Source organism: Klebsiella sp. ME-303 (genome assembly GCF_007910085.1).
Classification (GTDB): Bacteria; Pseudomonadota; Gammaproteobacteria; order Enterobacterales; family Enterobacteriaceae; genus Klebsiella; species Klebsiella michiganensis.
The window spans coordinates 2,245-59,076 of the sequence record NZ_VOJB01000086.1; the positions used below are offsets into that span (position 1 = coordinate 2,245).

Genomic DNA, 56,832 nt, shown 5'->3' on the forward strand with positions numbered 1-56,832 from the left:
CGTTCCGGCATTAACCACAAGGGAGACACGTGATAACTGTGACATTAAAACAGCTCTTAGAAGCCTGTCTAAATAGTAAAAAAGATATATTTGATTAATCTATTGAAAATTAAGTAGATTTTTTGATAAATGTGGGGCAATTTTGGCGGAAGATCACAGGAGTTGAACCTGCCCGGGACCGCTGGCGGCCCCAACTGGATTTGAAGTCCAGCCACCTCACCGGAGATGACGATCTTCCGCGCCTCGATTGCTACATGGAGGCGGGGCGCATTATAGCTACTTTCCTGCATTAACCACATCCCCCAACGCACTTTTTTACTGTTAAAACTGGACTTTACAGAACCTTCTTAAACAATTCCTTGCAAAATCCGTGGCTTACACTTTTACACACTCTTTCAGGCTACCGGGATCACATAAAACAAGAAACGTAATTTGAATATGAGATATCGCAATTCATCTTACTGCGCGGATGGTTTACAAAGCATGTAACCGGTACCAACCCGCGGCAGCGCTGAGAGAAGAGTGTGCGATGAAAGATCATATTTTATCCGTCAAAGAGAAGATTGGCTACGGCATGGGCGATGCCGCAAGCCACATCATTTTTGATAACGTCATGTTGTATATGATGTTTTTTTATACCGATATCTTTGGTATTCCTGCCGGCTATGTCGGCACCATGTTCCTGCTGGCCCGCGCGCTGGATGCGATATCCGACCCCTGCATGGGGCTGCTGGCCGACCGTACCCGCAGCCGCTGGGGAAAATTCCGCCCGTGGATCCTGTTCGGTGCGATTCCGTTCGGCCTCGTGTGCGTACTGGCCTACAGCTCGCCGGACCTGAGTCATAACGGCAAGCTGATATACGCTGCGGTCACCTACACGCTGCTGACCCTGCTCTACACCGTGGTCAACATCCCGTACTGCGCGCTGGGCGGGGTCATCACCGACAACCCAACGCAGCGCATCTCCCTGCAGTCCTGGCGCTTTGTGCTGGCGACGGCGGGCGGCATGCTCTCCACCGTGCTGATGATGCCGCTGGTGAACTTTATCGGCGGCGAAGACAAAGCCTTTGGCTTTCAGGGCGGCATCGCGGTGCTGTCGGCGATCGCTTTCCTGATGCTGGCGTTTTGTTTCTTCACCACCAAAGAGCGCGTCGAAGCGCCACCGAGCTCTACCTCAATGCGGGAAGACCTGCGCGATATCTGGCGCAACGATCAGTGGCGTGTCGTTGGTCTGCTGACCATCCTCAACATCCTCGCGGTCTGCGTTCGCGGCGGCGCGATGATGTACTACACCACCTGGATTATGGGGTCCGCTGGTCTGTTCACCGCCTTCCTCACCACCTACTGCGTCGGCAACCTGATTGGCTCGGCGCTGGCGAAGCCGCTCACCGACTGGAAATGCAAAGTCAGCGTCTTCTGGTGGACTAACGCCCTGCTGGCGGCGCTGAGTGTGGCGATGTTCTTCGTGCCGATGGACGCCGAAATCACCATGTTCGCCTTTATCTTCGTGATTGGCGTGCTGCACCAGCTGGTGACGCCGATTCAGTGGGTGATGATGTCCGACACCGTCGACTACGGCGAATGGTGTAACGGCAAACGCCTGACCGGCATCAGCTTTGCGGGCACCCTGTTCGTGCTCAAGCTGGGCCTGGCGCTGGGCGGCGCGCTGATTGGCTGGATGCTGGCGGGCGGCGGTTACGATGCCGCGGCCAAAACCCAGAACAGCGCCACTATCACCATCATCATCTCATTGTTCACCCTCGCTCCGGCGGTCTGTTATCTGCTGAGCGCGGTTATCGCGAAACGCTACTACACCCTGAAAACCCCGTTCCTGAAAAAGATGATGGCGGAGCTGGCTCAGGGCGCGCGCCGCAACGAACAGGAATTCATTTCAGCGCCGAACGGCAAAGAATTGCAAAACTAAGAGGAAGCTATTCATGAAAATCAGTGATGGAAACTGGCTTATTCAACCAGGGCTCAATCTGATCCAACCTGTACAGGTGTACGAGGTTGAGCAACAGGGCAACGACATGGTGGTCTACGTCGCGTCGCGCGAAGTGCGCGAGCGTGCCGCCCAGCTGGACGTTCCGCTATTTACCGTGCGCTTCTTCTCTCCGCAGGAAGGGGTGATTGGCGTACGTATGGAGCACTTCCAGGGCGCGTTGAACAACGGCCCGCATTACCCGCTGAATGTGCTGAAAGACGTCAAGGTGGAGATTAACAACGGCGCTGAGTATGCCGAGCTGAAGAGCGGCAATTTGACCGCTCGCGTCACGAAAGGCGACTTCTGGTCGCTGGATTTCCTGCGCGACGGCGTGCGGATTACCGGTAGCCAGCTGAAAAACGACGGCTACGTGCAGGATACGAAAACGAATCGTAACTATATGTTTGAGCGCCTGGATCTCGGCGTCGGCGACACCGTTTACGGCCTCGGCGAGCGCTTTACCGCGCTGGTGCGCAACGGCCAGACGGTCGACACCTGGAACGAAGACGGCGGCACCAGCACCGAACAGTCGTACAAAAATATCCCGTTCTATCTGACCAACCGCGGCTACGGCGTGCTGGTGAATCATCCTGAGCGCGTCTCTTTCGAAATCGGCTCCGAAAAAGTCTCTAAGGTGCAGTTCAGCGTCGAAGGTGAATACCTGGAGTACTTCGTTATCGACGGCCCGACCCCGAAAGAGGTGCTGAACCGCTATACCCGGTTTACCGGGCGTCCGGCGCTGCCGCCGGCCTGGTCTTTCGGCCTGTGGCTGACCACCTCGTTCACTACCAACTACGATGAAGCGACGGTTAACAGCTTTATCGACGGCATGGCGGAGCGCAACCTGCCGCTGCACGTGTTCCACTTTGACTGCTTCTGGATGAAGGCCTTCCAGTGGTGCGATTTTGAATGGGATCCGGTGACCTTCCCTGACCCGGAAGGCATGATTAAGCGTCTGAAAGAGAAAGGGCTGAAGGTCTGCGTGTGGATTAACCCCTATATCGGCCAGCGTTCGCCGGTGTTTAAAGAGCTGCAGGAGAAAGGCTATCTGCTGAAACGCCCGGACGGTTCGCTGTGGCAGTGGGATAAATGGCAGCCGGGCCTGGCGATTTATGACTTCACTAATCCGCAAGCCTGCCAGTGGTATGCCGACAAGCTGAAAGGCCTGGTAGCGATGGGCGTTGACTGCTTCAAGACCGACTTCGGCGAGCGTATCCCGACCGACGTGCAGTGGTTTGATGGTTCCGATCCGCAGAAAATGCACAACCACTACGCCTTCATCTATAACGAGCTGGTGTGGAACGTACTGAAAGAGACCGTCGGCGAGAAAGAAGCGGTGCTGTTCGCGCGCTCCGCCTCGGTGGGCGCGCAGCAGTTCCCGGTGCACTGGGGCGGCGACTGCTACGCCAACTATGAATCGATGGCGGAAAGCCTGCGCGGCGGCCTGTCGATCGGCATGTCCGGCTTTGGGTTCTGGAGCCACGATATCGGCGGCTTCGAAAACACCGCGCCCGCTCACGTCTACAAGCGCTGGTGCGCCTTCGGCCTGCTGTCGAGCCACAGCCGTCTGCACGGCAGCAAATCCTATCGCGTGCCGTGGGCCTACGATGACGAGTCCTGCGACGTGGTGCGCCACTTCACGCAGCTGAAATGCCGCATGATGCCGTATCTGTACCGTCAGGCGGCGCTGGCCAATGAGTTCGGTACGCCGATGCTGCGTTCGATGATGCTGGAATTCCCGCACGATCCGGCCTGCGACTATCTGGATCGGCAGTACATGCTGGGAGATTCCGTACTGGTGGCGCCGGTGTTTAGCGAAGCGGGAGACGTCCAGTTCTGGCTGCCGGAAGGCCGCTGGACCCATCTGTGGCACAACGATGAAGCGCAGGGTAGCCGCTGGCATAAGCAGAATCACGATGTGCTGAGCCTGCCGGTGTACGTGCGTGACAACACTCTGCTGGCGCTGGGAAACAATGACCAGAAGCCGGACTACGCGTGGAACGAAGGTACCGCCTTCCAGCTGTTTAGCCTCGACGATGGTCGCGAAGCCGTCTGCCAGGTGCCGGCCGCGGACGGGTCGGTGGTCTTTACCCTGACGGCGAAACGCCAGGGCAACGTCATCACCGTCAGCGGTGACGGTGAGGCCAGCGGCTGGACGCTGTGCCTGCGCAACATCCAGCAGGTGGCGGGCGTGCAGGGCGGCGCTCAGGCGGGTAGCGAGCTGGGCGTGGTGGTGACCGCGCAGAGCAATGCGTTGACGGTTACGCTGTAAGCGCTTTGGAGCCGGACAGGCGCATCAGGCGCAGCCTCCGGGGAAGGTGCCAAACCTGATGCATCAGCGCAGCTGCTTCCCGGCTCGCGCTGCGCTTAGTCGGGCTACAGGTTTCCAGCCGTCTGCACGCCGTAGCCCGGACAAGGCGCGTCAAGCGCCGCCTCCGGGAAGAAGGTGCCGAACCTGCTGCATCAGCGCAGCTGCTTCCCGGCTCGCGCTGCGCTTAGTCGGGCTACAGGTTTCCAGCCGTCTGCACGCCGTAGCCCGGACAAGGCGCGTCAAGCGCCGCCTCCGGGGAAGGTGCCAAACCTGATGCATCAGCGCAGCTGCTTCCCGGCTCGCGCTGCGCTTAACCGGGCTACAGGTTTCCAGCCGTCTGCACGCCGGTAGCCCGGACAAGGCGCGTCAAGCGCCGCCTCCGGGAATGCTGTCAGGCTAAAGGCGGTTAACCATTCCCGGGTATATTCTTATGATGAATTGAGATCGCTATCACGTATATTTCTTCCTGAAATGTGATCTGAATTATAATTATTCCTTAATCCCTCTCTTCGTTTTATTTCTGTCCGGATGTCTGGACAAAATTTAGTATTGTTGTTTACGCCTCTGCTACTTATATTTATCCTCAATGATTTATGTAGCGCTCGCGTGGTATCGCGCTGGCCTCCAGACATTAATCTGGTATGCAATAAGGGTAAATAATGCAAATGATTACCTCACGACAGAACAGATTATTGAAATTTCTCCTGCCCCGCAGAGAATACGTTACGCTGCTGAAAATTGCTGAATATTTAAATGTTTCAGAAAAAACGGTTCAGCGTGATTTACGCTTTTTAGAACAGTGGTTATCTGAGTGGAAAATGACTATCGACAAACGCTCAGGCACCGGCGTGATGCTGATCGCTGATAATGTCACGGATCTGCTGCAATTAGACCAATTACTCGGTAACGAAGGGGAGGACAGCGATGTCATGATGAATAACTCCCGGCGTGTGAAAATTGCTTCGCAGCTCTTAAGTGAGACTCCGCGGGAGACATCAATTAATAAGCTCTCTGAGCGTTATTTTATCAGTAGTGCATCTATCGTTAATGATCTGAAAATTATTGAGTCATGGATTGCTCCGCTCGGCTTAACGCTGATTCGTAGCCAGAGCGGGACGCATATTGAAGGCAGCGAAAACAGCGTCCGCCAGGCGATGGCGTCGTTAATTAATGGGGTGATTAATCATAATGAGCCCGGCTGTATTATCCATTCCCGGCTGGACTCAGGAAGCTATAAAGCGCTGGTGCATTATTTTGGTGAGGATGACGTTTTATTTGTTCAGTCATTATTACAGGAAATGGAGCGCAAGCTGTGCTGGTCATTAGGCGAACCGTATTATGTGAATATTTTTACCCATATCCTCATTATGATGTATCGCATTACTCGTGGGAATGCCTTACCGCGGCGTGAACAGGGGCAGCAGATTTTTGATGAGACGATATTTAGCGTTGCCCAGAATATGCTGCGAAAAATTGAACACCGTATTGACCATTCGCTGCCGGAAGATGAAGTCTGGTTTATTTATCAGTACATCATCTCCTCTGGCGTTGTGGTGGAAGAGCGAGATGATGTCAGCATGGTGCGCTATATGCATTCTAGCGATGAGGCCCGACAAATTACCGATCGCCTGATTAGCGCTTTTTCCACCATGATTGATCTCGATTTAACCGCCGATCGCGCGTTATACGATGGTCTGCTCATTCATATCAAGCCGCTCATTAACCGCCTTAATTTTCGGATTTATATTCGTAACCCTCTGCTTGAGGATATCAAGGGCGAGCTGACGGACGTGTGGCCGCTCACCCAGCGGGCGGTCAATCAGGTTTTTAGCCGCTGGGGCGAGCGTGCGGTTTCCGACGACGAGATTGGCTATCTCACCGTTCATTTCCAGGCGGCGATGGAAAGACAGGTCGCCAGCAAGCGCGTTCTGCTGGTTTGTTCTACCGGAATCGGCACATCTCACCTGTTGAAAAGTAGAGTGTTGAGAGCGTTTCCTGACTGGACCATCGTCGGCGTGGTTTCGGCAAGCAGCCTGCATACCCTTCAGCCGCAGGACAAGATTGAACTGGTTATTTCGACGATCAATCTGCCGGAAATAGCTCTGCCGGTAGTCTATGTTAGCGCATTTTTTAATGATGCCGATATCCGGCGGGTTACGGAAAAAATCGTTACCGACAAATTACATCGCGCGGCAATATCTGCTGTAGATAATGAAGTTTTATATCCATGAGGTAAAGAATATGGACATAACCAGGATTTTAAACACCAAACGCGTTTTGTTAGATATGCACGCTACGAATAAAGCGGAAGCCATCGAGGAGTTAACCGACTTATTACAAAAAGACGGGGCGATAAGCTGTCGAGAAACCTTTATTCAGGATGTCTGGCAGCGTGAGTCGGAAGGCTCAACGGGGTTTGAAAATCATATTGCGATCCCGCATGGAAAGTCGTCCGCCGTTGTTAATACCACCCTTGCCATTGGTCGCACCCGGCAGGATATCGCCTGGGAAACGCTGGACGGCAGCCAGGTACGCTGCATTATTTTATTTGCCGTTCGTCTGGAAGATCAAAATACCACCCATATTCGCCTGTTGTCCCAGGTCGCCGGAGCGCTGGCGGATGATGACATTATTGAACAACTGCTCAAAGAAACCAGTCCGCAGAGGATTATTGATCTGTTTAACCAATATGCCGAGTCGGACATTTACTAACAATAACTAGCGGAGTCCGAGATGAATATTGTCTGTGTTGCTGCCTGTACCGCAGGTATTGCTCATACTTATATTGCACGTGAGAAGCTGATTAAAGGCGCGAAAGCGCTGGGCCACAATGTCAAAGTCGAAACCCAGGGAACCATTGGTACTGAAAATGAACTGGCGGCCGAAGATATTGACGCTGCGGATGTCGTTATTCTTGCCATTGATGTGAAAATTAAAGGCGAAGAGCGTTTTAAAAATAAACGGATTGTCAGAGTAAAAACGGAAGTCGTGATTAAGTCGCCGATTCAGTTTATCGAAAAGGTCGAAAAATCCTTAGCGAATGCCTGATCCTTAATCTGGAGGGATCTACCATGAGTGAGAATAAAATTCCCGTCTCACAGGAAATTAAGAAGCATTTATTAACTGGTATTTCATGGATGATACCGCTGATCGTCGCCGCCGGGATCTGTATCGCGCTGGGACAAGTCCTTGGCGGGACGAACGTTGGCGAGAAAACCGGCACCATTCCGTGGATGTTAAACCAAATCGGCGGCTGGGGAATGGGGCTGATTGTGCCCTTGATCTGCGCCGCTATCGCTTACTCCATTGCCGATCGTCCTGGATTTGCTCCGGGTTTGATCGTGGGTTTTGTCTGCGGGCAAATTCATACCGGTTTTATTGGCGGCATGCTGGGCGGATTCCTCGTGGGCTACACGGTACTGGCGCTAAAACACTATATTCGGCTGCCGAAGTCGATGCAGGGGCTGATGCCGATTATGGTGCTGCCGGTATTAAGCACCATCATTAGCGGTTTGCTGATGATGACCCTGATCGGCAAGCCCATTGCCTGGCTGCAGGACGCGCTGATTCACATGCTGGAGTCGATGCAGGGCGGCTCGCGTTTCCTGCTGGGCGCCATCCTTGGCGCCATGGCGACCTTCGACTTCGGCGGTCCGGTGAATAAAACCATGTCGCTGTTTGCCGATGGTCTGCTGGTCAGCGGCGTTTACGGCCCGGAAGCGGTGAAGTTTGTGGGTTCGATAATCCCGCCGTTCGGTATCACCCTCTCGTTCCTGCTGACCCGCCATAAATATACCCGTGCCGAACGCGAAGCCCTGAAGGCCGCGTTCCCGATGGGGATCTGCATGATCACCGAAGGGGTGATCCCCATCGCCGCCCGCGATCTGCTGCGCGTCGTGGGATCCTGCGTGGTGGCGTCAGCGGTGGCCGGTGGCCTGATCATGACCTGGGGCGTGGAGAGTCCGGTGCCGCACGGTGGAATGTTTGTGGTGCCGCTCTTTACGCATCCCCTGCTGTTCTGCCTCTCTCTGGCGATTGGCACCGTGATTTGCGGTGTGATGCTCTCGCTGTGGAAAAAGCCGGTAACCGAGCGCGATGAAGAGTTTGATGAGCTGAACGACCAAAAGGTCAAAGACGACGAAATCACCTTTACCCTCGAATAAACGGAGGCCCTATGTTTGCCGATATGAAAAGTATGGTGATCAAAGCCTGGCGTGAACGGTATGCCCTGCTGGCGATTAACTGCATGAACCTGGAAAGCGCACGCGCGGCGGTGCGCGTGGCGGAAAAACATCGCGCGCCGATTATTCTCAACCTGTATCAGGGGCATCTGTCGCACTTTCCGGCGACGACGGCGGCGGCGGTAGTCAGGGTACTGGCGGAGGAGGCGAGCGTACCCGTGACGTTAAGTCTCGATCACGGCAAAGATCCGATAAAAATACGTCAGGCTTTCCGCGCCGGATTTAGCGGGTTAATGATCGATGCTTCGGCGTTCGCGCTGGCGGAGAACATCCGCCAGACCCGAGAGGTCGCTGAACTGGCCGCCAGCGTTGGGCTGTGCGTGGAGGGCGAACTGGGGCACCTGGCGGATGCGCCGCGCTACGACCAGGCCAGCAATGCCGATTTAATGACCCAGCCGCAGGACGTCCCTCCCTTTATCGAACAGACCGGGATTGACCTGCTGGCGGTCTCCGTGGGAACCGCCCACGGTATGTACGCCCCCGGCGTAAAACCGATGCTCGATTTCGACCGCCTGGCGCAGATACAGCGCGCGTCATCCGTGCCGCTGGCGCTGCACGGCGGGAGCGGTACGCCGTTCGAGCAGCTGCAACGTTGCCCGGAATTCGGGGTCGCAAAAATCAACGTTGGGGCGGGGGTATTTGAAGCGGGGAAAGCGGCGCTGCTGCACACCCTGTGCCACGACAGCACCATTGAGCTGGCCGATGCGCTATCGGTGATGGAGCAGGCCAGCGCTGACGCCATCGTTCCCTATTTACACGCATCCGGCTCAATCAACAAAGCCTGATTAAATCTCAGTAAGGCCTTCCATGCCGGCGCCCGTATGCCCTGGCAGGGCTTACCACACCCTGAAACTGGAGAATAACGATGTTAGTTTCAATGCACGAATTACTTAAACCCACCCGTGAACATGGTTTTGCTATCGGCGCATTTAACGTGGCGGATAGCTGTTTTATTCGCGCCGTGGTGGAAGAGGCGGAAGCGACAAATACGCCGGCGATTATTTCTATTCACCCCAGCGAGCACGATTTTGTTGGCGACGCGTTTTTTAGCTACGTGCGGGATATCACCCAGCGCAGCCGCGTGCCTTTCACCCTGCATCTGGATCATGGCGCCTCGGTGGAACATGTCCTGCGCGCCATTCAGTGTGGCTTCACCTCGGTCATGATCGATGGTTCGCTGCTGCCTTATGAAGAAAACGTGGCCCTGACCCGCGAAGTGGTGCAGCTGGCGCACGCGGTGGGCGTGTCGGTCGAAGGTGAGCTGGGGACCATCGGCCAGACCGGAACCTCTGTGGAAGGCGGCGTGTCAGAAGTCACCTATACCGACCCGGCGCAGGCGGAAGATTTTGTCGCCCGTACCGGCGTGGATACGCTGGCGGTAGCGATTGGCACCGCGCACGGTATCTATCCGAAGGGGATGCAGCCGGAGCTGCAGATGCACATTCTGCGCGATATCGCCGGGCGTCTGTCGATTCCGCTGGTGCTGCACGGCGGCTCGGCTAATCCGGATGCGGAAATTGCGGAATCCGTTACGCTTGGCGTCGGCAAAATCAATATTTCCAGCGATATGAAATATGCCTATTTCCAGAAAGTGCGCGAAATTCTGACAAAAGAGACATGGTGGGATCCGAATGTCATTTATCCGGAACCTATTAACGCCGCGCGGAAGGTGATTCGCCACAAAATGAAGCTCTTTGGCTCTACCGGCAAGGCCAGCCTGTACTAATCCCCCGGCGGGGCGGGGAAACCTGCCTCGCTATGAATAAGGAGGCCGGTATGAAGTATTTGGGGCTGGATATCGGCGGGAGCAAAATCGCCGCCGTAGTGATGGATGAACAAGGCCATGAATGGAAGCGTTTTCGCGTTGAAACGCGAAAACAGACCCGGCAGCAGTTTATCGCAACGCTGGTGGCGTTAATCACCGCGATTGGGGATGAGCTGGCTCAGCCTTTGGCTATCGGTATCGCTCTGCCGGGGAGTATCTCCCCGCAGACCGGCAAGATCCGCAATGCCAATATTCAGGTCATCAACGGCTGCCGCTTACAGGATGAGCTTGAGCAGCGCCTGGGCCAGCCGGTTGTGCTGGCGAACGATGGCAACTGTTTCGCCTTATCAGAAGCCTGTGATGGCGCAGGTGCCGATTATTCGCTGGTATTTGGCATGACGCTGGGGACCGGATGCGGGGGCGGTATTGCGCTTAATCGCCAGATTTTCCCCGGCGCGTCAGGGATTGCGGCGGAGTGCGGGCATATCACGCTGCCGGGATATCAGGAGGTCAACGATGGGCCGCCCGAGCGCTGCTACTGCGGAAAATATAACTGCGTCGAGTCCTTTATTTCCGGCACCGGGCTGAGCGCGCGCTATCGTTTGATGACCCGGCAGGCGCTCAGCAGTCAGGCTATTATCGCCCGGGCGCTGGAGGGCGAGCATGCCGCCTGCGAGCAGGTGCTGCGCTTTCGCCAGCAGCTGGCGCGGACGCTGGCGACGGTGGTGAATCTTATCGATCCCGGCGTGATTGTTCTCGGCGGCGGTCTGTCTAACGTGGCGCTGCTGGTGAACGACCTGGAGGCGGATGTCGCCCCGCTGGTGTTTACCGACCATTTCACCACCCCCATCGTGCCTGCCCGACATGGTGACAGTAGCGGCATGCGCGGCGCCGCCTGGCTGGCCGTCCGAAGCGGAGTCGAAAATGAAACGTTCACAGATTAACTACGCGATTGATAAAGCGCATGCTATCGCCGAGTCCTTTCGCATTTGCTTACCCGAGTTTGCCTGCTTTACCGCCGATATCTGGGCGAAAAAGCGGTTTGAAGAGTGGCGAGAAGTTCGGGATCTACAGCTTGGCTGGGATATTACCGATTTTGGCAGCGGCCGTTTTCAGGAAACCGGACTGACGCTGTTGACCCTGCGTAACGGCGCGCCGGGCGATTCGCGCTATCCCAAGCCCTACGCCGAGAAGATGTTGCAGATTCAGCAGGATCAGCAAACCCCCTGGCATTTTCATTATCACAAAATGGAAGATATTCTGAACCGCGGCGGCGGCCGGCTCTGTCTGCAGCTGGCATGGGCGACAGAAGATGAACGGCTGGATATGCAGCGCAGCGTGAGCGTCGCGGTTGATGGCCTCCAGCGCACGCTGAAACCGGGAGACACCCTGGTTCTTAACCCCGGGCAGGGCGTTTGCCTGCCGCCCACGCTGTACCACCGTTTTTGGGCTGAAAACGCGCTGGTGATGGGCTGGGAAATTTCGATGGTGAACGATGATAAGCGCGACAACCGTTTTCTGGAAGATAGCGGCCGCTTCCCGATGATTCAGGAAGATGAACCGAAAAAATGGTTATTGTGCAGTGAATACGGCGCTGAAAAGAGATAGACGTTGTCGAATCCATCACCCTCTTTACCGGAGGGTTTTTTTATTCCATTTTGTGTAAAAAAGTAACGTTCATTTCATTCTGGTGATTGATGCCACAGACGCCAGAGCCGCCGGGTGATAGCGTAGTTTAGCGCTGAGAGGAGCCCGGTATGGATTTAGAAAACATCTTTCGTGACGTTAAGCTAAGCAAAACGGAAATGACCGTGCTGCGTTTTATTCAGAACGATCCTGAGCAATGCGTTCGCGAAGGGATCCGCGCCGTGGCGGAGCACTGTTATAGCAATCCGTCTTCGCTGGTACGCCTGGCGAAGAAGCTGAAATTCAGCGGCTGGCTGGAGCTGGTCTATTTTATTAAATTCAATATCACTATGCCCAAACTCGATGTGACCAACGACATCGATTATATGAGCATTCAGCCGGTGGAGCGGATAACGCCATTGCTGGAAAGCCTGCAACATCACCGCATTTTGATTCACGGCAGTGGGTTTTCGCAGCTGATCGCCCAGTATATTTATAATAAATTTTTGGTGACCGGGGTGAATGCCAGCCTCGCGCTGTGGCCGGATTACGAAATCCTCGAGCAGAAGAACGCCGCCAAATTTGATTCGATCTGGATTATTTCCAAATCCGGACGCAGCAGTTCCGCGCTGAACTGGGTGAAGGCGCTGGAAGGAAAGGAGATTAACCTGGTCTGCTTTACCGGCGATTATCAAAGCCCGCTGGCGCAGGCGGCGGATACGGCGTTTATCATCCATGATCCGCAGAAATTCGATGATGATATTTACTGGAGTAACCCCTTTTTTGGCTACTGCATACTCGGCTTTGAGCGGCTGCTGAAGATGTGGTTTATGCAGACGGGGATCCCCGGAGGCGGCGCCTGAGGCGCCTGTCCGGGCTACCGATCCGCAGACGGCGGTGAATCCGTAGCCCGGTCAGCGCAGCGCCACCGGGATGCAACAGAGTAGATGTCTCAGGCCCGGCACATTCCCCGGATAAGGCGTTAGCCGCCATCCGGGGGATTTCACCGGGCGTTTATTGCCAGTCGGCGAACTGCTTATCGTCGAGATAGGCTTCAACCAGCGTTTTTGCCAGCGAATAAGAGCCGACCAGCGGATGCGCCATCAGCGCCCGTACCGCCAGCGATTTATCGCGCTGCAGAATGGCCGCCACCGCCAGCCGCTCATACTCTTTCACGCTGGCGATCATATTCTTCTGCGCCGTCGGCACATGCTTCGGCGTCACCGGCTTCAGGCCCTCTTTGCTCAGGTCGCAGCTGATCTCAATCACATCGTCCGGGCGCAGGAAGTCCAGCGTGCCGTTGTTGGGCATCGATACCACGATGCGCTTGGTGGTGGTGCTGTTCACCGCCTCCAGAATATCCAGCGCCACGCCGGCGTAGCCGCCGGTATCCGGCTCCTCGATAAACTGCTTTAAGGTCAACGGCTCGCGGGTATGGAATTTTTCCTGCTGCGACTCGTTCTGCATATAGCTATTTTCCCGGCGCAGATAGTGCTTCATCCAGATGGTAAACGCCGCTTCCGGGTTGGCTTTGACATCAACGGTCAGCAGCGCTTCGCGCATATCGTGATTGATGCGCGCAATCTGCTCGCCGCGGGTTTCCGGCGCGTTCTGAATCGCTTTCAAAGCCACTTCGCGATAGTAGTAGTAGTAAAGATATTCATTAAGCAGCTGCTTATCGCATAGCTGAACCAGCTCCGGCGAAAAGTACTGCATCGCCGTCTTGCGATACAGGTCCGGGCTGGCGATCAGGCGCTCGGTGACATCCTCGCCGCGCACGGTGAAATGGGTAAACCAGGAGAAGTGGTTCAGCCCGTAGCACTCGACGCCGAGATCGCGCTCGTCGCAGCCGAGGATCTCGGGCAGCTCGCGAATCAGCTCCGACGGGGCATCGCAGATGCCGTACACCCGACGCTTAAAGCCGGATTTGATAATCGCCTCGGTGACCAGCCCTGACGGGTTGGTGAAGTTAAACAGAATGGCATCTTCGGCGGCGTGCTCTTCAATCAGGCGGCAGTAGTGAAGAATCGCCGGAATGGAACGCATCGCCATGGCGAAACCGCCCGCGCCGGTGGTCTCCTGGCCCAGCGTGTTGTGCGCCAGGGCGATACGCTCGTCGCGGATCCGGCTCTCATCGCCGCCCACCCGCAGGGTGGTTATCACATAGTGGCTATTTTTTAGCGCCGGCACCGGGTCGCTGGTTACGCTGAAATGAATATCCGGGCGAATGGCATTAAACACATAACGGGCGATCTCGCCGAATATTGTCAGATTCTCCGCGGAGCTGTCGAGAAAGACCACTTCCGTTAAACCAATGCGGTGCGCGTTATATGCCAGAGATTTCGCCAGAAACGCAGAGCGAACGCCGCCCCCGCCTAATACGGTTAATTTCATAAATCACTCCCAATTAATTTTCTGCTAGCCAGCTATCAACCCGGGAACGAACCTGTCCCACTTTGACGCCGTAAATAACCTGAACTTCATTTCGATTTCGTACTACGCCGTTTGCGCCGGTGCTTTTTAATATCGCATCGTCAACCAGATCCATATTATGAATAACGACGCGCAGGCGGGTAAAACAGTTGTCGACGGAAATAATGTTCTCTTTACCACCCAGACCATTAATAATTTCGTTGGTGACCGACTGCGGTTCGCCCATTTTTTTTCGGTAATCAGCTTTGCTATATAACTTCACGTTTTCATCGTCTTCACGACCCGGCGTTTTAAGATTCAACTTAACGACCAGCGTGCGGAAGATAACGTAGTAAACGGCGAACTGACCAATCCCGATAAGCACGTAGCCGGGCCAGCGGGTCAGGGAGACCGGCAGCGGCAGGTTGTAAATCAGGAACTCAATCAGCCCGGAAGCGCCCCAGGGACGCACGGTAAAGATGTCGCAAATCGCCTGCGAGGCCGCGGTTAACGTGGCGTGGATCACCCACAGCAGCGGCGAAACGAACAGGAAGGTAAACTCAATCGGCTCGGTGATGCCGGTGAGCATAGAGGTGATAATGGCCGGTAGCAGAATCGCTTTGGCCATCATTTTTTTCTCCGGTTTCGCCGTGTGGTAGAACGCCAGCGAGGCGCCAGCCAGGCCAAAGATGGTGGTCATCCCCTGCTGCGAGAAACGCAGCGCCTCGTTCATCACCGGGGTTAAATCTGGGTGGCGCATATAGGCGAGGAAAATCGCCTGGGTGCCGGAGACGACCTGGCCGTCGACGTTCAGCGTACCGCCGATTTGCGTGAGCTGGAACGGCGACCAGACGAAGTGGTGCAGGCCGGTGGGGATGAGGAATTTTTCAAAGAAGCCGTAGGCGAAGACTCCCGCCACGCCGGCGTTTTTCATAAAGCCGGTCAGCGCCGCGATGCCGTGGGTCATAAACGGCCAGATCCAGGTAAAGGCGATGGCGTAGAAAATGACGACCGGGGTCATCGCCACCAGCGTCAGCTTGGCTCCGCCGTACATGGAGAGCGCGCCGGGTAGTTCAATCGTCGACACTTTGTTATGCACCCAGGCGATGGTGCAGCCGAGAATAATCCCGAGGAAGACCCCCATATCGACTACCACAAACCCCAGCAGCTGAGTCTGCCCGGTACCGTAATATTCGCCGTTAATTTTTTCCGCGAGTCCGTGGGTATGCTCCAGCCACGAGTGGTTGGCGCCAAGAAACATGATAAAACACATCACCGACACCAGCGCCACTTCGGTTTTTTTATCTTTTGCCAGGCCATAGCTGATGCCGACGCAAAAAAGTAATCCCAGATTGCCGAATAAAGGCCAGAAAGTATCGCCGAGCAGCTGGCCGAGCTGGTGTAAAAAGCTGGTCTCCGAAATTAATGTTGGGTTGGTTAAGACTGAACTGAGTGCCAAAATTAAGCCGATGACCGGCAAGAACAATACTGCACCGATCATTGCTCTGGAGAATTTTTGCATATTCTCCAGAATACGTTGACGTATTACAGACATGGTCGTTCCTTTATTTTTGTATACCCGTCATACTTCAAGTTGCTTATGTGTTAGCTACGGATTACTCGGCCCATCCAAGGGCCTCGCCCTCACGGGCCGTCGCAAGCGACGTTCAAATCTGCTCCCGGCAGATTTGTCGCTCACCCCAGTCACATAGTTATCTATGCTCCTGGGGACTCACTCCCTTGCCGCCTTTAAGCAACTCGAATTATTTTGGGTATAGGTTCAGGGACTTTAATTATTTTTTTAACTTCCAGTATTTTTGTTATAGCAAGTCCGCTATTTGAAAGGAACAGGTTGCGGGAAATAGGTACAAACAGCCGCTTAATGGCAACAGGTTTCGCGAATGGAACAGGCCCCTCTCCCGTGGGGGAGAGGGAGGGGGAAAGTCAGGGCGTCGTTGTCGCCGGCGCTGAAGGGGGCTGGGTGCTGGTGACCTCCCCGTTGCGCATCACCTGCGCCACCTGCTGTTTCTCCATATTTATCGCGCTCAGCTGGCCGTTGACGGTCGGCTTCAGCGGCGCATCCGCCAGCACGCTGCCGGTCGCCGTCAGCTGAAGGTTACCGTCCCCGGAAACCGGCAGCGCGGGCCATCCCCAGGCCTGCAAAATATTCAGCGGCACGCCGCGACCGTTCAGGCTCAGGTTGACCAGGCGCTGCGGGAGCTGCGACACCGCCGCGGTGGCTTGCAGGATCCCTCGCTCGGTAAAGGCGCTGAGCTCGTTAACGTTCACCGTGGAGGCATTGGCGCTCAGCTTCAGCGACGGGCGGCGGACATCAATACGATTAAAGGTCGCGGCGGCGGCGTTCAGCGTCGCGCTACCGCTCCACACGCCCCAGCTGCGGTTTTTCACCAGCTGCAGCTCGCCGCCGTAGCCGTCGAGCGCGGTGATTTGCCACGGGAACGCCGGTTCAATATCGATAATCAGGTTGCGGCTGGCGCTGAACTTTCTCAGCGTCAGGCTTTGCAGCCAGTCGGGCAGCGGCGCCATCCACAGCTGCTTCCAGTTGGTTGGCAGCGTATATTCCAGCCCGGCGAACGCCGCGTCATCCAGCACCAGCGCATGGCCGGCGCGCAGCCAGTTGCCGGACGTGCGCACCATGCCGCCCTCCCAGCGTGAGGTGAACTGGCGCAGCGCGATGCCCTGCGGCGAGAATCCGGCGTTAAGGATCGGGTCGAGGAAGTGCAGCGAGCCGTAAATAAACTCGTTGGCGTTCATCGACAGCGTACCCTCCTGGCTTTGCCAGTCGCCGCGGCTCAGGGTGAGGTTGCGCAGGTTAAGATCGAGGCCGGCGATCGCCCAGTCAGGCCCCTGCAGGCTGGCGTCGGTCACATCAAGGCGGCCAATCTGTAGTGACGGCAGGGTGGTCAGCGGCGCGAAAAAGTCGGCGAGTGATTTATCGCTTTGCAGGCGAATCTCGTTGAGCCGCAAATTATCGACCTGCCAGCCGCCGTCGGCGCTGCGTTTCGCCGTGCCGGTGAGCGTACCGCGGGCGACGTCCGCGCCAATGGTCGAGAGGGACACTTCGCCGTTATCAATATTCCCCTGAATCAGCACGTTGCTGGCTTCAATACCGTTGAGCGTCATCGACCCGGCGCTCATCTGAATCTGCGTTTTCTTGCCGAGCACGTTGCCCGCTTCCGGCGCCCACGGGCTGACGCCGCCGGTGACGCGCTGCGCGCTCAGATCCCAGTCGCTCTCCGGGCTGTTGAACGCCATATTGCGCAACTGGAGACGGTCGGCGGCGAATGGCAGCGCCGCGGAAGAAGGGGAGAAGTTCAGCGTGCCGTCGCTGAGGACGATTTCGTCAGCATGCAGCGGGTCGCTAAACTGGCGGCTGCTAAACCCGATATCCACCGTTTGCGCCACCAGCGTGGCGGGTTTGCCGTCGCGTCCGAGGGTGACGTTTTGCAGCTGCAGGTGCAGTGGCGAGGAGAAATTATGGTCCATCTTGTTGAAAGAGACCTTCCAGCCGGTACCGTCGCTTAGCCAGGCGCTGGCCTGGCGTCCGCCCCACTGGGTTTGCAGCAGGAAGTAAGCGGCAATAATCACCACCAGCAGGGCAATCAGCAGCCAGAGAATCAGCTTTCTGAGAAATTTCATGGTCTTCGATCCTGAGCGAGGCACATAAGGCTGTTATGCCCGAATTATGCGCAATCCTCAAGACAGGAATTGTGTAATGAGATGATGTGAGGTTGATGATGCTGACGCTCCGGCCAGCATCGCGTGGCCGGAGCGTCAGAGAGGATCAGTTTTTCTCTGGCGGGAAAATCAGATTCAGAATAATCGCCGTGATGCCGCCAGCAGCGATACCGGAGGAGAGCAGATTCTTCAGCCAGTCAGGGGCGAACTGCAGGATCAGCGGCTGCTGGGAAACGCCGAGGCCGACGGCCAGCGACAGGGCGATAATCAGGATCGCTCGGCGGTTCAGCGGCTCTCGGGAGACGATACGCACGCCGGAGGCGGCAATGGTGCCGAACATCACCAGCGTCGCGCCGCCGAGCACCGGCTCAGGAATATGCTGCACGAAGCCGCTTACCGCCGGGAACAGGCCGAGCACGATCAGCATCAGCGCGACCACGAAACCGACATAGCGGCTGGCGACGCCGGTCAGCTGTATCACGCCGTTGTTCTGGCCAAAGCAGGAGTTCGGAAAGGTGTTGAATACCGCCGAAACAAACGAGTTCAGACCGTTGGCCAGCACGCCGCCCTTCAGACGCTTCATATATAGCGGGCCGGAAACCGGCTGCTCGGAGACGTCAGAGGTGGCGGTAATATCGCCGATGGTTTCCAGCGAGGTAATCATAAACACCAGCATCAGCGGCAGCAGCAGATTCCAGTCGATGCCTAACCCGTAGTACAGCGGCGTGGGTACCATAATCAGGCTGCTTTCCGTCGGCGCGGTATTGGCCGGCAGCATATCGAGTAGCCATGCCGCCAGGTAGCCGGCCGCCATCGCGATAACCAGCGAAGCGATGCGCAGGTACGGGTTGCGCTGGCGGTTAAGGATAATAATCAGCGCCAGCACGATCCCTGCCAGCAGCAGGTTTTTTGGCGCGCCGAAGGTGTGGTCGGCCATGGCGGCATAGCCGCCGCCGATGGAGGTCAGGCCAACCTGAATCAGCGACAGGCCGATAATCATCACCACCACGCCGGAGACCAGCGGGGTAATAATGCGGCGGGCGAGATGCAGAACGCGGGAGAGAACCATCTCTGTGCAGCTGGCCAGCATCAGGGTGCCGAACAGCGCGGCCATCATGGTCGGAACATCGGCGCCGCCGGTTTTCAAGGCGGTCCCGCCCATAATCAGCGGCGCGACGAAGTTAAAACTGGTGCCCTGAATCGAGAGCAGACCAGACCCCACCGGGCCCCAGGCTTTAATTTGAATGATGGAGGCCACGCCGGAGGCGAACAGGGACATGCTGATGATGTGTTGCGTATCCTGAGCCGGAAGGCCCAGAGCCTGGCAAATTAACAGCGCCGGAGTGATGACCGCGACAAACATCGCCAGCAGGTGCTGGAAGGCGGCGAACAGGGTTTGCGGTAGCGGCGGGCGGTCTTCAAGGCGGTAGATTAATTCGCTGGTTTGCTTATGCGCAACCGGTTGCGCATTTTCTGATTCTGCGGTGTTAACGGACATCACAACAATCCCAAAGGTGGCAAAGCGGGGATTTTATCGGACTGTAGACCAAAAGCAAACGTTTGCCACTCTTTAGCGGCAAATATTTAAGCAGGGAATAAGTGTCAAAAATTTATTAACATTTTGTATGCTTGATCGCATCATTATCCCTACAAAATATCTTTTCCTGTCCTTTTTTCCGTACTTCTGCTTAAAATCCCTTCCCGATTACTCATGATGAGAAGCAATCGACACCGGGAATACCGTCGCGTGTGAATGGATCATGCGCCTATAAGGAGCTCTTTTTTATGTTTCATCTCGATACCTTATCGACGCTCGTTGCCGCAACACTCGTGTTGCTACTGGGTAGAAAACTCGTTCAAACCGTCCCTTTCCTGAAGAAATACACCATTCCTGAACCCGTTGCGGGCGGCCTGCTGGTCGCGCTGGCGCTGCTGGTATTAAAGAAAAGCATGGATATCGAAATCGATTTCGATATGAGCCTCAAAGATCCGCTGATGCTGGCTTTCTTTGCCACTATCGGCCTGAACGCCAACCTCGCCAGCCTGCGCTCCGGCGGCAAAGTGCTGGGGACGTTCCTGATTGTGGTGGTGGGGCTGCTGCTGCTGCAAAACGCGCTCGGAATCGGCATGGCGAAGCTGCTTGGCCTCGACCCGCTGATGGGGCTGCTGGCCGGTTCGATTACCCTTTCCGGCGGCCACGGTACCGGCGCGGCGTGGAGTAAATTGTTTGTTGAACGCTATGGCTTTGCCAACGCTACCGAAGTGGCCATGGCTTGCGCAACCTTCGGCCTCGTCCTGGGCGGCCTGATCGGCGGACCGGTGGCGCGCTATCTGGTTAAGCACTCTTCCTCCCCGGACGGTACGCCGGACGATCAGCTCGCGCCGACCGCGTTTGAAAAGCCGGATATGGGGCGCATGATCACGTCGCTGGTGCTGATTGAGAGCATCGCGCTGATCGCCATCTGTTTAACGGTAGGGAAGATCGTTGCGCAACTGCTGGCGGGAACCGTATTTGAACTGCCCACCTTCGTTTGCGTGCTGTTTATCGGCGTGATCCTGAGCAATAGCCTGTCGGCGCTGGGCCTGTACCGCGTGTTCGACCGCGCGGTGTCGGTGCTGGGTAACGTCAGCCTGTCGCTATTCCTGGCGATGGCCCTGATGAGCCTGAAGCTGTGGGAGCTGGCGTCGCTGGCGCTGCCGATGATTATTATTCTGGCGGTTCAGGCAGTGGCTATGGCGCTGTATGCGGTGTTTGTGACCTACCGGATGATGGGAAAAAACTACGATGCCGCGGTGCTGGCAGCCGGCCACTGCGGTTTCGGCCTCGGCGCGACGCCGACGGCGATTGCCAACATGCAGGCGATTACCGACCGTTTCGGTCCGTCGCACATGGCGTTTCTGGTGGTGCCGATGGTGGGCGCGTTCTTTATCGATATCGTTAACGCGCTGGTGATTAAGCTCTATCTGCTGCTGCCGGTATTTGGCTGATAAAAACCCGGAGGCGGTGCGCTACGGGGTTGTGCGGTCTGCGGGCTGTAGCCCGGGTAAGGCGTTTACGCCGCAACCCGGGGATACTCCGGGATTTATACATCGACGCGGTTTCCCCCCGGCTCGCGCTGCGCTTAGCCGGGCTACGGGGTTGTGCAGTCTGCGGGCTGTAGCCCGGGTAAGGCGTTTACGCCGCAACCCGGGGATACTCAGGGATTCATGACTCGACGCGGCTTCTCCCCGGCTCGCGCTGCGCTTAGCCGGGCTACGGGGTTGTGCAGTCTGCGGGCGGTAGCCCGGGTAAGGCGTTTACGCCGCAACCCGGGGATACTCCGGGATTCATACATCGGCGCGGCTTCTCCCCGGCTCGCGCCGCGCTTAGCCGGGCTACGGGGTGTGCGGTCTGCGGGCTGTAGCCCGGGTAAGGCGTTTACGCCGCAACCCGGGGATACCCCGGGATTTATACATCGACGCGGTTTCCCCCCGGCTCGCGCTGCGCTTAGCCGGGCTACGGGTGTGTGCGGTCTGCGGGCTGTAGCCCGGGTAAGGCGTTTACGCCGCAACCCGGGGATACTCCGGGATTCATACATCGGCGCGGCTTCTCCCCGGCTCGCGCTGCGCTTAGCCGGGCTACGGGGTTGTGCGGTCTGTGGGCGGTAGCCCGGCTAAGGCGTTTACGCCGCCAGCCGGGAATACTCCCATCTTACGCTTCGTCGTGCTCTTCCCACGCCAGCGCGCGTTTTACCGCTTTCTTCCAGCCGCTGTAGCGATAGTTACGCTCGGTGGTTTCAATCCCCGGACGGAACTCGCGTTCGATGACCGCTTTCTCTTGCAGTTCATCCAGGTTTTGCCAGAAACCGACCGCCAGACCGGCCAGATAGGCTGCGCCCAGCGCGGTGACTTCGCGGACTTCCGGGCGTTCCACGCGGGTGCCGAGAATATCGGACTGGAACTGCATCAGGAAGTTGTTGGCGACCGCGCCGCCGTCAACGCGCAGGGCGTGGAGACGGATCCCGGAGTCAGCCTGCATCGCTTCCAGCACGTCGCGGGTCTGATAGGCAATCGACTCCAGGGTGGCGCGAATAATATGGTTGGAGTTCACGCCGCGGGTCAGGCCGAAGATCGCGCCGCGGGCATACGGGTCCCAGTACGGGGCGCCGAGTCCGGTAAAAGCCGGAACCACGTACACGCCGTTGGTATCCTTCACTTTGGTGGCGAAATATTCGGAATCGAACGCGTCGCTAATCAGCTTCATCTCATCGCGCAGCCACTGAATAGAGGCGCCCGCCATAAACACCGCGCCTTCCAGCGCATAGTTCACCTCACCGCGCGGGCCGCAGGCGATAGTCGTCAGCAGGCCGTGCGTTGACGTCACCGCTTTCTCGCCGGTATTCATCAGCATAAAGCAGCCGGTACCGTAGGTGTTTTTCGCCATCCCCTCTTTCACGCACAGCTGGCCGAACAGCGCCGCCTGCTGGTCGCCCGCGATGCCGGCGATCGGAATACGCGTCCCACCCTTACCGCCGATGTTGGTCTGGCCGTACACTTCGGAAGATTTGCGCACTTCCGGCAGCATGGCGCGCGGGATATCCAGCGCATCGAGCATTTTGTCGTCCCAGTCCAGCTCGTGGATATTAAACAGCATGGTACGCGAGGCGTTGGTGTAGTCGGTCACGTGAACGCGTCCCTGGGTCATTTTCCAGATAAGCCAGGTGTCTACGGTGCCGAACAGCAGTTCGCCGCGTTTAGCGCGTTCGCGCGCGCCTTCGACGTGGTCAAGGATCCACTTCACTTTGGTGCCGGAGAAGTACGGGTCAACCACCAGGCCGGTGGCCTTGCGGATGTACTCTTCCATGCCGTCGCGCTTGAGCTGTTCGCAGATCTCGGCGGTACGGCGGCACTGCCAGACGATGGCGTTATAAATCGGCTTCCCGGTTTCGCGCTCCCACACGATGGCGGTTTCACGCTGGTTGGTGATGCCGATCGCCGCGATTTCATCGGAGCTGATATCGGCTTTTGCCAGCACTTCGACCAGCGTAGAGCTTTGCGATGCCCAGATCTCCATCGGGTCGTGTTCAACCCAGCCTGGACGCGGATAAATTTGTTCGAATTCTCGCTGAGAAACGCTGACGATATTGGCATCGTGATCCATTACCACGGCGCGGGAGCTGGTGGTGCCCTGGTCGAGCGCTACGATATATTTTTTGTCGGTCATAGTATGAGTCCCGTAGTCAGATTACAGCGAAGCTTTGTGTTGCGTCGTAGAGGGGGATGCGGCTTCTTTCTCTTCGACGACGCAGGTGTCGCAAGGCAGGTGGCGGCCAATCAGCTTGCGGTAGCAGAATGCGCCCAGCGCAGCACCGACGATTGGCGCACACAGCGGCACCAGGAAATAAGGAATATCTTTGCCGCCGGTGAAGGCGACGTTGCCCCAGCCTGCCAGCCAGGCGAAGGCTTTCGGTCCGATATCACGCGCCGGGTTCATGGCGAAGCCGGTCAGCGGGCCCATGGATGCGCCGATGACGGCGATCAGCAGACCAATCAGCAGCGGCGCCAGCGGGCCACGCGGCACGCCGTTACCATCGTCGGTCAGCGCCAGAATGACGCCCATCAGGATAGCGGTAATCACCATTTCTACCGCGAAGGCCTGCACAAAATTGATATGCGGATTCGGATAAGTGGAGAAAATGCCTGCCAGCTCGAGGCTTTCGACGCTACCGCGCACCATATTGTGGGTATGTTCGAAATCGAAGAAAAGATTGTAATAAAGCCCGTAAACTAAAGCCGCAGCGCAAAAGGCGCCAGCGAATTGCGCAACGATAAATGGAACAACTTTACGACCGTCAAAGCAGGCGAACAGCCACAGCGCGATGGTGACCGCCGGGTTAAGGTGCGCACCGGAAACCCCTGCGGTCAGGTAAATCGCCATGGCGACGCCCAGACCCCAGATGATGCTGATTTCCCACTGACCGAAGCTGGCTCCCGCGACCTTAAGCGCAGCGACGCACCCAACGCCGAAAAAGATCAACAACCCGGTACCGAGGAACTCTGCGATGCACTGGCCTTTTAGTGTTGATGTTTGGCTCATAATCGAATCCTGAAGCGTAGTGATGATTATTGTATGTGTGAAGGTCGCAGGCGACCACGCTGCCATGTAGGCATAGTGTTAATTTATCGTTAACGAACAAAAACGAGAAATATCGAAATTCAAATGTGTGTACCACGTCAAGAAAATGAGCGTTTTCGCGCCATAAACGCGTTTTCGGCCGTTTGCGGGAGCGTTTCACCGCACATTTTTTTACGTGTTGATTAACAATTACGAAAAAGTACCGGGTAAAAGCGGCGAACGGACCAGGTAAAGGCTGAAAAGTGTTGCAAACCGCAATCTACGCGGGTTGTCGCTGGACAGGGGAGGCGGGGCTTCATACAATCGACTACATCACCACTGTAGTGCGCTAATTTTCGTTAAGGCGTCAACGCGTATACGAAACGGACGGTTTCTATCAACGCCTTGCAAGTTCAGGAGAGGTATGACGATGTCATTAGAAGTGTTTGAGAAATTAGAATCTAAAGTTCAGCAGGCGATTGATACCATCACTCTGTTACAGATGGAAATCGAAGAGCTGAAAGAGAAGAACAACACGCTGGCGCAGGAAGTACAGAGCGCGCAGCACAGCCGTGAAGAGCTTGAGCGTGAAAACGGTCAGCTGAAAGAACAGCAGCAGGGCTGGCAGGATCGTCTGCAGGCGCTGCTGGGCCGCATGGAAGAAGTCTGATGCTTCCCGCCCCCTCCCGCTCGGGAGGGGGTAAACTCTCCCCCGCTCTATATACTCACAAGTTATAGCCAATCTTTTTTTATTCTTTAATCATCAGTCCGCTTTCTGGCACGCTTAATCCATCACAACACTACATAAAGAGAGCGGTGCGATGAATAAGTGGGGCGTGGGGTTAACTCTGTTGCTGGCATCCGCCAGCGTTCTGGCAAAAGACATTCAACTATTAAACGTTTCTTACGATCCAACGCGCGAGCTGTACGAACAGTACAACAAAGCCTTTAGCGCGCACTGGAAACAAGAAACCGGCGACAACGTGGTGATTCGTCAGTCCCACGGCGGCTCCGGCAAACAGGCGACCTCGGTGATCAACGGCATTGAAGCCGACGTGGTGACCCTTGCGCTGGCCTATGACGTCGATGCGATTGCCGAACGTGGCCGAATCGACAAAAACTGGCTGAAGCGTCTGCCGGATAACTCCGCGCCGTACACCTCCACCATCGTGTTCCTCGTACGCAAAGGCAACCCGAAGCAGATTCACGACTGGAACGACCTGATTAAACCGGGCGTGTCGGTGATTACCCCGAACCCGAAAAGCTCCGGCGGCGCGCGCTGGAACTATCTGGCGGCATGGGGCTATGCCCTGCACCAGAACAATGGCGACCAGGCGAAGGCGCAAGAGTTCGTAAAAGCGCTGTTTAAGAACGTCGAGGTGCTGGATTCCGGCGCCCGTGGTGCGACCAACACCTTCGTGGAACGTGGGATCGGCGATGTGCTGATTGCCTGGGAAAACGAAGCCCTGCTGGCGACCAACGAACTGGGTAAAGACAAATTTGAGATCGTGACCCCGAGCGAATCGATTCTCGCCGAGCCGACGGTTTCCGTGGTGGATAAAGTGGTCGACAAGAAGGGCACTCGCCAGGTGGCGGAAGCGTATCTGAAGTACCTCTACTCGCCGGAAGGCCAGGAGATTGCGGCGAAGAACTTCTATCGCCCGCGCGATCCTGAGATAGCGAAAAAATACGCGAATGAGTTCCCGAAACTGAAGCTGTTCACCATCGATGATGTGTTTGGCGGCTGGACGAAAGCGCAGAAAGAGCACTTTTCCAACGGCGGCACCTTCGACCAGATAAACCAGCGTTAAATAGCCTTTCCTTATCCCCGCTTGCGCTGCGCTTAGCGGGGATACAACTCTTGTCGCCCGGACAGGCGTAAGCCGCGACCCGGGGCTGAGAAGTCTGGTAGCGCCGCCTCCGGGAAAACACACCGAACCTCTTCCTGTTTTCATTTGGTCATCAAACTGCGTTACTCTTCCGTTTCTGGCTGAGACAGGAAAAAATAATGCGAAGAGTACGATACCTTTTATTAGCGCTGCTGGTGGTCGTTGTGGCGGCGATGGCCGGCGGCTACTACTGGCTTCATTCCGGCAACCCTGATGCGTTGCGCAAAATTGTTCTGCAACAGTGCGTCCCCAATCAACAGCAGCACCAGAATCCCGCGCCCTGTGCGGAAGTGAACCTCAAGGGCGGCTATGTGCTGTTTAAAGACCGCAATGGCCCGCTGCAGTATCTGCTGATGCCGACTTACCGTATTAACGGCACCGAAAGTCCGCTGCTGCTTAATCCCCTGACGCCGAACTTCTTCTGGCAGGCCTGGCAGGGGCGCGAAATCATGAGCCAGCATCGTGGTTCCGCCGTATCGGATGACGCGGTCTCCTTGACCATCAACTCGCGCAGCGGACGCACGCAAAATCATTTCCATATCCATATCTCCTGCCTGCGTCCCGATGTCCGTACCCAGTTGGACAAGGACGCGCCCGCTATCAGCAGCCGCTGGTTGCCGCTGCCCGGTGGACTACTGGGCCACGAATATCTGGCGCGTCGGGTCACCGAAACGGAGCTGGCGCAGCGCAGCCCGTTCCTGATGCTGGCCGAAGAGGTGCCGGAAGCGCGTGAACATATGGGCCGTTTTGCGCTGGCGATGGCAAAGCAGAGCGATGGCTCGCTGGTGCTGCTGGCGACCGAGCGTAACCTGCTAACGCTTAATCGCGCATCGGCGGAAGAGATTCAGGATCACAGCTGCGCAATCCTGCAATAACCCCACCATATCTGGCGTTTACCTGTCTTATCGTCCGTCGTATTCTTGCTGAAAAAATCGACAGGAGACAGGTATGTCGCTCTGGTTGTCCCACCCTCTGTTCCTTCCTTCTATCATCGTCGGCATCACTATTCTCCTCTGGGCGACTTCGCTACTGCCGGAGTTTATGACCGCGCTGCTGTTTTTTGCCGCAGCGATGATCGCCAAAATCGCGCCGCCGGAGGTGATTTTCGGCGGCTTTGCCTCATCGGCGTTCTGGCTGGTGTTCAGCGGATTTGTGCTGGGGATCGCCATACGCAAAACCGGGCTGGCGGACAGAGCGGCCCGGTCGCTCTCGTCGCGGCTGACCGACTCCTGGCCGCTGATGGTCGGCAGCGTGGTGCTGCTCAGCTATGCGCTGGCGTTTGTGATGCCGTCCAATATGGGGCGTATCGCGCTGCTGATGCCGATTGTGGCGGCAATGGCCAGGCGTGCCGGCATTGAAGAGGGGACGCGCCCGTGGTTTGGCCTGGCGCTGGCGGTGGGGTTCGGGACCTTCCAGCTGTCTGCCACCATCCTGCCCGCCAACGTCCCGAATCTGGTGATGAGCGGCGCGGCGGAGGGATCGTATGGTATCCATTTGAATTATCTTCCCTATTTACTGCTGCATACGCCGGTGCTCGGCTGGCTCAAAGGGGCTGTGCTGATCGCCCTGATATGCTGGCTGTTTCCCGGAAAACCGCACCCGCCGCGCGACATGACGCCGCTGCCGCCGATGAGCCGCGATGAGAAGCGCCTGGCGTGGCTGCTGGTGGTAGTGCTGACGCTCTGGGTGACGGAGAGCTGGCACGGAGTGGGGCCGGCCTGGACGGGGCTGGCGGCGGCGGTGATAACGCTGCTGCCGCGGGTCGGTTTTATCAGCGGCGAGGAGTTTTCCAGCGGCGTGAATATCCGCACCTGTATTTACGTCGCCGGGATTTTGGGGCTGGCTATCACCGTGACGCAAACCGGTATCGGCGGCGTGGTGGGGAATGCCCTGCTGCAGATTATGCCGCTGGATAAAGAGAGTCCGTTCACCAGCTTTCTCGCATTGACCGGCATTACCAGCGCGCTGAACTTTATCATGACCGCTAACGGCGTACCGGCGCTGTATACCACCTTCGCGCAGAGCTTCTCCGATGCGACCGGCTTCCCGCTGCTGAGCGTGATTATGATTCAGGTGCTGGGATACTCCACGCCGCTGCTGCCGTATCAGGCATCACCGATTGTGGTGGCAATGGGGCTGGGGAAAGTGCCTGCAAGGGCGGGAATGCTGCTGTGTATTGCGCTGGCGGCGGTAAGCTATTTGATCCTGCTGCCGCTGGACTACCTGTGGTATCAGGCGTTGGGGAAACTGTAGGCTGCACCGCTCGGGGATTTCCCCGGGACCTGGCCGGGCAACCGGGCGATAACCCCGGTTGCAAAGCGCGACCGGGGAAAGGCCTTAAAGCGAATTACGCTTTTTTCGCGGCTTCTGCTGCTTTAACGATCACCGCGAAAGCGTCAGCTTTCAGGGATGCGCCGCCAACCAGCGCGCCGTCGATGTCCGGCTGGGTGAACAGCTCTGCTGCGTTGCCCGCGTTAACGGAACCGCCGTACTGGATGATCACTTGTTCAGCCACTTTCGCATCAGCTTTAGCGATGTGGTCGCGAATGAATTTGTGTACAGCCTGAGCCTGAGCCGGGGTAGCGGATTTGCCGGTACCGATCGCCCATACGGGCTCATAAGCGATAACTGCGCCTTCGAACGCCGCCGCGCCCTGGGTTTTCAGAACGGCGTCGATCTGACGCGCGCACACTTCTTCCGTTTTGCCCGCTTCGTTTTCCGCTTCGGTTTCACCGATGCACAGAACCGGGATCAGACCCTGCTCTTTCAGTACCGCGAATTTCCTGGCGATAAACTCGTCGGACTCTTTGTGGTAGGTACGGCGCTCGGAGTGGCCGATGATGATGTATTCAGCGCCGATGTCTTTCAGCATTTCGGCAGAGGTTTCGCCAGTGAACGCGCCGGACAGGTTCAGGTCAACGTTCTGCGCGCCCAGGTGAATGTGGCTGCCCGCAGCGGCTTGTTTAGCCAGGTCGATGTACATCTCAGGCGGAGCAATGGCAACTGCACAGCCGGTTACGCCAGCCAGTTCGGTACGCAGGTTCGCGACCAGTTCGTTTACCATGTGGCGGCTGCCGTTCAGTTTCCAGTTACCCATCACTAAAGGATGTCGCATTTTTATTCTCCACGCTTTAAAGCGAATTAAGGAATATAGCCGCCCCCGCGGGCAGCATGGTCTGTGAAACAGTATAGAGATTCATCACTGGAAAGGCTTTGCTTTTTGTCATTTATTGTTGTTTTCCAGCGTTTCAGATAGCGCCAGCTTAATCGGTTCAACAGCGAAGGTCAGCCCCTTTTCGCCGTTGTCCGCCACCACATAGCGCACAGCACCTTCCGTTTCGGAGAAGTAACGTTTGCCTTTTCCGGCGGTCAGCAGTTTCTGCAGCTTCTGCTGGCTTTGCGTCAGGCTGAGCGTGGGTACGAACGCGCGCATCACGGCGCTCATATACTCCTGGGCTCTCGCTTTCGCCGCTTTCTGCTGCGGCCCCTGAATCGGTAGCCAGGTGATCTGCATCGATTTAATTTTGAGCGTGCCGCGTTCAAGCGCGGTCGACGCGTAAAGGTTCTCATTGATCTTCGTGGCGGCGCGGGTCAGGTTTGCCTGGTCTTTGCTGGCGGCGACGGCGCGAAATTCATTGAGCGATAGCTTCGGGTTATCGTTGTTGAATTTTTCCCGAAACTCGCTGATGGAAATATCAAAGGCCGGCGCGCCGGAGAGAAGATAGGGCGCCGTAGCGCTGGCGTCTGACTCGGCGGACAACGCTTTTTGGCCGACGGATAATGCCGCCAGCCCAATTAAACATAAGGTTGCCCACTTCTTCATGCCCATCTTCCCTTTTTTTATCTGCTGACGATTAAAACGAGAACCGTCACGCTTGTCAAAAAGTCACGCCTTCAGGGTAAACTACGTCGGTGATGATGATAAGGAATAAAACATGACCCTACAGCAGTGGCTATTCTCAATTAAAGGGCGGATTGGACGTCGCGACTTCTGGATCTGGATCGCTATCTGGATAATGACCATGAGCGCGCTGTTCACGCTGGCCGGTAGTAACCTTCTCAATTTACAGACGGCGGCTTTTATTCTGGTGTGCCTGCTGTGGCCGACGGCGGCGGTGACCATTAAACGCCTGCACGATCGGGGTAAATCCGGGCTCTGGGCGCTGCTGATGATTCTGGCGTGGATGCTGCTGGCGGGCAACTGGTCGATGCTGCCTGGGGTCTGGCAGTGGGGCGTCGGGCGGTTTATACCGACGCTGATTATCGTCATGATGCTGATCGACCTGGGCGCGTTTGTCGGTACCCAGGGCGCGAATAAGTTTGGTAAAGAGACGCTGGACGTGCGCTGGAAAGCGGAATCCTGATTACCAGTAGTGTTCGGCGGTCATATGACCCGGCCGGCGACGCAGGTGCTTGCTCATCTGCCGGGTCTCTTTCAGCAGCTGCTGGGTGTCGCGCACCATCTGCGGGTTACCGCACAGCATGACGTGGCTGCTCTCGGCGTTCATCGGCAGGCCGACGGCCTCTTCCAGCGCGCCGGTTTCAATCAGGAACGGGATACGTCCCGTGAGCATGCCCGGCGCGGTTTCCCGGCTCACGACCGACTGGATGCGCAGTTTGCCCGCATAGCGCGCTTCCAGCGCCTGCATCTGCGGCAGATAGCTGAGGTCGGCGGCATAGCGCGCGGCGTGCACCAGTACCAGGTTTTTAAAGCGATCCAGGTCCTTCCCTTCTTCCAGAATTGACAGGTACGGGCCAATCGCTGTGCCGGTGGCGAGCATCCATAGCGTGTCGCAATCCGGCACCTCTTCCAGCACGAAGAAACCGGCGGCTTCGCTGACTACCTGGACTTCATCGCCCGGCTTCAGAGCCGCCAGCCGCGGGCTGAGCTTGCCCTCCGGAACCGTCACCAGATAGAACTCAAGATCGGGGTTGCTGGGGGCGTTGACGTAGGAATAGGCGCGCTGCACGCGTTCTCCGTCTACGTCCAGCCCCAGTTTGGCAAACTGCCCAGCGGTGAAGGGCGCAACCGGCGCGTGAACGGTGAGGCTAAACAGTGCATCAGTCCAGTTCTGTACTTTTACCACTTTGCCCGTAACCCAGTTTGCCATAGCGACTCTCCTCTCAATCCTGTTAACGTATCTTCACCGCGACGAGAGCAGATTTCCAGCCCGAAAAGGCTGGAAAGCTCTATTGATCAAATGTTTTTACAGGATGTGCAGCTGAATATCCGGGTCTTTGCGATCGAGATAATGAATCGATTGAATACGGCGGATAGTGCGGGATTTACCGCGGATCAGCAGGGTTTCGGTGGTGGCCATATTGCCTTTACGGGTGATACCGTCCAGCAGATCGCCCTTGGTGATGCCGGTTGCCGAGAAAACCACGTTGTCGCTGCGCGCCATATCGTCCAGGCGCAGCACTTTGCCTGCTTCAATGCCCATCGCCTGACAGCGTGCCAGCTCGTTTTCGCCGATGCGGCGGTTCTCTTCGCTGTCGCCCTTCACGTGGTGACGCGCCAGCAGACGGCCGTTCATATCGCCGTCCAGCGCGCGGATCACCGCAGCGGAAACGACGCCTTCCGGCGCGCCGCCGATACCGTACATGACGTCAACTTCGCTGTCCGGCATACAGGTCAGAATAGAGGCGGCAACGTCGCCGTCGGGGATGGCGAACACGCGCACGCCCAGCTTTTGCAGCTCAACAATGACGTCGTCATGGCGTGGCTTGGCTAAGATGGTGACCGTTAATTCACTCAGCGGCTTATTCAGCGCGCGGGCGATATTATGCAGGTTCTCCGCCAGCGGCAGGTTCAGATCGATGGTGCCCTTCGCTCCCGGGCCGACAATCAGCTTTTCCATGTACATATCCGGCGCATTCAGGAAACAGCCCTTATCGCCTACCGCCATGACCGCCAGCGCGTTCGCCTGGCCCATCGCCGTCATGCGGGTGCCTTCGATGGGATCGACGGCGATATCTACCGCATCGCCGTGGCCGGTACCGACGCGCTCGCCAATGTACAGCATCGGCGCTTCGTCGATTTCGCCTTCGCCAATCACGATAGTGCCGTCGATGTTGATCAGGTTGAGCATAATGCGCATGGCGTTGACGGCGGCGCCGTCGGCGGTATTTTTATCACCGCGGCCTAACCATTTGTAGCCTGCCAGCGCGGCGGCTTCGGTGACGCGCGAAAATTCGATGGCCAGTTCTCGTTTCATAATCCACTCATCTGAATAAAAATTATGCGCAGCGTGGCGAGATGATGTTCGCGCTACGCGTTGGAATAGCGTTCGGTTTCCGGCATCCAGCGCTCTATCAGCGCCTGTGCCTGCTGGGGATAGCGTTCGTGAATATGGCGGGCGATGCGCTGAACTTCCGGGATCATGGCCTGATCGCGCAATAAGTCCGCGACTTTAAATTCAGCGTTGCCGGTCTGACGGGTGCCGAGCAGCTCGCCGGGACCGCGAATTTCCAGGTCTTTTTGGGCGATGACGAAACCGTCATTGCTATCGCGCAGAACCTGCAGGCGCTTCTGGGCGGTTTTTGACAGCGGCGATTTATAGAGCAGCACGCAGTGGGAGGCTACCGCACCGCGCCCGACGCGCCCTCGGAGCTGGTGCAGCTGCGCCAGCCCCAGACGCTCCGGGTTTTCGATGATCATCAGGCTGGAGTTGGGCACGTCCACGCCGACTTCAATCACCGTGGTGGCGACCAGCAGATGCAGCTCGCCCTGCTTGAACGCGCTCATTACCGCCTGCTTCTCGGCGGATTTCATACGCCCGTGCACCAGGCCGATATTCAGCTCCGGCAGGGCGAGCTTCAGCTCTTCCCAGGTGGCTTCCGCCGCCTGAGCTTCCAGCAGATCCGACTCTTCAATCAGCGTACAAACCCAGTAGGCCTGGCGACCTTCGTGAGTGCAGGCGTGACGTACGCGGTCAATAATATCGCTGCGTCGCGTATCCGGAATGGCCACCGTCGTAACCGGCGTTCGGCCCGGCGGCAGTTCATCGATGACCGAGGTGTCGAGGTCGGCATATGCGGTCATCGCCAGGGTACGCGGAATCGGCGTGGCGGTCATAATCAGCTGGTGCGGGTGAAATCCCTGCTGTTGCCCTTTCTCCCACAGCGCCAGCCGCTGATGGACGCCAAAACGGTGCTGCTCGTCGATAATCACCAACGCGAGGCCGTTAAACTGGACCTGCTCCTGAAAGATGGCGTGGGTGCCGACAATCATCTGTACCTGTCCGCTGGCGATAGCCTCCTGCTGCGCCAGGCGCGCTTTGCCTTTTTGTTTGCCAGCCAGCCAGCCCACCTCAACGCCCAGCGGTTCGAACCAGCTGCGGAAGTTATTGGCGTGCTGTTCAGCCAGCAGCTCGGTCGGCGCCATCAGCGCCACCTGTTTGCCGTGGGCGATGGCGCGCAGGGCGGCAAGCGCGGCGACCAGGGTTTTACCGGAGCCCACGTCCCCCTGCACCAGACGCATCATCGGCACGTCCAGCGCCATATCGCGCTCGATTTCAGCCGTGACGCGCGCCTGCGCGCCGGTCGGCGTAAAGGGGAGGGAGGCCAGCAGCTTATCTTTTAGCGTGTCGTTAGCGCTGAGCGCGAGGGCGTGGTAGCGCTGGGCGCCTGCCCGCAGCGCCAGCATGCTGAGGTTATGCGCCAGCAGCTCTTCCAGGATTAAGCGCCGCTGAGCCGGATGTTTGCCGCTTTCCAGCTCGCTAAGCTGTAAAGAGGGCGGCGGGCGATGCAGCGTGCGCAAGGCGTCCGGCAGGCTCATCATCCCTTGCGCCAGCTCAGGCGGCAGCAGTTCGGCGATCGCGCAGGTTTCAAGCAGCTCCAGCGCCTGGTCGGTGAGCTTACGCAGCGTAGCCTGCTTGATGCCTTCGGTGGTGGGATATACCGGGGTCAGCGTTTCCTGTAAATCAGGGGTACTCATGTCGCCCTGAACCCGATATTCCGGATGGATCATCTCCGCCCCGTGCTTACCGCGCTTCGCCTCACCGTAGGCCAGCACGCGGCGCCCGATTGCCAGGCTATTTTTCATCGCCGCGCTGAAGTTAAAAAAGCGCATGGTGAGGATGCCGGAGCCGTCGCTTATCTGGCAGGTCATCATCCGGCGGCCGCCGAAAGTGATGTTGCAGTTGAGGACTTCGCCTTCAACGGTGGCGTAAACGCCGGGCAGCAGTTCGCCGATATGATACAGATGGGTGCGGTCTTCGTAGCGTAGCGGCAGGTGCAGAAGCAGATCCTGTACCGTATGCAGGCCGATTTTTGCCAGCTTACTGCTCTGGGCCGCGCCAACGCCCGTCAGGGAATTGAGCGGCACCGCATCCAGCAGACGGCCCTGCATGATTACTTCGCCGCCTGCATGGTGGCCCACCACGCGGCATCGGCTTCGACTTCGCCCTGCTCGTTGACGTGGGGGTAGGGGAGTCCCTTGCGTTTAGCGACCTTCGCCAGCACCGGATAGCCGCCTTCAAACAGCAGGCGCTGCTGGTCTTCTTCCGGCAGCATACTGTTCTCGCGCCGGTACATGCCGGCATTCTGCCGCTGGCGCTGGGCTTCGTAGAGGATAAGCGCTGAGGCGACGGAAACGTTCAGCGACTGCACCATGCCAATCATCGGAATGATGATGTCCTGGTCCGCCAGGTCTAACGCTTCCTGCGTAATGCCGGTTTTCTCCTGCCCCATCAGGATACAGGTGGGACGGGTATAGTCGATTTCACGGAAATCGACGGCGTTATCAGAGAGATGGGTCGCCAGGATCTGCATGCCCTGGCCTTTTAAATGCGTGACAGCCTCGCCAATAGTACGGTGGGTTTTGACCTGCACCCAGCTATTGCTGCCGGCGGCCGCGGAGGCCATGGTACGCATACGGCTACCTGGCCAGATGGCGTGCACTTCATGCACGCCAACGGCGTCTGCGGTACGAATGACCGCAGAGACGTTATGAGGCTTATGGACCTGCTCCATGCAGACTGTCAGGTCAGGCTGGCGCCTGGCGAGCATCTCGCAGATACGCGCATAACGCTGTAAATTCATGATACTTCCATCCTTCGAATGACTCTTTAATCGCTGCGGATTACGCGGCCCATTCCTGGGCCTTGCCCTTTACGGGGCCGCTGTAAGCAGCGTTCAAATCTGCTCCCGGCAGATTTGTCATTCGCTTGCCGCCTTGACGCAATTCGAATGATTTTGTGGAAGAGCTAGTTTCGGTTACGGGTGACTTTTATTACATCCGGCATGACGCGAATTTTGCGCATGATATTCGCCAGATGCACGCGGTCGCGCGCGGTAAGGCGAATAAAGGCGCTGTAAACGCGGCCATCTTTCTCTTCCGTATTCAGGCTTTGAATATTGGAAGAAGCGGTGTTGATCGCCGCGGTAAGATTTGCCAGGGCACCCTGATGGTTGAACATATCCACCTTGATTTCGGTGATAAATTCCTGCGCTGTCTCTTTGTCCCACTCGACCGCCATAAATTTCTCCGGCTCTTTCTGATAGCCGCGAATGTTACGACAGGACTCATGGTGAATAACCAGGCCTTTGCCCGGGCTGACGTGCGCGATAATCGGGTCGCCGGGGATCGGGCGGCAGCATTTGGCGAAGGTGATCAGCACGCCATCCGCGCCTTTAATCGGCAGATGATTATGGCCGACAGGCGCTGGCTGTACAGGCACGGCGGTGGTTTCACCCTGCTGCAGGTTTTTTGCTACCACGACGCTCATGGCGTTGCCGAGGCCGATTTCGGCCAGCAGATCGTCAAGCGTGGTCAGCTTCATGCGCTCAAGTTCACGCTGAATGTTCTCTCGCGGGATCTCGGCCAGCTTGCGGCTACCGCCGAGGGCGTGATTGAGCAGGCGGCGCCCGAGGCTTACGGAGTCGTCGCGCTTAAGATTTTTCAGCAGCTGGCGAATTTTGGCGCGCGCTTTCGAGCTGACGACAAAGTTCAGCCATGCGGCGTTCGGACGTGCGCCCGGCGCGGTGATGATTTCCACCGTCTGGCCGCTGGAGAGCGACTGCGACAGCGGATACGGCTGGCGGTCGACGCGGGCGCCGACGCAGGCATGGCCGATGTCGGTATGCACCGCGTAGGCGAAATCCACCGGCGTCGCGCCGGCGGGCAGTTCGACAATGCGCCCTTCCGGGGTGAAAACGTAAATCTCATCCGGGAACAGATCGGATTTCACGCTCTCAATAAATTCAAATGAACTACCGGCGCTCTGCTGGAGCTCCAGCAGGCTCTGCATCCAGCGCTGGGCGCGGATTTGCGCCGTGGTGCTGCTCTCGCCGCCGTGCTCTTTATAAGCCCAGTGCGCCGCCACCCCCATTTCCGCCATCTGGTCCATGTCTTCGGTACGAATTTGTACCTCAACCGGGACGCCGTGCGGGCCGATCATCGAGGTGTGCAAAGATTGATAGCCGTTCGCCTTTGGAATGGCAATATAGTCTTTGACGCGACCCGGACGCGGCTTATAAAGGCTGTGCATCTGGCCAAGCACGCGATAGCAGGTGTCGGAATCATGGACAATCACGCGGAAAGCGTAGATATCCATAATCGAGTGAAAGCGCTGCTCTTTGAGCACCATCTTGCAGTAGATGGAGTACAAATGCTTTTCGCGACCGCTAACGCGACAGGGAATTCCCGCTTCCTGCAGGCGCCCTTCGATTTCGGAGAGGATCTTTTGAATCATCTCTTTACGGTTGCCGCGCGCCGCTTTAACCACCTCTTTAATGACGCGGTAGCGGTTAGGATACAGCGCCTCAAAGCCCAGCTCTTCGAGCTCGGTTTTGATGTGATGGATACCTAAACGGTGCGCCAGAGGGCTGTAGATTTCCAGCGTTTCGCGGGCGATGCGGCGGCGCTTATCCGGGCGCAATGAGCCCAGCGTGCGCATGTTATGGGTGCGGTCAGCGAGCTTGATAAGGATGACGCGGATATCCTGCACCATCGCCATAATCATTTTGCGAAAGTTTTCAGCCTGGGCCTCTTTCTTGTCGCGAAACTTAAGCTTATCAAGTTTTGACACCCCCTCTACCAGTTCAGCAACGCTTTTACCGAAAAGCTGCTCCATGTCCTGGTAGGTGGCGGGGGTATCTTCTATCACGTCGTGCAGCAGAGCGGCCATCAGCGTTTCATGGTCGAGTTTCATCTCGGCCAGGATACAGGCTACCGCTACCGGGTGCGTGATATAGGGTTCACCGCTTGAACGTGTCTGGCCCTCGTGAGCGTCACGTGCAACGAGATAAGCCTGCCGAAGACGTTTAATTTGCTCTTCGGGCAGGTAGTTTTGAATCAGCTGATTCAGGCTTTCAAACAGATACAAGGGCGACCCGCAGTGTGATTAACGACGACCTTCAGCAATAGCGGTAACGGCTTGTAATTCAGCGGCTTCCTGCTCTTGCTGTTCCTGGCGCTCACGAACGTCGAGGATCTTGTTGTTGATCAGACCTTCTTCGATTTCGCGCAGTGCGATAACGGTAGTTTTATCGTTTTCTTCCGGTACCAGCGGATCCTTTCCGCCTACCTGCATCTGACGAGCGCGACGCGCGGCGACCAGTACCAGGTCAAAACGGTTACCAATTTTCTCTACAGCGTCCTGAACAGTTACGCGTGCCATACTTAAAATGCTCCACAGGTGAAGAAATGACTGGGCATGATACTGAATGTGGGTTCAGTCTGCCAACAGTTTGGTGATTAAAGCGCCATGTCGCTGCTTTTGGCGGCTCATGCGCAGACGTTCGGCGCGAATAATAATTTTCAGATCGCTCAGCGCGGTATCAAAATCATCATTCACAATCAGGTAATCATACTCCGCGTAATGGCTCATTTCTGCAACTGCCTGCGCCATACGTTTTGCGATAACCTCTTCGCTGTCCTGACCGCGGCCGCGCAGGCGACGATCAAGCTCATCTTTTGACGGCGGCAGGATAAAAATGCTGCGCGCGCCGGGCATTCTGTTGCGGATTTGCTGCGCGCCCTGCCAGTCGATATCAAGGAAGACGTCGACGCCGGTCGCCAGTACCTGCTCGATAGCTTCGCGCGAGGTGCCGTAATAGTTGCCAAAGACTTCTGCATGTTCAAGAAAAGCGTCTTCGCCAATCATCGTCCTGAATTCGTCGTGATTCACAAAGAAATAGTGTTCACCGTGCACTTCACCCGGGCGCGGAGCGCGCGTGGTATGCGAAACAGAAACCTGAGAGTCGTATAACGGTTGGGTTTTTAATAAAGCCTGAATCAGGCTGGATTTACCCGCGCCGCTAGGGGCGGAAACAATATAAAGCGTGCCTTGAGCCATGAGTGTCTTTTGTATGTGGTGGTCGAAATAGAGCTTACATACGAGCCTATTATACACGGCGGCGCAGCGTGACGCAGTCCCTGTCACACTTTTTGCGTTCTTTCTTTCATTTTGCTTGCTGTTTTCCTGATTTCTCCGTGCGTTGCAGAAACAACGCAGAAAAGCCGGAAGCATGCTCGCAGCGTTAAAAATCCCCTCTCGCCGATGAAAATAAGCCTGCGGCACAATTGCCGACGAGAAAACAGGAGGGCATCGCGATGCAAAAAGGAGTCTGGGCGCTGGTGCTGTGGATGCTGGTGGGATACGGGCAGGCAGCCTGCCCCGCGTGGCCGCAGGCCAGGGCCGATCGGGAGATTGAACGTCTCAGCCAGCAGATAACGGAATGGAAAAACGCCTACTGGCAGCAGGGGAGCAGTACGGTAAGCGATGAGGTCTATGATCAGCTTGCGGAGCGGCTGGCTTATTGGCGGCGCTGCTTCACCGGCGAGGCTCCCGCTCACGATGCGTCTCCTCCCCTAAAAGGGGAGGCCAGACATCCGGTGGCGCACACCGGCGTGCGTAAACTGGCAAATCAAGCCGACGTGGCGCGCTGGATGCGCGGTCAATCCGGCCTGTGGGTACAGCCTAAAGTCGATGGCGTCGCGGTCACGCTCGTGTATCGGCAGGGGCGTCTGACCCAGGCGATAAGCCGGGGTAATGGCCTGGCCGGGGAAGACTGGACGGCCAGGGTCTTGCAGATCCCCTCCGTGCCTAAAGTCTCTGACGGCGTACTGGCGAATAGCGTTCTACAGGGTGAGCTGTTCCTGCTCCGCGAGGGGCACGTGCAAAAACAGATGGGCGGCATGAACGCGCGGGCAAAAGTTGCCGGCATGATGATGCGCCAGCAGGCTGCGGCGGATCTTAATCAGCTGGGTCTCTTTATCTGGGCATGGCCCGATGGGCCGCAGGATATGAAACAGCGGCTGGCGCTGCTGCGGCAGGGCGGCTTTCTTTACAGCGCGCTTTTTTCGCACCCTGTCGCGGATGCGCAGCAGGTTCAACAGTGGCGCCAGCGCTGGTTCACTTCACCGCTGCCTTTTGCCAGCGATGGCGTCGTAGTGCGGCGGGAAAAAGCATCTCCCGGACGCTTCTGGGTTCCGGGTCAGGGCGATTGGGTCATCGCCTGGAAATACCCGCCCGCCTCACGCGTCATGGAGGTTCGCCGTATCAGCTTTAGCATTGGGCGCAGCGGTAAAATAGCCGTGGTGGCGCATCTGGAGCCGCAGATGCTGGACGATAAGCGCGTGCAGCGGGTGAGCGTCGGTTCGGTATCCCGCTGGTACAATCTGGATATCGGTATTGGCGACCAGCTGCAAATCAGCCTTGCCGGGCAGGGGATACCGCGCATCGATTCGGTCGTCTGGCGCACGGCTCAGCGTAATAAACCCCAGCCACCGGCGGCGCGTTTCAATGCCTTAACCTGCTATTTTGCCACGCCCGAGTGTGCGGAACAGTTTCTTTCGCGGCTGGTCTGGCTCTCATCCCGATCGGTTCTTGATATTGACGGCGTGGGAGAAGCACTATGGCGGTCCCTGCATGACGCGCGCAGCATGGAGCATCTCTTTTCATGGTTGGCGTTTACGCCGGAGCGGCTGCAAGCTATACCGGGGGTCTCAACGCAGCGCGGGCAGAGGCTGTGGCACCAGTTCAATCTTGCGCGCGAACGGCCTTTTCTGCGCTGGATCCAGGCGATGGGAGTCCCTATACCGAAGACGGCGTTTGCCCGGCTGAAGGAGGATGACTGGCAACGGATGCAGGAGCGAAACGAAGAGCAGTGGCGGCGCCTGCCGGGGATCGGGGCGGAAAGAGCGCGGCAGCTGGTGACGTTCTTACATCACCCGGATGTTGCCGCACTGGCGAAGTGGCTAAGCGGGCAACGCGTTCCGGGATTCTGAAAGCATTAATGTGCGCTATGGTTGTAGTTAAATACCGGCAGGCCCAGCTTCCAGCGCAGCGCCAGCATGCGGGCGGTAAAGCCGAACAGCAGGGTGGAGATCACCACCACATCGTGGTTGCTGACGTAATGCTGAAGCGCGATGTATAAAATCGCGGCGGCGAATGACACCCCGGCGTAAAGCTCTTTCTGGAACACCAGCGGGATACGCTTGCAGAACATATCGCGCAGCACGCCGCCAAAGACGCCGGTGATCACGGCGGCAATGGAGGCGATGACCGGGCCCTGGCCCATATCCAGCGCGATCTGGGCGCCAATGATAGAGAACACGATCAGGCCGAGCGCATCAAGCACCAGAAACAGACGGCGCAGATGCGGCATCACTGGCGCGGCAATCGTGGTCAGGACCGCAGCAATGGCGACAATAATGACGTACTCGGGGTGCTGCACCCAGCCCAGAGGATAGTGGCCGAGCAGAATATCGCGCACTGAACCGCCTCCGAGGGCCGTCGCGGTGGCAATGATAATGACGCCAAACGTATCCATACGGCGGCGCCCGGCAGCCAGCGCGCCGGTCATGGCTTCCGCCGTAATCCCAATCAGATAAAGAATATGAAGCAGCATAAATCCCCCACGGTGATGGCGGAAGGTTAACGATTTGTGCGCAAGATCACGATTGAGATTTTCTAAAGTGAATGAATTTAACCTGATTAAACTAATGCACGATCGGTTTAAATCGGCTGAATTTAACGGTTCATTTGTCATTTATTCATTTTTAGTGATTATAAAAAGTAATGTGAAAGCCGTCGATGCGTATCGATATTGAAAACGCGATGAATACCTGTTGTTTAACTCTCGACCTTTATCCTTTTATTTTCCTCCTTCAGGGCCTGAGAAAATGACTGCAGCAGCTGGCAATAAAAACTATCTCACCCGCCTGATTGCCGTTGTGCTGACGGGGCTGCTTGCCGGCCTCTCAGGCATGGTTCTGGCGCTGATTTTACATGCGATTCAGCACCTGGCCTTTGGCTACAGCCCCGGGCAGATCATGAGCGCGGAGTCATTTCTACAGGGCGTCACGGATTCATCCTGGCCTCGTCGCTTCTCGGCAATCGTCGCGGGGGGAGCCATCGCAGGATTCGGCTGGTGGCTCCTTGGACGCTATGGGCAGAAGCGAGTCTCAATAGCGTCAGCGGTGGCGAATCCTTCGGTGGCAATGCCTGCGGGTACCACAACGATTCATGCCCTGTTGCAGATCGTCACCGTGGCGCTGGGCTCTCCGCTTGGCCGCGAGGTGGCTCCGCGGGAAATGGGCGCGCTGGGGGCAGGGATGGTGGCGCGTAAGCTGGGACTGATGGCGGATGAAACCCGAACGCTGGTTGCCTGCGGCGCCGGTGCGGGCCTGGCGGCGGTGTATAACGTTCCGCTGGCCGGTGCGTTATTCAGCCTTGAGGTAATGCTGCTGTCGTTTAGCTGGGAAAAAACGCTGGCGGCGATTATCACCTCGGCGATTGCCGCGTGGACGGCAACGCTCGGGTTAGGCGAGGAATCGCAATACCATTTTACTTCCGACATCCTGCCGCATTCATTTCTCTGGTGGGCGATCATCGCCGGCCCCATTCTTGGCGCCGGGGCCTGGCTCTTTCGCAAAGCGACCAGCACGGCCCGCTCGGGCGTTCGAAGCAACTGGCAGATGCCGGTTTTCTGTCTGCTGGCGTTTTCCCTGCTTGCCGTCCTCAGCCTCTATTTCCCCCAGCTTCCGGGAAACGGTAAAGGGCCTATGCAGCTGGCTCTCAGCGATGACCTGGGTTTCCCCGGGGCGGCGATGCTGCTGGCGCTGAAAATGGTGGTGATTCTGGCGGTGCTGCGCGGCGGCGCGGAGGGCGGCCTGCTGACGCCGGGGCTGGCGGTCGGCGGCCTGACCAGCCTGCTGCTGTGTATGCTCTGGCAACAGCTGCTTCCCGGCGGAGATTACGGCAGTTTTGCTCTCGTCGGCGCGGCGGCGTTTCTCGCTGCATCCATGCAGATGCCGCTCACGGCGGTCGCGCTGGTGATGGAGTTCACCCACATGGATCACAGCTATCTGGCCCCCACGCTGCTGTGCGCCGCAGGGGCATTTTTAACCTGCCGGATATTGGATAAGAACTACGCCTTCTGAAACGCAGCGAAAATAAAAGGCCATGATTTACCATGGCCTTTTGTCCGTGCGTGGGTTGGCGAGCGAAAAACCGTTACTCTATGTTCTGGATCTGCTCGCGCATTTGTTCGATCAGCACTTTCAGCTCAATGGCGGAGTTCGTCACTTCGGCATTGATTGATTTAGACGCCAGGGTGTTCGACTCGCGGTTGAACTCCTGCATCATAAAGTCGAGGCGACGACCGACCGCTTCTTTCTTCTTCAGGATATTCCACGTCTCTTTCACGTGCGCTTCCAGACGATCCAGCTCTTCGGCGACGTCTATACGCTGCGCCATCAGCACCAGCTCCTGCTCGAGGCGGTTGTTTTCCAGCTGCACTTCCGCATCTTCCAGCTTGGCAACCAGACGTTCGCGCTGCCACTGCAAAATTTCCGGCATATGGGCACGTACTTTAGCCACCTCGGCCGTCACGCCGTCGAGACGCTGTTCGATCAGCGCTTTCAGCGCCTGTCCTTCGGTTTCGCGGGCGATGATAAAGTCATCCAGCGCACCGTTTAACGCGCCCAGAATTTCGGCGGCAATGGCGTCCAGATCCTGTTCATGGGCCGACATCACGCCAGGCCAGCGCAGAATATCTACCGGATTGATTTCGCCTTCGTCGCTCTGCATTTTGACCCAGTTGGCGGCGTTAACCAGCTGCTTTGCCAGTTTTTCGTTAAGGATCAGCTCACCCTGCGCGCTCGGGTCCTGCTCAAAACGCAGGGTACATTCGACTTTACCGCGGGTCAGACGGGAGCGAATACGTTCACGCACCACGGGCTCCAGGCTACGGAACTGCTCCGGCAGGCGGAAGTAGGTTTCCAGATATCGTTGGTTTACCGAGCGCAGTTCCCACGCGGCGCTACCCCATTCACCCTTGATTTCACGCCGGGCGTAGGCGGTCATACTGCGGATCATAGACGTTCCTGTTTTTAAAGGAGAGTGGGGTGGATTATAGCTTTCGAGGCCTTATCAGGATAGGAATAAGCGCGCATTATCCGTATAATGCGCAGCCACATTCGTTTCAAGCCGGAGAACATCATGCGTCCAGCAGGCCGTAGCGCTAATCAAGTGCGCCCAGTAACCCTGACCCGTAACTACACAAAACACGCAGAAGGCTCCGTGCTGGTCGAATTTGGTGACACGAAAGTATTGTGCACCGCTTCTATTGATGAAGGCGTGCCGCGCTTTCTGAAAGGCCAGGGCCAGGGGTGGATCACCGCCGAATACGGCATGCTGCCGCGTTCTACCCATACGCGTAACGCGCGTGAAGCCGCAAAAGGTAAGCAGGGCGGACGCACCATGGAAATCCAGCGCCTGATCGCGCGTGCGCTGCGCGCGGCGGTTGACCTGAAAGCGCTGGGTGAGTTCACCATCACTCTGGACTGCGATGTGCTGCAGGCAGACGGCGGCACCCGTACCGCGTCTATCACCGGAGCCTGCGTGGCGCTGGCCGATGCGCTGAATAAGCTGGTCGCGGCCGGTAAGCTGAAAACCAACCCGATGAAAGGAATGGTGGCGGCGGTCTCCGTGGGCATCGTGAATGGCGAAGCGATTTGCGATCTGGAATACGTTGAAGATTCCGCGGCGGAAACCGATATGAACGTGGTGATGACCGAAGATGGCCGCATCATTGAGGTGCAGGGTACGGCGGAAGGCGAGCCGTTCACCCATGAAGAACTCCTCACCCTGCTGGCATTGGCCCGGGGGGGTATCGAATCTATTGTCACGACGCAGAAAGCGGCGTTGCAAAACTAGTTTTTAAGGCGACTGAGAAGTCGCCTTTTTTTTGTCCGTAGAAAAGTAAGATGAGGAGCGAATCCATGAAACCGTATCAGCGCCAGTTTATTGAGTTTGCGCTTAACAAGCAGGTACTTAAGTTTGGCGAGTTTACGCTGAAATCCGGGCGCAAGAGTCCCTATTTCTTCAACGCCGGCCTGTTTAATACCGGGCGCGATCTGGCACTGTTAGGCCGTTTTTATGCCGAAGCGCTGGTGGATTCCGGGATTGATTTTGACCTGCTGTTTGGCCCGGCCTATAAAGGCATCCCTATCGCCACGACCACGGCGGTCGCGCTGGCGGAACATCATGACCGCGATCTGCCTTACTGCTTTAACCGCAAAGAGGCAAAGACCCACGGCGAGGGTGGAAATCTGGTGGGGAGCGCGCTGCAGGGCCGCGTCATGCTGGTGGATGATGTTATTACCGCAGGCACCGCGATTCGGGAATCGATGGAAATTATTCAGGCCAACGGCGCTGAGCTGGCCGGCGTACTGATCTCTCTGGATCGTCAGGAACGCGGACGCGGCGAAATCTCCGCGATTCAGGAAGTTGAGCGCGACTACGGCTGTAAAGTAATTTCCATCGTGACGCTGAAAGACCTGATTAGCTATCTGGAAGAGAAGCCGGAAATGGCTGAACACCTGACTGCCGTTCGCGCCTATCGCGAAGCGTACGGCGTATAAACATCTGCCCGGCGGGCAACGGTCTGTCGGGTCGATTGCTGGCAAAACGGCCAGCCGCGGCGAGAAGAGCGCCTGGGTATCAATGCGGATAATGCCGGGAATTCCTGCGGGAAGAGATGCAGCCCTTCGGGCTGCACAGAGACCGGCGAGAATTATTTCAGCTGGGCGGCGACCAGCGGCCAGCGGGCGTCAAAATCGTCCGTCGGGCGATATTTAAACTCGCTGCGCACAAAGCGCGATAGCATCCCTTCGCAGAATGCCAACAGCTGGCTGGCCAGCAGGGCTTCATCGACGGTATAGCCTTCGCCTTCGCGCATTTTCTTTTCACGCAACACCTGACGCAGCTGAACTTCAATGCGCTCGAACAGCTGATTGATGCGGTCCTGAAGCCGGTCCTGTTCAAACATCAGCGCATGGCCGGTCAGAATTCTTGTCAGCCCAGGATTACGCTCGCCAAACCCAAGAATCAACAGCACAATCAGACGCAGGCGCGCTGAGGTGTCTTTTTCATCTTTTAAAATCAAATTGATGCGCGTAATCAGGCTGTCTTCGATAAATTCAATCAGGCTGTCAAACATGCGGGTCTTGCTCGGGAAGTGCCGATACAGAGCCGCTTCGGATACGCCAACGGACGCCGCCAGTTTCGCTGTGGTAATGCGCTGACTTCCATCGCTGGATTCAAGCATTAGCGCCAGAGATTGAAGTATTTCTTCGCGACGATTCCTTTTCGCAGTTTGTTTTTCTGCCATGTTTTAAAATACCCCTGAAAAAAAGCACTTGTCAGGCAGGCACCCACAAAGCGACCGCAAGCTGTTGCCTGCGGTGATGTTATTGCATTAGTGCGCTTTGCGATGCTGGTTCCACTTCATCCTTCAGGCAGCCCTTTTGCCGGCAGCGCCCCGAAAGAGTTTTGTCTATCGCCGGGCTTATTGACGCCCTGAGTGACCGAAGCCGCCTTCGCCGCGATCGGTGGCGTCAAAATCTTCCACCAGGTTAAATTCTGCCTGCACAACGGGCACAAACACCATTTGCGCGATACGCTCGCCGGGTTCGATGCTGAAGCTCTGCTGGCTGCGGTTCCAGACGGAAACCATCAGCTGGCCCTGATAGTCAGAATCAATCAGACCGACCAGGTTACCCAGTACGACGCCGTGCTTATGGCCCAGTCCGGAGCGCGGCAGAATCACCGCCGCCAGAGAGGGATCGGCAATATGAATCGCCAGGCCGGTTGGCACGAGGGTCGTTGCGCCAGGAGCCAGCTCTACGGCGTCATCGAGACAGGCTCGCAGGTCAAGTCCGGCGGAGCCGGAGGTGGCATAGGTCGGCAGCGGAAATTGCTGACCAACACGCGGGTCCAGAATCTTAACGTCGATTTTTTTCATCATAACGGGTAACGATCTCGTCGAGTAATAATTGGCCCAGGAGTTCCTTGCGCTCAAGTGGTAAGCGCTTATCTCCCTCCTGCCAGAAAAGGTGTAATGCATTGCTGTCGCTGTTAAATCCCTGATTTGGCTGAGAAACATCATTGGCGCAAATCAGATCAAGATTTTTGCGGGCTCGCTTTTGCCGTGCGTATTCTTCCACATTATTTGTTTCGGCGGCAAACCCAACGACGTAAGGGCGGTTGGCCTTAAGCGCGGCGACCCCTGCGACGATATCCGGATTTTTAACCATTTTCAGGGTTAATTCATCACCTTGTTTTTTGATTTTTTCTTCGGCGATGGCGACCGCACGGTAGTCAGCGACCGCCGCACAACCAATAAAAATATGCTGCTGAGGCGCGCTGTTTTGCACCGCGGCTTCCATTTCCAGCGCGGTGGTGACATCAATTCTGTGTACAAACGGCGGCGTAGGCAGCGAAACCGGGCCGCTCACCAGCGTGACGTTCGCCCCGCGGCGCGCGGCGGCGGCGGCAATCGCGAAGCCCATCTTACCAGAACTGTGATTGGTGATATAACGCACCGGATCCAGCGGCTCGCGGGTGGGGCCCGCGGTAATCATGATGTTCAGATGTTGCAAATCTTTGACAGGCGAGAAATGCTGCGCGGCCATATCCACAATGGTCAGCGGGTCCAGCATCCGCCCCGGGCCAACATCGCCGCAGGCCTGGCTGCCGCTGTCCGGGCCCCAGACCAGCAGACCGCGGGCGGCAATGACGTCCAGATTATGCTGAGTGGCGGCGGCGCGATACATCTGCTGATTCATGGCGGGCACGACGGCGACCGGCGACGGCGTAGCGAGACAAATCGTCGAAACGAGATCGTTGGCCATCCCTGCCGCGACGCGAGCGATTAGGTCGGCGGTGGCGGGGGCAAGAATGACCAGGTCGGCCCATTTCCCCAGCTCAATATGGCCCATCGCCGCTTCGGCGGCCGGGTCGAGCAGGCTGTCGGAAACCGGATAACCGGATACCGCCTGTAGACTTAATGGCGTAATGAAGGCTTTTGCGGCTTCCGTCATGGCGACGCGGACATCCGCGCCGCGGTCACGCAGGCGGCGCACCAGTTCCGGCGTTTTATAGGCAGCAATGCCGCCGCTCACGCCAAGAACGATCTTTTTACCAGCCAGACTCATCATGATTTTTTCCTGTTGCGGTACACCAGAATTCGCGCATCTTATCACAATCCTGACGGCATCGTGTGCCTCGCGGAGATACACTTTGCGAGGCGCTACGCAGGGATAAAACTTGCATCTCGGCGGCGCAAAAAGGCTGTGCCAGGATAGCGCGCAGTGGGAAGGAGATGCCGCGATGGAAATACAAGAATCCCTCATGCCGAGGGAAAAGATGCAGCGCTACGGTATCGAAGTTTTGTCGGATATTGAGCTGTTGGCGCTATTTTTACGTACCGGTACCCGCACGCAGGACGTGATGACATTTTCGCGGGAGCTGCTACAGCGTTTTGGCTCGCTGTACGGCCTGCTATCGGCGGAAGAGTCGCAGTTTGCTGAGGTGGAAGGCATTGGTCTGGCGAAATATGCGCAGCTAAAAGGGATTGCTGAACTGGCGCGACGCTATTTTAGCCTGCGAATGACGGAAGAACCCTCGCTGGTTACCCCGTCGATGACGCGGGAATTTCTGCAAAGCCAGCTGGCCGACGAAGAGCGTGAGATCTTCATGGTGATCTTTTTAGATAATCAGAACCGGGTATTGAAACATAGCCGCCTTTTTTCTGGTACTCTTAGCCACGTTGAGGTGCATCCGCGAGAAATCGTACGCGAAGCCATCAAAGTGAACGCCGCCGCGGTGATCCTGGCACATAATCATCCATCCGGTAGTCCTGAGCCGAGCAAGGCCGACAGGTTGATTACCGAAAGAGTGATAAAATGTTGTCGATTCATGGATATACGTGTGCTGGATCACCTTGTTATTGGCCGCGGAGCGTACGTATCTTTTGCTGAACGCGGCTGGATTTAGCCCCGATCGCGCGATCCATCGGGATCTTTGTCTGTTCGGGACTTGAGCACATCGCCGAGTCAGCGTATACTACGCCACCTTTGAGAATCTCGGGTTTGGCATTTGGGCCTGGCAATCGAGAGTTCGCTTAGAACTGCGATGACCGGGCTGTAAAGCCTGACGAGGCGCCAATACCCCATACGAAGCTCGAGCTAATTTGATTTTTGGAGAATAGACATGTCCCGAGTCTGCCAAGTTACTGGCAAGCGTCCGGTGACCGGTAACAACCGTTCCCACGCACTGAACGCGACTAAACGCCGTTTCCTGCCGAACCTGCACTCTCACCGTTTCTGGGTTGAGAGCGAGAAGCGTTTTGTCACCCTGCGCGTATCTGCTAAAGGTATGCGTGTTATTGATAAGAAAGGCATCGATACAGTTCTGTCCGAACTGCGTGCCCGTGGCGAAAAGTACTAAGTACTTAGAGGAAATAAGTCATGGCTAAAGGTATTCGTGAGAAAATCAAGCTGGTTTCTTCTGCTGGTACTGGTCACTTCTATACCACCACGAAGAACAAACGTACTAAGCCGGAAAAACTGGAACTGAAAAAGTTCGATCCAGTTGTCCGTCAGCACGTTTTATACAAAGAAGCTAAAATCAAATAATTTTAGATTCCTTGTAAAGAAAAACCCCGCCTCGGCGGGGTTTTTTGTTATCAAGACTACGCTACCGTCTACACCGTTGGCGCTGGCGAACGTTTACCCCCTGCGCCAGGCGGAAGAGCATGCTGAACAATAATTGCCCTGAACCTCGTCGCTGAACGCGGTAAGATAGTGCATCCTGCCGTTTTTGTTCGAGAAAAGAATGCCTGAATTACCTGAAGTAGAAACCAGCCGCCGCGGCATTGAGCCGCACCTGGTGGGAGCCACCATCCTGCACGCCGTTGTGCGCAACGGGCGCCTGCGTTGGCCGGTCTCCGAAGAGATCTATCGTCTGAGCGACGTTCCGGTGCTCAGCGTACGCCGCCGCGCTAAATATCTGCTGCTGGAACTGCCCGACGGCTGGATTATCGTCCACCTTGGGATGTCGGGAAGCCTGCGTATCCTGAGCGAAGAGCTGCCCGCGGAAAAACACGATCACGTGGACCTGGTGATGAGTAACGGCAAGGTGCTGCGCTATACCGACCCGCGTCGTTTTGGCGCCTGGCTGTGGACCAAAGCGCTGGAAGGGCATCCGGTGCTGGCGCATCTGGGGCCGGAGCCGCTGAGCGATGAGTTCAACGCCGATTATCTGCAGGCGAAGTGCGCGAAGAAAAAAACCGCGATTAAGCCCTGGCTAATGGATAATAAGCTGGTGGTCGGGGTGGGCAATATCTACGCCAGCGAATCGCTCTTTTCGGCGGGTATTCACCCCGACAGGCTGGCTTCTTCGCTGTCGCGCGAGGAGTGCGAGCAGCTGGTGAAAGTGATTAAGCTGGTCCTGCTGCGATCCATCGAACAGGGCGGGACGACGCTGAAAGATTTCCTGCAAAGCGACGGTAAACCGGGCTACTTTGCCCAGGAGCTGCAGGTGTATGGCCGCAAGGGCGAGCCGTGCCGCATTTGCGGGACGCCGGTTATCGGCAGTAAACACGCCCAGCGGGCGACGTTTTATTGTCGCCAGTGCCAGAAGTAATATGCGGTGGCTGCGGTGAACCCGGCTTGCGCTGCGCTTAGCCGGGCTACAGGGCTGTGCTTGGTCCGGTAGCCCGGACAGATGCGCAGCATCGCCTCCGGGAAGAGCCCCGATGGCGCAGGATTACAGCTTCTTCAGCAGCGCCTGGTGAACGTTTGCCGGCAGAAAGTGAGATACGTCGCCCTGGTGGCGCGCCACTTCTTTCACCAGCGAAGAGGAGATAAACGACCACTCTTTGCACGGCATCAGAAACACGCTCTCCAGCGTCGGCATCAAATGACGGTTCATATGCGCCAGCTGCATCTCATATTCAAAATCCGCCACCGCCCGCAGGCCGCGAATTAAAATATTCGCCTGCTGCGCGCGGGCAAAATTGGCCATTAAATCGCTGAAGCCAATAACCTCAACGTTGACCAGATGCGCCGTTGCCTGGGTGGCCAGCGCGATGCGTTCGTCGAGAGTGAACATCGGCTTTTTGCTCGGGCTGGCGGCGATAGCCAGCAGCACCTTATCGAACATGCTGGCCGCGCGGGTGACGATATCGATATGGCCGTTGGTGATAGGGTCGAAGGTTCCCGGATAGATCGCTTTTGTGCTCATAATCACACTTTCTCCGAGTAGCCGCGGCTCAGGGCCCACAGCTCGGTGTATTTATTAAACGTGTATTGCGCGTTGACCACCGCCAGCAGCCAACCTTGTTTCCCATCCAGAATGCCCCCGCGCAGCAGCAGCGTTTTCACAAAGGCGCCCAGCGTATGGCCGAAGATAGCGGCCAGCGAGGTCTTTTTGCCTCTCTGATGGCGCTCCTGCGCCCAGGCGGCGGCGTAGGCCAGCTGCTTTTGCTGAAAGCCGGAGAAATCACGGCAGGTCAGATGCAGCAGGTCGCCCGCGAGTTCGATAACCCGCGCGCCCTGGGCGTCGAGAGATTCGTGGACCAGATTATCGTTATAGCGGTAACGGTCGCGTTCGTACAGGCGCATCACGCGGTCGGGGTACCAGCCGCTGTGGCGCATAAAGCGGCCAAGGAAATAGTTGCGCCGGGCGATGCTGTATATCGCGCCGGTTTGCGGCGCGGCCAGCACGCTGCGGATAGACTGCGCAAGCTCCGGAGTGACGCGCTCGTCGGTATCGATCATCAGCACGTAGTCGCCGGTGGCGTAGGCCTGGGCGCGCTGGCGCTGAATACCGTAGCCCTGCCAGTCGCGATTGACATGCACCTGAACGCCCTGGCTGCGGGCGAGTTCGACGGTGTTGTCGCTGCTGCCGGAATCCAGCAGCACTATCTCATCGGCCCAGCTTACCGACGCCAGACAATCAGGCAGCAGATCCGCCGCGTTTTTGGCGATCATCACGACCGAGAGTCGAGGCGACATTAGTGGCTCCGCTGCGGCAGATAGGGTTGCAATAACTGTAGCAGACGGGAGAGCGCGCCCTGGTTTTGGTGCAGAACTTCCACCGCATGGCGACCGTACCACAGACGGTAATCTTCATCGGTCAGCAGGTTAGACACCTGCGTTACCAGCGAGTCGGCGTCGGTGACGGTAATCAGTCCATCGTCCTGCTGCAGCTTGGCGCAGATATCTTTGAAGTTGAACGTGTGCGGACCCATCAGTACCGGTATCGCATGGGCGGCGGGCTCCAGCGGGTTATGGCCGCCGCGCTCCACCAGGCTACCGCCGACAAACGCGAGGTCGGCAATGCCGTACAGCAGCATCAGCTCGCCCATGGTATCGCCAATCACCACCTGGGTACTGTTCGACGGGATTTCGCCGGTGCTGCGCAGGGTGTAGCTCATTCCCGCTTTCTGCACCATCTCGCGGGCGTCGCCGAAGCGCTCCGGATGGCGAGGGACAAGGATCAGCAGCAGGTTGGGGAAACGCTCCAGCAGCTGCTTATGCGCCTGAAGAATAATTTGTTCTTCGCCGTCGTGGGTGCTGGTGGCAATCCATACCTGGCGGTGCGGAGCCCACTGGCGGCGCAGGGTGATGGCGCGAGCCGCCAGCTCTGGCGTGACCGAAATATCAAACTTCAGGCTGCCGGTGACCGCCAGCTGATTGCGTTTCAGGCCAAGAGCGATAAAGCGGCTGGCGTCTTCTTCATTCTGCGCGGCGATAAGGGTAATGCGGCTCAGCAGCCGACGCATAAATTTCCCCAGTTTGGCATAGCCTTTCGCCGAGCGTTCGGAGAGGCGGGCGTTGGCGATTACCAGCGGGATTTTACGCTTATGCAGCGTGGCGACCATGTTCGGCCACAGTTCGGTTTCCATGACGATAACCAGCTTCGGCTGAACGGTATTGAAGAAACGGTTCATCGCGCCGGGCAGATCGTAAGGCAGATAGACGTGATGCACGTCTTTGCCGAAAGCGGACATGGCGCGTTCAGAGCCGGTTGGCGTCATGGTGGTGACGGTGATCGGCAGATAGGGGTAACGGTGGCGTAGCGCGCGCACCAGCGGAATCGCCGCCAGCGTTTCACCTACGGAAACGGAATGCAGCAGGATGCCACCCGGTTCTACCTTGTTCTGGCAGAAGCCATAACGTTCCTTCCAGCGTTTACGATAGGCAGGGGCCTTACGGCTGCGTAACAGCAGTCGCAGCCACACCAGCGGCTGAATGAGGTAAAGTAGGGCGGTATAAAGCAATTCCAAGCGATTTATCCGTATTTATGTTTTTGCGGGCAAATTCTAAGCATTTAACCCGCGTAAAGCTATCTCTTTGGCGGAAACTAAGGGATTCAGTATTAAGCCGCGTCGCGATAGCGCTTGATGCGCAGATAGCGGCGTCCAAGACGCCAGCGTAGACGGAACGTACGGGCGTTTTTCCAGATCAGGCGCCAGATACCGCGGTCAAAGAACTCTTTAATGATAATATGCTTTTTTGACTCATCTTTCATGCTATCGAAGGTATGAATAATTCCCAGCCCCTCTTTGGCGATCTGCCAGCGGCAGGCGGAAATATCGCGAACCTTGTCCGGATAACGCTGGTTGATGGCGTCCAGCATCTCAAGAATCTTCATATAGTGGCGCGCTGAACGCATCAGCGTGTCGTCGTTGTCCGGCTTATGCGACACCGATTCCGAGTGAATATAGTAATCGTAGAACTGCTCGCTGGTGTACTGCACGCGCTCTGCCGCCAGCAGCACTTCGGTGGTCCAGGGAATATCCTGATGGCGCAGGCCAGGCTCAAAGTGGAAGCGGTGGCTGGCGATAAACTCCCGGCGGTAGATATTCAGCCAGGTGACATGCAGGAACTTACGAGAATCCAGCGCCTGCTTTAACCAGACGTGGCCGGGCAAAACGCCGGTCGACTGTAGCCGGTCCAGCGGGAAAATAGGATGGATATCTTTTTTCGTCTCGTAGACGTAGCGGCCGTTGCAGGTGGCGACGTCTAGATTGCCCTTTTCCGCCATCTCCAGAAGCGTACGGTACATGCCCGGGTAAAGCTTATCGTCGATATCCGGGAAGGTCAGGTACTTACCCGTCGCCGCGGCGAGGCCGGTATTGCGCGCCACCGACACGCCCTGGTTTTCCTGCTCCAGCACGAGCACGTTTTGCAGGCGCTCTTTCCACTGGTCGATAACCGCAAGGCTACCGTCCGTCGACCCGTCGTTCACCAGGATCAGTTCATAGCTTTCCAGCTGCTGTTGCTCAAGGCACTCAAAGAATTGCGCAAGGAATTTTTCGCCGTTATAGACGGCGGCTACGATGCTTAGTAAAGGCGTTTGACTCATAACTCATTCGATCCTGGTTGAATAACGGCGTCAGGCGCTGCGCAGCTGACGATACTGCTGACAAATCGATGCCACGCTGAACTTCTCCAGCGCCGCTGCGTCGATGGCCGGCGGGCTATGGTAAATGCTTTGCATCGTCTGAGCCAGCGCCGGGCTGTTGAGATCCGCCAGGCCACGCGACAGCTCGCCGGTGAGGATCTCGGTCACGCCGCCCGGGCAGCGGGTGCTGGCGACCGGCGTATCCAGCAGCAGCGCCTCAACCACCACGTTGCCAAAGCCTTCGCTATCGGAGCTGAGGACCAGCATCCGCGCGCCTTTAATCCACGGCAGCGGGTTTTTCTGGAAGCCCTTAAACAGGACGCGATCGGCAACCTGTAGCTGCTGCGCCAGCTGGCGCAGGCGCTGTTCTTGTTCCGGTTTTCCCTGCCCCAGCAGTACCAGCGGCGCATCGATACCGCTTTGCGCATACGCCTCAATCAGGCGGTCGTGGCGTTTACCGGGATGAAAGCGGCCCACGTGGATAATATAGTCGCCGTCGGGGCGCTGGCTGGGCTCTTCAGCCGCGGCGCGCAGCGCGGGGATATCAAACGGGTTATAGATGGTTTTCAGCTGGGCCGGGCGAATAGCGAACTGCTCGACCAGGTCTTGACCTACCGCATCGGAGACGGCGACGACGTTGCGTCCCTGGTAAACGCGCCCGATTTTCTGCTGTTTCAGCCAGCGGTCAAAACCGCTGCGGTGTCCGAGATAGGACGCGGAGAACACGCCGTGCAGGCAAAACCAGACGTTGCGCCCGTTCAGCAGGCGGCTGCGGGAGACAATGCGGTCGGTTTTATGCAGATTCGAGAGCACCAGATCGAAACGGCCCTGCTGTTCTGCTTTCTCGATTGCCGCATCAAGCTGGCGCGCGCGCCGGGACAGCTCCGTCAGCTTGCGCCACGGCTTGCGGCAGCGATCGGCGATGACCTGATAATCCAGCCCTTCCGGCAGCGGATAATCGCAGACGTCGCGCAGGGAAAAAAGCGATACCTGTTCACCCTGGCTGAGAAAATGCGCTGCCAGCGTCAGCACGACTTTTTCCGCGCCGCCGCCGGGCAGGCCGTCGATAACAAACAGTATGCGCATCGTTATTTCACCAAATCCTGATAGAGGGAGAGCAGCTGCGCCGAGAGACGTTCGCTGGTGCAGGTCATGATGCGCTCGCGGGCGCGTTCGCCTTGCGCAGAGCCTAACGCCCGGGCGGGCAGGGCGATAACCGACTCCTGCAGGGCCGGGATATCCAGCGCATCGCAAACGTAGCCATTGCTGCCCTGAACAATAAACTCCGCGCCGCCGCAGCCGGTAGTCGTAATCACCGGCAGGCCGCAGGCCATCGCTTCGAGAATGACGTTGGGAAACGGATCGTACAGCGTCGGCAGCAGCAGGCCGTCGGCCATCTGATAGAACGGCAGGGTTTCCGATTGCATGCCGAAGAAGCGCACCCGCTCCTCGCAGTTCAGCGTTTTCGCCAGCTGCTGATAGCGGCCCTGCTCTTTATCTTTGCCCACCACCAGCAGGTAGCGGTTGGTCGGCGCGATGGCGCGGATCGCCGCATCCAGCCCCTTGCGCTCAAAGCCGGAGCCGACGTAGATCAGGCAGGTCGCCTGGCGCGGCAGATTCCATTTGGCGCGCAGCGCGACAAAGGCTTCTTCCGTCGGCGGCAGAAAACGCTGGTTATCGATAGCGTTATAGATAACGTGGATTTTTTCCGCCGGCAGGCCGAAGTCTTCAATAATCTCGCGTTTAATCATCTCCGCGTTGCAGATAACGCCGCGCAGGTGCGCGTCCTGGTACATGTCGCGCTCGGCCTGCATCACATAGCGATGGTAGCGGTCGGCAAACAGCAGGCGGCTTTTCCAGCCGGGCAAAATGCGCGAGCGCTGCTGCAGCCAGCGGCGGTGCACGCCGTCTCCGGCGCGGTACAGGTCGCAGCCGGGGATACGCTCGTGGCTTTGCACCAGATCGAAGGCTTCGCGCTGCCATAGCTGGCGGGCGGCGTCGGCAAATCCTCGCTCGCGGCTGATCCGCCCCCATTTGCGCGGATTGCAGATGTGGATGTTCCACTCGGGCTTCACCGGCCCCTGCCATTCGCGGGTGATGACGTTCAGTTCAAGATCGCTGTCGTCGAGGGCTTCCAGCGCGCGGGAGACAAAGCGCTCCGCGCCGCCGTCCGGGCGATACTTCTGGCGTACCAGAGCCAGCCTGAATTTACTCATGCCAGTACCTTTTTCGCCGCCGCGATAACCGCGTCGGTGGGGATTAAATCGAGAAAGCGTTCGTTGGTGTTGGTATCAATGTCGTCAGGATCGGGAATCGATCCGAAATCACCCGCCCAAATCACCTCGCCCTGCGCCTGCCATGGACGCCAGAAGGTGAGCTTGGAGGGGCCGAATAGCGCCACCAGCGGCGTACCGAGCGCGGCGGCCATATGCATCGGCACGGAGTCAACGCCGATAAACAGGCGGGCATGGTCGATGACGGACGCCAGCTGGCGCAGGGTGAGCAGCCCGGCGAGGGAGTGCAGGCGAGCATTGGGGCAGCCCGCCATAATGGTGTCGATCATCTGCTTCTCTCTGGCGTCAGGGCCGGAGGTCAGCACGACCGGGTAGCCTGCTTCAGAAAGCGCGTTTATCAGGGCGCTCATCCGCCCTTCGCGCCAGCACTTAAAGAACCAGCGGGAGGTTGGCTGAATGACGATATAGTTATCCTGAAATCCTGCCGGCAGCAGCGCGCGGCTGGCGCGCCAGTCCTGCTCGCTGTAGCCCATCGTCGCCGGCGCGTCAGCAATATCCAGCCCAAGCGGCGCCAGAATCGACAGATTCTGCTGCACGGTATGCAGCTGGTTATGCCGCTCGGTTGAGGCGAGGGCGGTATGGCAAAAACGCCAGGCCGGGTGGCGACGCTTCGGAAAGTCAAAGCCGATACGGATGGCCGCCCCGGTCAGTTTGGTGATGATCGCGCTGGGCCACTGATCGGCAAGATTGAGCACCATATCGTAGCGCTGCTGGCGGAGCGTGCGAATCAGCTGCCACTCCATCTTCAGCTGATGGCCGGCGCCCTGTTTTTTCCAGCGCCGGTCAATGCCGTAAATGTGGCGGATA

Annotated in this window: 52 protein-coding genes and 1 tRNA gene (1 of these 53 only partly in view); 25 read left to right on the plus strand and 28 right to left on the minus strand. The window is 57.3% G+C overall.

All coding sequences use genetic code 11. The annotated features are described in order from the left end of the window. Positions 1-143 precede the first annotated feature (143 nt). A tRNA-Sec gene (locus FQK12_RS17990) sits at positions 144-238 on the minus strand. A gap of 291 nt (positions 239-529) precedes the next feature. Here FQK12_RS17990 and FQK12_RS17995 point away from each other — a divergent pair. From FQK12_RS17995 to FQK12_RS18045, 11 genes are all read left to right on the plus strand, one after another. Continuing rightward, entirely contained in the window at positions 530-1,924 is a 1,395-nt protein-coding gene (locus tag FQK12_RS17995) for a glycoside-pentoside-hexuronide family transporter (RefSeq protein ID WP_014227274.1), read from the plus strand. Positions 1,925-1,937: 13 nt separating this feature from the next. After that, entirely contained in the window at positions 1,938-4,256 is a 2,319-nt protein-coding gene (gene yicI, locus FQK12_RS18000; RefSeq protein ID WP_014227273.1) for an alpha-xylosidase, read from the plus strand. Between the two features lie 698 nt (positions 4,257-4,954). Then, positions 4,955-6,526, plus strand: coding sequence for a BglG family transcription antiterminator (locus FQK12_RS18005; protein ID WP_014227272.1), 1,572 nt, complete (start codon positions 4,955-4,957; stop codon positions 6,524-6,526). Positions 6,527-6,536: 10 nt separating this feature from the next. Next, positions 6,537-7,007, plus strand: coding sequence for a PTS sugar transporter subunit IIA (locus tag FQK12_RS18010; RefSeq protein WP_004126743.1), 471 nt, complete (start codon positions 6,537-6,539; stop codon positions 7,005-7,007). 21 nt (positions 7,008-7,028) lie between these two features. Beyond that, the gene (locus tag FQK12_RS18015; RefSeq protein WP_004126741.1) at positions 7,029-7,343 is read left to right on the plus strand and encodes a PTS fructose transporter subunit IIB; all 315 of its coding nucleotides are present in this window, start codon (positions 7,029-7,031) and stop codon (positions 7,341-7,343) included. 23 nt (positions 7,344-7,366) lie between these two features. Next, on the plus strand, positions 7,367-8,458 hold the full coding sequence (locus FQK12_RS18020) for a PTS fructose transporter subunit IIC (RefSeq protein ID WP_014227271.1): 1,092 nt from the start codon (positions 7,367-7,369) through the stop codon (positions 8,456-8,458). Between the two features lie 11 nt (positions 8,459-8,469). Continuing rightward, positions 8,470-9,321, plus strand: coding sequence for a class II fructose-bisphosphate aldolase (locus tag FQK12_RS18025; protein ID WP_014227270.1), 852 nt, complete (start codon positions 8,470-8,472; stop codon positions 9,319-9,321). An 80-nt stretch (positions 9,322-9,401) separates the two neighbouring features. Continuing rightward, positions 9,402-10,262 (plus strand): ketose-bisphosphate aldolase, encoded by an 861-nt coding sequence (locus tag FQK12_RS18030; RefSeq protein ID WP_014227269.1) that lies wholly within the window; start codon positions 9,402-9,404, stop codon positions 10,260-10,262. Between the two features lie 50 nt (positions 10,263-10,312). After that, a complete protein-coding gene (locus tag FQK12_RS18035; protein WP_014227268.1) occupies positions 10,313-11,245 on the plus strand; it encodes an ROK family protein in 933 nt (310 codons plus the stop codon). Continuing rightward, the gene (locus FQK12_RS18040) at positions 11,226-11,909 is read left to right on the plus strand and encodes a D-lyxose/D-mannose family sugar isomerase (RefSeq protein ID WP_014227267.1); all 684 of its coding nucleotides are present in this window, start codon (positions 11,226-11,228) and stop codon (positions 11,907-11,909) included. Before FQK12_RS18035 ends, FQK12_RS18040 begins: the two co-directional genes overlap by 20 nt. A 149-nt stretch (positions 11,910-12,058) precedes the next feature. After that, complete coding sequence (locus FQK12_RS18045; RefSeq protein WP_014227266.1) at positions 12,059-12,790, plus strand: MurR/RpiR family transcriptional regulator; 732 nt, start codon at positions 12,059-12,061, stop codon at positions 12,788-12,790. Between the two features lie 151 nt (positions 12,791-12,941). Here the strand turns inward: FQK12_RS18045 and FQK12_RS18050 are convergent, their stop codons facing one another. The 4 genes from FQK12_RS18050 to FQK12_RS18065 form a co-directional block, all read right to left on the minus strand. Next, positions 12,942-14,321, minus strand: coding sequence for a glycoside hydrolase (locus FQK12_RS18050; RefSeq protein ID WP_014227265.1), 1,380 nt, complete (start codon positions 14,319-14,321; stop codon positions 12,942-12,944). 13 nt (positions 14,322-14,334) lie between these two features. Further along, positions 14,335-15,894, minus strand: a complete 1,560-nt coding sequence (locus tag FQK12_RS18055; RefSeq protein WP_014227264.1) for a PTS transporter subunit EIIC — start codon at positions 15,892-15,894, stop codon at positions 14,335-14,337. Positions 15,895-16,283: 389 nt separating this feature from the next. Further along, a complete protein-coding gene (locus tag FQK12_RS18060) occupies positions 16,284-17,999 on the minus strand; it encodes an AsmA family protein (protein ID WP_014227263.1) in 1,716 nt (571 codons plus the stop codon). Positions 18,000-18,144: 145 nt separating this feature from the next. Further along, positions 18,145-19,536, minus strand: coding sequence for a nucleobase:cation symporter-2 family protein (locus tag FQK12_RS18065; RefSeq protein ID WP_004855527.1), 1,392 nt, complete (start codon positions 19,534-19,536; stop codon positions 18,145-18,147). Between the two features lie 287 nt (positions 19,537-19,823). Here FQK12_RS18065 and gltS point away from each other — a divergent pair, with 287 nt between their 5' ends. Continuing rightward, a complete protein-coding gene (gene gltS / locus FQK12_RS18070) occupies positions 19,824-21,026 on the plus strand; it encodes a sodium/glutamate symporter (RefSeq protein ID WP_014227262.1) in 1,203 nt (400 codons plus the stop codon). A 703-nt stretch (positions 21,027-21,729) separates the two neighbouring features. On the opposite strand, the gene glpK is transcribed toward gltS, so the two are convergent. Together glpK and FQK12_RS18080 are read right to left on the minus strand one after the other, a co-directional pair. Continuing rightward, positions 21,730-23,241, minus strand: coding sequence for a glycerol kinase GlpK (glpK, locus tag FQK12_RS18075; RefSeq protein WP_004126722.1), 1,512 nt, complete (start codon positions 23,239-23,241; stop codon positions 21,730-21,732). A 21-nt stretch (positions 23,242-23,262) separates the two neighbouring features. Further along, positions 23,263-24,114 carry an MIP/aquaporin family protein gene (locus FQK12_RS18080; protein WP_004855525.1) on the minus strand — a complete coding sequence of 284 codons (852 nt, stop codon included), beginning with the start codon at positions 24,112-24,114 and terminating at the stop codon, positions 23,263-23,265. A gap of 442 nt (positions 24,115-24,556) precedes the next feature. Here FQK12_RS18080 and zapB point away from each other — a divergent pair, with 442 nt between their 5' ends. From zapB to FQK12_RS18100, 4 genes are all read left to right on the plus strand, one after another. After that, the gene (gene zapB / locus FQK12_RS18085; protein WP_009652751.1) at positions 24,557-24,802 is read left to right on the plus strand and encodes a septal ring assembly protein ZapB; all 246 of its coding nucleotides are present in this window, start codon (positions 24,557-24,559) and stop codon (positions 24,800-24,802) included. Positions 24,803-24,953: 151 nt separating this feature from the next. Beyond that, positions 24,954-25,943, plus strand: a complete 990-nt coding sequence (locus FQK12_RS18090; RefSeq protein WP_004126718.1) for a sulfate ABC transporter substrate-binding protein — start codon at positions 24,954-24,956, stop codon at positions 25,941-25,943. A gap of 197 nt (positions 25,944-26,140) precedes the next feature. Then, positions 26,141-26,896 (plus strand): CDP-diacylglycerol diphosphatase, encoded by a 756-nt coding sequence (locus FQK12_RS18095; RefSeq protein WP_009652756.1) that lies wholly within the window; start codon positions 26,141-26,143, stop codon positions 26,894-26,896. A gap of 73 nt (positions 26,897-26,969) precedes the next feature. After that, a complete protein-coding gene (locus FQK12_RS18100) occupies positions 26,970-28,274 on the plus strand; it encodes an SLC13 family permease (protein ID WP_014227261.1) in 1,305 nt (434 codons plus the stop codon). Positions 28,275-28,368: 94 nt separating this feature from the next. Here the strand turns inward: FQK12_RS18100 and tpiA are convergent, their stop codons facing one another. Continuing rightward, on the minus strand, positions 28,369-29,136 hold the full coding sequence (gene tpiA, locus FQK12_RS18105; protein ID WP_004855521.1) for a triose-phosphate isomerase: 768 nt from the start codon (positions 29,134-29,136) through the stop codon (positions 28,369-28,371). Positions 29,137-29,244: 108 nt separating this feature from the next. Continuing rightward, positions 29,245-29,844: a DUF1454 family protein gene (locus FQK12_RS18110; protein ID WP_004855520.1), complete on the minus strand. Its 600-nt coding sequence runs from the start codon at positions 29,842-29,844 to the stop codon at positions 29,245-29,247. Between the two features lie 112 nt (positions 29,845-29,956). Here FQK12_RS18110 and FQK12_RS18115 point away from each other — a divergent pair, with 112 nt between their 5' ends. Further along, complete coding sequence (locus tag FQK12_RS18115; protein ID WP_004126694.1) at positions 29,957-30,385, plus strand: DUF805 domain-containing protein; 429 nt, start codon at positions 29,957-29,959, stop codon at positions 30,383-30,385. On the opposite strand, the gene fpr is transcribed toward FQK12_RS18115, so the two are convergent. From fpr to gmk, 7 genes are all read right to left on the minus strand, one after another. After that, positions 30,386-31,132: a ferredoxin--NADP(+) reductase gene (gene fpr / locus FQK12_RS18120; protein WP_014227260.1), complete on the minus strand. Its 747-nt coding sequence runs from the start codon at positions 31,130-31,132 to the stop codon at positions 30,386-30,388. It lies immediately after the preceding gene. A 96-nt stretch (positions 31,133-31,228) separates the two neighbouring features. Further along, positions 31,229-32,239, minus strand: a complete 1,011-nt coding sequence (gene glpX, locus FQK12_RS18125; RefSeq protein ID WP_014227259.1) for a class II fructose-bisphosphatase — start codon at positions 32,237-32,239, stop codon at positions 31,229-31,231. 53 nt (positions 32,240-32,292) lie between these two features. Next, positions 32,293-34,374: an ATP-dependent DNA helicase RecG gene (recG, locus tag FQK12_RS18130; RefSeq protein WP_014227258.1), complete on the minus strand. Its 2,082-nt coding sequence runs from the start codon at positions 34,372-34,374 to the stop codon at positions 32,293-32,295. Between the two features lie 2 nt (positions 34,375-34,376). Beyond that, the gene (gene trmH, locus FQK12_RS18135) at positions 34,377-35,066 is read right to left on the minus strand and encodes a tRNA (guanosine(18)-2'-O)-methyltransferase TrmH (RefSeq protein WP_004855515.1); all 690 of its coding nucleotides are present in this window, start codon (positions 35,064-35,066) and stop codon (positions 34,377-34,379) included. Positions 35,067-35,230: 164 nt separating this feature from the next. Next, complete coding sequence (gene spoT, locus FQK12_RS18140) at positions 35,231-37,351, minus strand: bifunctional GTP diphosphokinase/guanosine-3',5'-bis pyrophosphate 3'-pyrophosphohydrolase (protein ID WP_014227257.1); 2,121 nt, start codon at positions 37,349-37,351, stop codon at positions 35,231-35,233. Between the two features lie 18 nt (positions 37,352-37,369). Further along, complete coding sequence (gene rpoZ, locus FQK12_RS18145) at positions 37,370-37,645, minus strand: DNA-directed RNA polymerase subunit omega (protein ID WP_004106927.1); 276 nt, start codon at positions 37,643-37,645, stop codon at positions 37,370-37,372. Positions 37,646-37,699: 54 nt separating this feature from the next. Beyond that, positions 37,700-38,323 carry a guanylate kinase gene (gene gmk / locus FQK12_RS18150; protein WP_004106926.1) on the minus strand — a complete coding sequence of 208 codons (624 nt, stop codon included), beginning with the start codon at positions 38,321-38,323 and terminating at the stop codon, positions 37,700-37,702. 257 nt (positions 38,324-38,580) lie between these two features. Between gmk and ligB the strand changes: the two genes are divergently transcribed. Then, on the plus strand, positions 38,581-40,257 hold the full coding sequence (gene ligB, locus FQK12_RS18160) for an NAD-dependent DNA ligase LigB (protein WP_014227256.1): 1,677 nt from the start codon (positions 38,581-38,583) through the stop codon (positions 40,255-40,257). Between the two features lie 5 nt (positions 40,258-40,262). Here the strand turns inward: ligB and FQK12_RS18165 are convergent, their stop codons facing one another. Beyond that, positions 40,263-40,880, minus strand: coding sequence for a trimeric intracellular cation channel family protein (locus tag FQK12_RS18165; protein WP_014227255.1), 618 nt, complete (start codon positions 40,878-40,880; stop codon positions 40,263-40,265). Between the two features lie 274 nt (positions 40,881-41,154). On the opposite strand from FQK12_RS18165, the gene FQK12_RS18170 reads away from it, so the two are divergent. Beyond that, the gene (locus FQK12_RS18170; protein ID WP_014227253.1) at positions 41,155-42,414 is read left to right on the plus strand and encodes a chloride channel protein; all 1,260 of its coding nucleotides are present in this window, start codon (positions 41,155-41,157) and stop codon (positions 42,412-42,414) included. A gap of 73 nt (positions 42,415-42,487) precedes the next feature. Here the strand turns inward: FQK12_RS18170 and FQK12_RS18175 are convergent, their stop codons facing one another. Next, entirely contained in the window at positions 42,488-43,351 is an 864-nt protein-coding gene (locus tag FQK12_RS18175; RefSeq protein ID WP_004855510.1) for a YicC/YloC family endoribonuclease, read from the minus strand. Positions 43,352-43,474: 123 nt separating this feature from the next. On the opposite strand from FQK12_RS18175, the gene rph reads away from it, so the two are divergent. Together rph and pyrE are read left to right on the plus strand one after the other, a co-directional pair. Then, complete coding sequence (gene rph / locus FQK12_RS18180; protein WP_004106921.1) at positions 43,475-44,191, plus strand: ribonuclease PH; 717 nt, start codon at positions 43,475-43,477, stop codon at positions 44,189-44,191. Between the two features lie 65 nt (positions 44,192-44,256). Next, positions 44,257-44,898: an orotate phosphoribosyltransferase gene (gene pyrE / locus FQK12_RS18185; protein WP_004855508.1), complete on the plus strand. Its 642-nt coding sequence runs from the start codon at positions 44,257-44,259 to the stop codon at positions 44,896-44,898. 152 nt (positions 44,899-45,050) lie between these two features. Here the strand turns inward: pyrE and slmA are convergent, their stop codons facing one another. From slmA to coaBC, 3 genes are all read right to left on the minus strand, one after another. After that, positions 45,051-45,647 (minus strand): nucleoid occlusion factor SlmA, encoded by a 597-nt coding sequence (gene slmA / locus FQK12_RS18190; RefSeq protein ID WP_004855507.1) that lies wholly within the window; start codon positions 45,645-45,647, stop codon positions 45,051-45,053. Positions 45,648-45,824: 177 nt separating this feature from the next. Then, on the minus strand, positions 45,825-46,283 hold the full coding sequence (gene dut, locus FQK12_RS18195) for a dUTP diphosphatase (protein WP_004855506.1): 459 nt from the start codon (positions 46,281-46,283) through the stop codon (positions 45,825-45,827). Beyond that, a complete protein-coding gene (coaBC, locus tag FQK12_RS18200; protein ID WP_014227252.1) occupies positions 46,261-47,472 on the minus strand; it encodes a bifunctional phosphopantothenoylcysteine decarboxylase/phosphopantothenate--cysteine ligase CoaBC in 1,212 nt (403 codons plus the stop codon). Before coaBC ends, dut begins: the two co-directional genes overlap by 23 nt. Positions 47,473-47,647: 175 nt before the next feature. On the opposite strand from coaBC, the gene radC reads away from it, so the two are divergent. The 4 genes from radC (at position 47,648) to mutM (ending at position 49,963) form a co-directional block, all read left to right on the plus strand. After that, on the plus strand, positions 47,648-48,313 hold the full coding sequence (gene radC, locus FQK12_RS18205) for a RadC family protein (protein ID WP_004126657.1): 666 nt from the start codon (positions 47,648-47,650) through the stop codon (positions 48,311-48,313). 216 nt (positions 48,314-48,529) lie between these two features. After that, complete coding sequence (gene rpmB / locus FQK12_RS18210; RefSeq protein WP_002436699.1) at positions 48,530-48,766, plus strand: 50S ribosomal protein L28; 237 nt, start codon at positions 48,530-48,532, stop codon at positions 48,764-48,766. A gap of 20 nt (positions 48,767-48,786) precedes the next feature. Next, positions 48,787-48,954 (plus strand): 50S ribosomal protein L33, encoded by a 168-nt coding sequence (gene rpmG, locus FQK12_RS18215; protein ID WP_003024094.1) that lies wholly within the window; start codon positions 48,787-48,789, stop codon positions 48,952-48,954. A 199-nt stretch (positions 48,955-49,153) separates the two neighbouring features. Further along, entirely contained in the window at positions 49,154-49,963 is an 810-nt protein-coding gene (gene mutM / locus FQK12_RS18220) for a bifunctional DNA-formamidopyrimidine glycosylase/DNA-(apurinic or apyrimidinic site) lyase (protein WP_014227251.1), read from the plus strand. 123 nt (positions 49,964-50,086) lie between these two features. On the opposite strand, the gene coaD is transcribed toward mutM, so the two are convergent. The 7 genes from coaD to rfaQ form a co-directional block, all read right to left on the minus strand. Beyond that, entirely contained in the window at positions 50,087-50,563 is a 477-nt protein-coding gene (gene coaD / locus FQK12_RS18225) for a pantetheine-phosphate adenylyltransferase (RefSeq protein ID WP_004106901.1), read from the minus strand. 2 nt (positions 50,564-50,565) lie between these two features. Next, positions 50,566-51,336, minus strand: a complete 771-nt coding sequence (locus FQK12_RS18230; RefSeq protein ID WP_014227250.1) for a glycosyltransferase family 2 protein — start codon at positions 51,334-51,336, stop codon at positions 50,566-50,568. Then, on the minus strand, positions 51,336-52,610 hold the full coding sequence (gene waaA / locus FQK12_RS18235; protein WP_014227249.1) for a lipid IV(A) 3-deoxy-D-manno-octulosonic acid transferase: 1,275 nt from the start codon (positions 52,608-52,610) through the stop codon (positions 51,336-51,338). The genes FQK12_RS18230 and waaA overlap by 1 nt, the downstream gene beginning before the upstream one ends. Before the next feature lie 92 nt (positions 52,611-52,702). Then, positions 52,703-53,692 carry a glycosyltransferase gene (locus tag FQK12_RS18240; RefSeq protein ID WP_014227248.1) on the minus strand — a complete coding sequence of 330 codons (990 nt, stop codon included), beginning with the start codon at positions 53,690-53,692 and terminating at the stop codon, positions 52,703-52,705. A 30-nt stretch (positions 53,693-53,722) separates the two neighbouring features. Further along, complete coding sequence (locus tag FQK12_RS18245) at positions 53,723-54,817, minus strand: glycosyltransferase (protein WP_014227247.1); 1,095 nt, start codon at positions 54,815-54,817, stop codon at positions 53,723-53,725. Between the two features lie 2 nt (positions 54,818-54,819). Then, the gene (locus tag FQK12_RS18250; protein WP_014227246.1) at positions 54,820-55,947 is read right to left on the minus strand and encodes a glycosyltransferase family 4 protein; all 1,128 of its coding nucleotides are present in this window, start codon (positions 55,945-55,947) and stop codon (positions 54,820-54,822) included. Beyond that, positions 55,944-56,832 carry the 3' portion of a putative lipopolysaccharide heptosyltransferase III gene (gene rfaQ / locus FQK12_RS18255; RefSeq protein ID WP_014227245.1) on the minus strand. It continues 188 nt past the right edge of the window, so the window shows 889 of its 1,077 coding nt (coding positions 189-1,077); the start codon falls outside the window, past its right edge; it ends in the stop codon at positions 55,944-55,946. Before rfaQ ends, FQK12_RS18250 begins: the two co-directional genes overlap by 4 nt.

Bases quoted from the DNA above. Each gene is read 5' to 3' on its own strand.
- FQK12_RS17995 (WP_014227274.1), top strand. From the start codon at position 530: ATGAAAGATCATATTTTATCCGTCAAAGAGAAGATTGGCTACGGCATG.
- yicI (WP_014227273.1), top strand. From the start codon at position 1,938: ATGAAAATCAGTGATGGAAACTGGCTTATTCAACCAGGGCTCAATCTG.
- FQK12_RS18005 (WP_014227272.1), top strand. From the start codon at position 4,955: ATGCAAATGATTACCTCACGACAGAACAGATTATTGAAATTTCTCCTG.
- FQK12_RS18010 (WP_004126743.1), top strand. From the start codon at position 6,537: ATGGACATAACCAGGATTTTAAACACCAAACGCGTTTTGTTAGATATG.
- FQK12_RS18015 (WP_004126741.1), top strand. From the start codon at position 7,029: ATGAATATTGTCTGTGTTGCTGCCTGTACCGCAGGTATTGCTCATACT.
- FQK12_RS18020 (WP_014227271.1), top strand. From the start codon at position 7,367: ATGAGTGAGAATAAAATTCCCGTCTCACAGGAAATTAAGAAGCATTTA.
- FQK12_RS18025 (WP_014227270.1), top strand. From the start codon at position 8,470: ATGTTTGCCGATATGAAAAGTATGGTGATCAAAGCCTGGCGTGAACGG.
- FQK12_RS18030 (WP_014227269.1), top strand. From the start codon at position 9,402: ATGTTAGTTTCAATGCACGAATTACTTAAACCCACCCGTGAACATGGT.
- FQK12_RS18035 (WP_014227268.1), top strand. From the start codon at position 10,313: ATGAAGTATTTGGGGCTGGATATCGGCGGGAGCAAAATCGCCGCCGTA.
- FQK12_RS18040 (WP_014227267.1), top strand. From the start codon at position 11,226: ATGAAACGTTCACAGATTAACTACGCGATTGATAAAGCGCATGCTATC.
- FQK12_RS18045 (WP_014227266.1), top strand. From the start codon at position 12,059: ATGGATTTAGAAAACATCTTTCGTGACGTTAAGCTAAGCAAAACGGAA.
- FQK12_RS18050 (WP_014227265.1), bottom strand. From the start codon at position 14,321: ATGAAATTAACCGTATTAGGCGGGGGCGGCGTTCGCTCTGCGTTTCTG.
- FQK12_RS18055 (WP_014227264.1), bottom strand. From the start codon at position 15,894: ATGTCTGTAATACGTCAACGTATTCTGGAGAATATGCAAAAATTCTCC.
- FQK12_RS18060 (WP_014227263.1), bottom strand. From the start codon at position 17,999: ATGAAATTTCTCAGAAAGCTGATTCTCTGGCTGCTGATTGCCCTGCTG.
- FQK12_RS18065 (WP_004855527.1), bottom strand. From the start codon at position 19,536: ATGTCCGTTAACACCGCAGAATCAGAAAATGCGCAACCGGTTGCGCAT.
- gltS (WP_014227262.1), top strand. From the start codon at position 19,824: ATGTTTCATCTCGATACCTTATCGACGCTCGTTGCCGCAACACTCGTG.
- glpK (WP_004126722.1), bottom strand. From the start codon at position 23,241: ATGACCGACAAAAAATATATCGTAGCGCTCGACCAGGGCACCACCAGC.
- FQK12_RS18080 (WP_004855525.1), bottom strand. From the start codon at position 24,114: ATGAGCCAAACATCAACACTAAAAGGCCAGTGCATCGCAGAGTTCCTC.
- zapB (WP_009652751.1), top strand. From the start codon at position 24,557: ATGACGATGTCATTAGAAGTGTTTGAGAAATTAGAATCTAAAGTTCAG.
- FQK12_RS18090 (WP_004126718.1), top strand. From the start codon at position 24,954: ATGAATAAGTGGGGCGTGGGGTTAACTCTGTTGCTGGCATCCGCCAGC.
- FQK12_RS18095 (WP_009652756.1), top strand. From the start codon at position 26,141: ATGCGAAGAGTACGATACCTTTTATTAGCGCTGCTGGTGGTCGTTGTG.
- FQK12_RS18100 (WP_014227261.1), top strand. From the start codon at position 26,970: ATGTCGCTCTGGTTGTCCCACCCTCTGTTCCTTCCTTCTATCATCGTC.
- tpiA (WP_004855521.1), bottom strand. From the start codon at position 29,136: ATGCGACATCCTTTAGTGATGGGTAACTGGAAACTGAACGGCAGCCGC.
- FQK12_RS18110 (WP_004855520.1), bottom strand. From the start codon at position 29,844: ATGAAGAAGTGGGCAACCTTATGTTTAATTGGGCTGGCGGCATTATCC.
- FQK12_RS18115 (WP_004126694.1), top strand. From the start codon at position 29,957: ATGACCCTACAGCAGTGGCTATTCTCAATTAAAGGGCGGATTGGACGT.
- fpr (WP_014227260.1), bottom strand. From the start codon at position 31,132: ATGGCAAACTGGGTTACGGGCAAAGTGGTAAAAGTACAGAACTGGACT.
- glpX (WP_014227259.1), bottom strand. From the start codon at position 32,239: ATGAAACGAGAACTGGCCATCGAATTTTCGCGCGTCACCGAAGCCGCC.
- recG (WP_014227258.1), bottom strand. From the start codon at position 34,374: ATGCAGGGCCGTCTGCTGGATGCGGTGCCGCTCAATTCCCTGACGGGC.
- trmH (WP_004855515.1), bottom strand. From the start codon at position 35,066: ATGAATTTACAGCGTTATGCGCGTATCTGCGAGATGCTCGCCAGGCGC.
- rpoZ (WP_004106927.1), bottom strand. From the start codon at position 37,645: ATGGCACGCGTAACTGTTCAGGACGCTGTAGAGAAAATTGGTAACCGT.
- gmk (WP_004106926.1), bottom strand. From the start codon at position 38,323: ATGGCTCAAGGCACGCTTTATATTGTTTCCGCCCCTAGCGGCGCGGGT.
- ligB (WP_014227256.1), top strand. From the start codon at position 38,581: ATGCAAAAAGGAGTCTGGGCGCTGGTGCTGTGGATGCTGGTGGGATAC.
- FQK12_RS18165 (WP_014227255.1), bottom strand. From the start codon at position 40,880: ATGCTGCTTCATATTCTTTATCTGATTGGGATTACGGCGGAAGCCATG.
- FQK12_RS18170 (WP_014227253.1), top strand. From the start codon at position 41,155: ATGACTGCAGCAGCTGGCAATAAAAACTATCTCACCCGCCTGATTGCC.
- FQK12_RS18175 (WP_004855510.1), bottom strand. From the start codon at position 43,351: ATGATCCGCAGTATGACCGCCTACGCCCGGCGTGAAATCAAGGGTGAA.
- rph (WP_004106921.1), top strand. From the start codon at position 43,475: ATGCGTCCAGCAGGCCGTAGCGCTAATCAAGTGCGCCCAGTAACCCTG.
- pyrE (WP_004855508.1), top strand. From the start codon at position 44,257: ATGAAACCGTATCAGCGCCAGTTTATTGAGTTTGCGCTTAACAAGCAG.
- slmA (WP_004855507.1), bottom strand. From the start codon at position 45,647: ATGGCAGAAAAACAAACTGCGAAAAGGAATCGTCGCGAAGAAATACTT.
- dut (WP_004855506.1), bottom strand. From the start codon at position 46,283: ATGATGAAAAAAATCGACGTTAAGATTCTGGACCCGCGTGTTGGTCAG.
- coaBC (WP_014227252.1), bottom strand. From the start codon at position 47,472: ATGAGTCTGGCTGGTAAAAAGATCGTTCTTGGCGTGAGCGGCGGCATT.
- radC (WP_004126657.1), top strand. From the start codon at position 47,648: ATGGAAATACAAGAATCCCTCATGCCGAGGGAAAAGATGCAGCGCTAC.
- rpmB (WP_002436699.1), top strand. From the start codon at position 48,530: ATGTCCCGAGTCTGCCAAGTTACTGGCAAGCGTCCGGTGACCGGTAAC.
- rpmG (WP_003024094.1), top strand. From the start codon at position 48,787: ATGGCTAAAGGTATTCGTGAGAAAATCAAGCTGGTTTCTTCTGCTGGT.
- mutM (WP_014227251.1), top strand. From the start codon at position 49,154: ATGCCTGAATTACCTGAAGTAGAAACCAGCCGCCGCGGCATTGAGCCG.
- coaD (WP_004106901.1), bottom strand. From the start codon at position 50,563: ATGAGCACAAAAGCGATCTATCCGGGAACCTTCGACCCTATCACCAAC.
- FQK12_RS18230 (WP_014227250.1), bottom strand. From the start codon at position 51,336: ATGTCGCCTCGACTCTCGGTCGTGATGATCGCCAAAAACGCGGCGGAT.
- FQK12_RS18240 (WP_014227248.1), bottom strand. From the start codon at position 53,692: ATGAGTCAAACGCCTTTACTAAGCATCGTAGCCGCCGTCTATAACGGC.
- FQK12_RS18245 (WP_014227247.1), bottom strand. From the start codon at position 54,817: ATGCGCATACTGTTTGTTATCGACGGCCTGCCCGGCGGCGGCGCGGAA.
- FQK12_RS18250 (WP_014227246.1), bottom strand. From the start codon at position 55,947: ATGAGTAAATTCAGGCTGGCTCTGGTACGCCAGAAGTATCGCCCGGAC.